The 54,778-nt window shown below is 69.6% G+C and carries 56 protein-coding genes (2 of these 56 only partly in view); 25 read left to right on the top strand and 31 right to left on the bottom strand.

What is annotated here, in order from left to right; genetic code table 11:
• From CPZ01_RS02715 to purM, 3 genes are all read left to right on the top strand, one after another.
• Positions 1–725 carry the 3' portion of a TraB/GumN family protein gene (locus CPZ01_RS02715; protein WP_096393314.1) on the top strand. The gene continues 1,051 nt to the left of window position 1, outside the view, so only the last 725 of its 1,776 coding nucleotides appear in the window; its start codon lies beyond the left edge, outside the window; it ends in the stop codon at positions 723–725.
• Entirely contained in the window at positions 722–1,396 is a 675-nt protein-coding gene (locus CPZ01_RS02710; protein ID WP_096393313.1) for a zinc metalloprotease, read from the top strand. The genes CPZ01_RS02715 and CPZ01_RS02710 overlap by 4 nt, the downstream gene beginning before the upstream one ends.
• A gap of 98 nt (positions 1,397–1,494) precedes the next feature.
• Entirely contained in the window at positions 1,495–2,547 is a 1,053-nt protein-coding gene (purM, locus tag CPZ01_RS02705; RefSeq protein ID WP_096393312.1) for a phosphoribosylformylglycinamidine cyclo-ligase, read from the top strand.
• A gap of 540 nt (positions 2,548–3,087) precedes the next feature.
• On the opposite strand, the gene CPZ01_RS02700 is transcribed toward purM, so the two are convergent.
• From CPZ01_RS02700 to CPZ01_RS02690, 3 genes are all read right to left on the bottom strand, one after another.
• A complete protein-coding gene (locus CPZ01_RS02700; RefSeq protein WP_096393311.1) occupies positions 3,088–3,387 on the bottom strand; it encodes a DUF6360 family protein in 300 nt (99 codons plus the stop codon).
• 2 nt (positions 3,388–3,389) lie between these two features.
• Positions 3,390–5,180: a nitrite/sulfite reductase gene (locus tag CPZ01_RS02695; RefSeq protein WP_096393310.1), complete on the bottom strand. Its 1,791-nt coding sequence runs from the start codon at positions 5,178–5,180 to the stop codon at positions 3,390–3,392.
• Positions 5,181–5,272: 92 nt separating this feature from the next.
• Complete coding sequence (locus tag CPZ01_RS02690; protein WP_172863921.1) at positions 5,273–5,578, bottom strand: hypothetical protein; 306 nt, start codon at positions 5,576–5,578, stop codon at positions 5,273–5,275.
• A gap of 216 nt (positions 5,579–5,794) precedes the next feature.
• Between CPZ01_RS02690 and CPZ01_RS15660 the strand changes: the two genes are divergently transcribed.
• On the top strand, positions 5,795–5,920 hold the full coding sequence (locus tag CPZ01_RS15660; protein WP_269459581.1) for a hypothetical protein: 126 nt from the start codon (positions 5,795–5,797) through the stop codon (positions 5,918–5,920).
• Positions 5,917–6,099: a hypothetical protein gene (locus CPZ01_RS02685; protein ID WP_096393309.1), complete on the top strand. Its 183-nt coding sequence runs from the start codon at positions 5,917–5,919 to the stop codon at positions 6,097–6,099. Before CPZ01_RS15660 ends, CPZ01_RS02685 begins: the two co-directional genes overlap by 4 nt.
• Positions 6,100–6,132: 33 nt before the next feature.
• Here CPZ01_RS02685 and CPZ01_RS02680 read toward each other — a convergent pair whose 3' ends face one another.
• From CPZ01_RS02680 to CPZ01_RS02615, 14 genes are all read right to left on the bottom strand, one after another.
• Complete coding sequence (locus tag CPZ01_RS02680; RefSeq protein WP_096393308.1) at positions 6,133–6,672, bottom strand: CBS domain-containing protein; 540 nt, start codon at positions 6,670–6,672, stop codon at positions 6,133–6,135.
• Positions 6,673–6,741: 69 nt separating this feature from the next.
• Positions 6,742–7,116 carry a DUF555 domain-containing protein gene (locus tag CPZ01_RS02675; protein ID WP_096393307.1) on the bottom strand — a complete coding sequence of 125 codons (375 nt, stop codon included), beginning with the start codon at positions 7,114–7,116 and terminating at the stop codon, positions 6,742–6,744.
• A gap of 95 nt (positions 7,117–7,211) precedes the next feature.
• Positions 7,212–8,210 carry an isocitrate/isopropylmalate family dehydrogenase gene (locus tag CPZ01_RS02670; protein WP_096393306.1) on the bottom strand — a complete coding sequence of 333 codons (999 nt, stop codon included), beginning with the start codon at positions 8,208–8,210 and terminating at the stop codon, positions 7,212–7,214.
• Positions 8,207–8,875 carry a 3-isopropylmalate dehydratase small subunit gene (gene leuD, locus CPZ01_RS02665; protein ID WP_096393305.1) on the bottom strand — a complete coding sequence of 223 codons (669 nt, stop codon included), beginning with the start codon at positions 8,873–8,875 and terminating at the stop codon, positions 8,207–8,209. Before leuD ends, CPZ01_RS02670 begins: the two co-directional genes overlap by 4 nt.
• Positions 8,872–10,293: a 3-isopropylmalate dehydratase large subunit gene (gene leuC / locus CPZ01_RS02660; protein ID WP_096393304.1), complete on the bottom strand. Its 1,422-nt coding sequence runs from the start codon at positions 10,291–10,293 to the stop codon at positions 8,872–8,874. Before leuC ends, leuD begins: the two co-directional genes overlap by 4 nt.
• An 88-nt stretch (positions 10,294–10,381) precedes the next feature.
• Positions 10,382–11,440 (bottom strand): ketol-acid reductoisomerase, encoded by a 1,059-nt coding sequence (gene ilvC, locus CPZ01_RS02655; protein WP_096393303.1) that lies wholly within the window; start codon positions 11,438–11,440, stop codon positions 10,382–10,384.
• Between the two features lie 12 nt (positions 11,441–11,452).
• Entirely contained in the window at positions 11,453–12,160 is a 708-nt protein-coding gene (gene ilvN / locus CPZ01_RS02650) for an acetolactate synthase small subunit (protein WP_096393302.1), read from the bottom strand.
• Positions 12,157–13,968 carry a biosynthetic-type acetolactate synthase large subunit gene (ilvB, locus tag CPZ01_RS02645; RefSeq protein ID WP_096393301.1) on the bottom strand — a complete coding sequence of 604 codons (1,812 nt, stop codon included), beginning with the start codon at positions 13,966–13,968 and terminating at the stop codon, positions 12,157–12,159. The genes ilvN and ilvB overlap by 4 nt, the downstream gene beginning before the upstream one ends.
• Positions 13,969–14,356: 388 nt before the next feature.
• Complete coding sequence (locus CPZ01_RS02640) at positions 14,357–15,538, bottom strand: LeuA family protein (protein WP_463605026.1); 1,182 nt, start codon at positions 15,536–15,538, stop codon at positions 14,357–14,359.
• Positions 15,539–15,873: 335 nt separating this feature from the next.
• Positions 15,874–16,710 carry an ABC transporter ATP-binding protein gene (locus CPZ01_RS02635; RefSeq protein ID WP_096393299.1) on the bottom strand — a complete coding sequence of 279 codons (837 nt, stop codon included), beginning with the start codon at positions 16,708–16,710 and terminating at the stop codon, positions 15,874–15,876.
• Complete coding sequence (locus CPZ01_RS02630) at positions 16,694–17,563, bottom strand: ABC transporter permease (protein ID WP_096393298.1); 870 nt, start codon at positions 17,561–17,563, stop codon at positions 16,694–16,696. Before CPZ01_RS02630 ends, CPZ01_RS02635 begins: the two co-directional genes overlap by 17 nt.
• Position 17,564: 1 nt before the next feature.
• Positions 17,565–18,542: a substrate-binding domain-containing protein gene (locus CPZ01_RS02625; RefSeq protein ID WP_096393297.1), complete on the bottom strand. Its 978-nt coding sequence runs from the start codon at positions 18,540–18,542 to the stop codon at positions 17,565–17,567.
• A gap of 300 nt (positions 18,543–18,842) precedes the next feature.
• Positions 18,843–19,121 (bottom strand): DUF7111 family protein, encoded by a 279-nt coding sequence (locus CPZ01_RS02620; RefSeq protein ID WP_096393296.1) that lies wholly within the window; start codon positions 19,119–19,121, stop codon positions 18,843–18,845.
• Between the two features lie 76 nt (positions 19,122–19,197).
• Entirely contained in the window at positions 19,198–19,740 is a 543-nt protein-coding gene (locus CPZ01_RS02615) for a carboxymuconolactone decarboxylase family protein (RefSeq protein WP_096393295.1), read from the bottom strand.
• Between the two features lie 164 nt (positions 19,741–19,904).
• On the opposite strand from CPZ01_RS02615, the gene CPZ01_RS02610 reads away from it, so the two are divergent.
• The 3 genes from CPZ01_RS02610 to CPZ01_RS02600 all read left to right on the top strand — a co-directional run bounded on the left by CPZ01_RS02610 (position 19,905) and on the right by CPZ01_RS02600 (position 22,536).
• Positions 19,905–20,834: a 1,4-dihydroxy-2-naphthoate polyprenyltransferase gene (locus CPZ01_RS02610; RefSeq protein WP_096393294.1), complete on the top strand. Its 930-nt coding sequence runs from the start codon at positions 19,905–19,907 to the stop codon at positions 20,832–20,834.
• Entirely contained in the window at positions 20,831–21,970 is a 1,140-nt protein-coding gene (locus CPZ01_RS02605) for a mandelate racemase/muconate lactonizing enzyme family protein (protein ID WP_096393293.1), read from the top strand. The genes CPZ01_RS02610 and CPZ01_RS02605 overlap by 4 nt, the downstream gene beginning before the upstream one ends.
• 101 nt (positions 21,971–22,071) lie before the next feature.
• A complete protein-coding gene (locus tag CPZ01_RS02600; protein WP_096393292.1) occupies positions 22,072–22,536 on the top strand; it encodes a DUF5799 family protein in 465 nt (154 codons plus the stop codon).
• Between the two features lie 46 nt (positions 22,537–22,582).
• Here CPZ01_RS02600 and CPZ01_RS15325 read toward each other — a convergent pair whose 3' ends face one another.
• Positions 22,583–22,732, bottom strand: a complete 150-nt coding sequence (locus CPZ01_RS15325) for a DUF7557 family protein (protein WP_172863920.1) — start codon at positions 22,730–22,732, stop codon at positions 22,583–22,585.
• A gap of 67 nt (positions 22,733–22,799) precedes the next feature.
• Positions 22,800–24,947, bottom strand: coding sequence for a hypothetical protein (locus CPZ01_RS02595; RefSeq protein WP_096393291.1), 2,148 nt, complete (start codon positions 24,945–24,947; stop codon positions 22,800–22,802).
• A gap of 143 nt (positions 24,948–25,090) precedes the next feature.
• Here CPZ01_RS02595 and CPZ01_RS02590 point away from each other — a divergent pair, with 143 nt between their 5' ends.
• On the top strand, positions 25,091–26,158 hold the full coding sequence (locus CPZ01_RS02590) for a phosphotransferase family protein (RefSeq protein WP_096393290.1): 1,068 nt from the start codon (positions 25,091–25,093) through the stop codon (positions 26,156–26,158).
• Between the two features lie 40 nt (positions 26,159–26,198).
• Here CPZ01_RS02590 and CPZ01_RS02585 read toward each other — a convergent pair whose 3' ends face one another.
• Positions 26,199–26,996, bottom strand: a complete 798-nt coding sequence (locus CPZ01_RS02585; protein WP_096393289.1) for an aldo/keto reductase — start codon at positions 26,994–26,996, stop codon at positions 26,199–26,201.
• Positions 26,997–27,126: 130 nt separating this feature from the next.
• Between CPZ01_RS02585 and CPZ01_RS02580 the strand changes: the two genes are divergently transcribed.
• A complete protein-coding gene (locus tag CPZ01_RS02580; RefSeq protein ID WP_096393288.1) occupies positions 27,127–28,044 on the top strand; it encodes a transcriptional regulator TbsP domain-containing protein in 918 nt (305 codons plus the stop codon).
• A 42-nt stretch (positions 28,045–28,086) separates the two neighbouring features.
• Here CPZ01_RS02580 and CPZ01_RS02575 read toward each other — a convergent pair whose 3' ends face one another.
• Positions 28,087–29,607 (bottom strand): aldehyde dehydrogenase family protein, encoded by a 1,521-nt coding sequence (locus tag CPZ01_RS02575; protein WP_096393287.1) that lies wholly within the window; start codon positions 29,605–29,607, stop codon positions 28,087–28,089.
• An 89-nt stretch (positions 29,608–29,696) separates the two neighbouring features.
• Between CPZ01_RS02575 and CPZ01_RS02570 the strand changes: the two genes are divergently transcribed.
• On the top strand, positions 29,697–30,434 hold the full coding sequence (locus CPZ01_RS02570) for a helix-turn-helix domain-containing protein (protein WP_092921624.1): 738 nt from the start codon (positions 29,697–29,699) through the stop codon (positions 30,432–30,434).
• Between the two features lie 643 nt (positions 30,435–31,077).
• Here CPZ01_RS02570 and CPZ01_RS02565 read toward each other — a convergent pair.
• Positions 31,078–31,944, bottom strand: coding sequence for a proline dehydrogenase family protein (locus tag CPZ01_RS02565; protein WP_096393286.1), 867 nt, complete (start codon positions 31,942–31,944; stop codon positions 31,078–31,080).
• Positions 31,945–32,125: 181 nt separating this feature from the next.
• On the opposite strand from CPZ01_RS02565, the gene CPZ01_RS02560 reads away from it, so the two are divergent.
• From CPZ01_RS02560 to CPZ01_RS02535, 6 genes are read left to right on the top strand one after another with little or no spacing between them, the layout of a single operon-like run.
• On the top strand, positions 32,126–33,433 hold the full coding sequence (locus CPZ01_RS02560; RefSeq protein ID WP_096393285.1) for an ABC transporter substrate-binding protein: 1,308 nt from the start codon (positions 32,126–32,128) through the stop codon (positions 33,431–33,433).
• A 9-nt stretch (positions 33,434–33,442) separates the two neighbouring features.
• Positions 33,443–34,402 carry a branched-chain amino acid ABC transporter permease gene (locus tag CPZ01_RS02555; RefSeq protein ID WP_096393284.1) on the top strand — a complete coding sequence of 320 codons (960 nt, stop codon included), beginning with the start codon at positions 33,443–33,445 and terminating at the stop codon, positions 34,400–34,402.
• Positions 34,399–35,580, top strand: a complete 1,182-nt coding sequence (locus tag CPZ01_RS02550; RefSeq protein WP_092921616.1) for a branched-chain amino acid ABC transporter permease — start codon at positions 34,399–34,401, stop codon at positions 35,578–35,580. The genes CPZ01_RS02555 and CPZ01_RS02550 overlap by 4 nt, the downstream gene beginning before the upstream one ends.
• Complete coding sequence (locus CPZ01_RS02545) at positions 35,573–36,355, top strand: ABC transporter ATP-binding protein (protein ID WP_096396100.1); 783 nt, start codon at positions 35,573–35,575, stop codon at positions 36,353–36,355. The genes CPZ01_RS02550 and CPZ01_RS02545 overlap by 8 nt, the downstream gene beginning before the upstream one ends.
• Positions 36,352–37,116, top strand: a complete 765-nt coding sequence (locus tag CPZ01_RS02540) for an ABC transporter ATP-binding protein (RefSeq protein WP_172863919.1) — start codon at positions 36,352–36,354, stop codon at positions 37,114–37,116. Before CPZ01_RS02545 ends, CPZ01_RS02540 begins: the two co-directional genes overlap by 4 nt.
• Positions 37,117–37,149: 33 nt before the next feature.
• A complete protein-coding gene (locus CPZ01_RS02535; RefSeq protein WP_096393283.1) occupies positions 37,150–38,082 on the top strand; it encodes a DMT family transporter in 933 nt (310 codons plus the stop codon).
• 25 nt (positions 38,083–38,107) lie between these two features.
• Here CPZ01_RS02535 and CPZ01_RS02530 read toward each other — a convergent pair whose 3' ends face one another.
• Positions 38,108–38,905 carry an RIO1 family regulatory kinase/ATPase domain-containing protein gene (locus tag CPZ01_RS02530; RefSeq protein ID WP_096393282.1) on the bottom strand — a complete coding sequence of 266 codons (798 nt, stop codon included), beginning with the start codon at positions 38,903–38,905 and terminating at the stop codon, positions 38,108–38,110.
• Positions 38,906–38,952: 47 nt separating this feature from the next.
• Entirely contained in the window at positions 38,953–41,256 is a 2,304-nt protein-coding gene (locus CPZ01_RS02525) for a beta-glucosidase family protein (protein WP_096393281.1), read from the bottom strand.
• Between the two features lie 105 nt (positions 41,257–41,361).
• Here CPZ01_RS02525 and CPZ01_RS02520 point away from each other — a divergent pair, with 105 nt between their 5' ends.
• Entirely contained in the window at positions 41,362–42,510 is a 1,149-nt protein-coding gene (locus tag CPZ01_RS02520; protein ID WP_096393280.1) for an acyl-CoA dehydrogenase family protein, read from the top strand.
• Between the two features lie 39 nt (positions 42,511–42,549).
• Here CPZ01_RS02520 and CPZ01_RS02515 read toward each other — a convergent pair whose 3' ends face one another.
• Positions 42,550–43,140, bottom strand: coding sequence for a hypothetical protein (locus tag CPZ01_RS02515; RefSeq protein WP_096393279.1), 591 nt, complete (start codon positions 43,138–43,140; stop codon positions 42,550–42,552).
• 146 nt (positions 43,141–43,286) lie between these two features.
• On the opposite strand from CPZ01_RS02515, the gene CPZ01_RS02510 reads away from it, so the two are divergent.
• Positions 43,287–43,802 carry a halocyanin domain-containing protein gene (locus CPZ01_RS02510; RefSeq protein WP_096393278.1) on the top strand — a complete coding sequence of 172 codons (516 nt, stop codon included), beginning with the start codon at positions 43,287–43,289 and terminating at the stop codon, positions 43,800–43,802.
• Positions 43,803–43,862: 60 nt separating this feature from the next.
• Here CPZ01_RS02510 and CPZ01_RS02505 read toward each other — a convergent pair whose 3' ends face one another.
• Entirely contained in the window at positions 43,863–44,381 is a 519-nt protein-coding gene (locus CPZ01_RS02505; protein ID WP_096393277.1) for a hypothetical protein, read from the bottom strand.
• Positions 44,382–44,581: 200 nt separating this feature from the next.
• On the opposite strand from CPZ01_RS02505, the gene CPZ01_RS02500 reads away from it, so the two are divergent.
• Complete coding sequence (locus tag CPZ01_RS02500) at positions 44,582–44,857, top strand: cytochrome C oxidase subunit IV family protein (protein WP_096393276.1); 276 nt, start codon at positions 44,582–44,584, stop codon at positions 44,855–44,857.
• 165 nt (positions 44,858–45,022) lie between these two features.
• Positions 45,023–45,682, top strand: coding sequence for a thiaminase II (tenA, locus tag CPZ01_RS02495; protein ID WP_096393275.1), 660 nt, complete (start codon positions 45,023–45,025; stop codon positions 45,680–45,682).
• 56 nt (positions 45,683–45,738) lie between these two features.
• Here the strand turns inward: tenA and CPZ01_RS02490 are convergent, their stop codons facing one another.
• On the bottom strand, positions 45,739–47,226 hold the full coding sequence (locus tag CPZ01_RS02490) for an aldehyde dehydrogenase family protein (RefSeq protein ID WP_096393274.1): 1,488 nt from the start codon (positions 47,224–47,226) through the stop codon (positions 45,739–45,741).
• A 145-nt stretch (positions 47,227–47,371) separates the two neighbouring features.
• On the opposite strand from CPZ01_RS02490, the gene CPZ01_RS02485 reads away from it, so the two are divergent.
• Entirely contained in the window at positions 47,372–48,334 is a 963-nt protein-coding gene (locus CPZ01_RS02485; RefSeq protein ID WP_096393273.1) for a winged helix-turn-helix domain-containing protein, read from the top strand.
• A gap of 462 nt (positions 48,335–48,796) precedes the next feature.
• On the opposite strand, the gene sod is transcribed toward CPZ01_RS02485, so the two are convergent.
• The gene (sod, locus tag CPZ01_RS02480) at positions 48,797–49,396 is read right to left on the bottom strand and encodes a superoxide dismutase (RefSeq protein WP_096393272.1); all 600 of its coding nucleotides are present in this window, start codon (positions 49,394–49,396) and stop codon (positions 48,797–48,799) included.
• Positions 49,397–49,598: 202 nt separating this feature from the next.
• Here sod and CPZ01_RS02475 point away from each other — a divergent pair, with 202 nt between their 5' ends.
• The gene (locus CPZ01_RS02475) at positions 49,599–50,366 is read left to right on the top strand and encodes a pirin family protein (protein ID WP_096393271.1); all 768 of its coding nucleotides are present in this window, start codon (positions 49,599–49,601) and stop codon (positions 50,364–50,366) included.
• Between the two features lie 91 nt (positions 50,367–50,457).
• Complete coding sequence (locus tag CPZ01_RS02470) at positions 50,458–51,207, top strand: GNAT family N-acetyltransferase (protein ID WP_096393270.1); 750 nt, start codon at positions 50,458–50,460, stop codon at positions 51,205–51,207.
• Between the two features lie 51 nt (positions 51,208–51,258).
• On the opposite strand, the gene CPZ01_RS02465 is transcribed toward CPZ01_RS02470, so the two are convergent.
• Positions 51,259–52,251 (bottom strand): NAD-dependent epimerase/dehydratase family protein, encoded by a 993-nt coding sequence (locus tag CPZ01_RS02465; protein WP_096393269.1) that lies wholly within the window; start codon positions 52,249–52,251, stop codon positions 51,259–51,261.
• A gap of 73 nt (positions 52,252–52,324) precedes the next feature.
• Entirely contained in the window at positions 52,325–52,468 is a 144-nt protein-coding gene (locus CPZ01_RS15320) for a hypothetical protein (RefSeq protein ID WP_172863918.1), read from the bottom strand.
• Between the two features lie 79 nt (positions 52,469–52,547).
• Here CPZ01_RS15320 and CPZ01_RS02460 point away from each other — a divergent pair, with 79 nt between their 5' ends.
• Positions 52,548–53,057, top strand: a complete 510-nt coding sequence (locus tag CPZ01_RS02460) for a zinc ribbon domain-containing protein (RefSeq protein ID WP_096393268.1) — start codon at positions 52,548–52,550, stop codon at positions 53,055–53,057.
• Between the two features lie 29 nt (positions 53,058–53,086).
• On the opposite strand, the gene CPZ01_RS02455 is transcribed toward CPZ01_RS02460, so the two are convergent.
• Positions 53,087–54,778: the 3' portion of a cbb3-type cytochrome c oxidase subunit I gene (locus CPZ01_RS02455; protein WP_096393267.1), read on the bottom strand. 807 nt of this gene lie beyond the right edge of the window; 1,692 of the gene's 2,499 nt are visible here — the last part of the coding sequence; its start codon lies off the right edge, out of view — the gene reads right to left on this strand; its stop codon occupies positions 53,087–53,089.

Genomic DNA, 54,778 nt, shown 5'->3' with positions numbered 1-54,778 from the left:
ACGCGTTCATCGCCCACCGGCTCGTCGCGCTCCGCGAGGCCGGGCACGACGTGGTCGCCGTCGTCGGCGCCGGCCACCGGGCGGGGATCGAGGGGTACCTCAGGAGTCCCTCGACGCTCCCGCCGATGGAGGACTTGGTCGGGCAGGAGACCGGACGCGGGCTCCCGTGGAAGAAGGCGGTCGGCTACGCGATCACCGTCGGCTTCGTCGGCTTCTTCCTCCTGCTCGCGCTCGGTGGGGCCGGCAACGCGTTCCTGCTCCGCTTATTCGGCGCGTGGTTCCTGATCAACGGGATCTTCGCGTTCGCGTTCGCGAAGGTCGCCGGCGCGCGCTGGCTCTCGGCCGCCGTCGGGGGCGCCGTCGCGTGGCTGACCTCGATCAACCCGCTGCTCGCGCCCGGCTGGTTCACCGGCTACGTCGAGCTCCGTAGCCTGACCGTCAACGTCGCCGACATCGGCGCCTTGAACGACCTGCTCGCCGACGAGACGCGCTCCGCGGCGGAGCTGGTCTCCGCGATGCTCGACGTGCCGCTGTTCCGGCTCATCGTCGTCGTCGCGATGACGAACGTCGGGAGCATCGTCGCCAGCTTCCTCTTCGCGGCGTACGTCATCCCGGCGATGTTCGGCGCCGAGGTCGGCGGCGTCGAGGACGTCGGGCGACTGCTCGTCGAGGGCGCGATCAACGGCGCCGACCTCGTCCGCGGCGCCGTGGGGGGGATCGCATGAGCGGCGACAGCGCGGTCTCCGGGCGGCGGATCGCGGGGCTCTACTTCAGCGGACAGGAGATCCGCGACCTGCTCGTCGCGTGGCTCGCGCTCGGCGTGGCGTTCATGCTGTTCTTCGTCGGCGGCTCGGGCGGGATCGGACGGATACTCGCGGCGGGCGTGGTCCCGCCGCTGTTCGTCGCGCTCGCGACCGCCGGGGTCGCCTTCCTCCTCCACGAGGTCGCGCACAAGGTGGTCGCGGTCCACTACGACCAGGTCGCGGAGTTCCGCGCGGACAACAGCATGCTGTTCCTCGCCGTGATGAGCTCCCTCCTCGGGTTCATCTTCGCGGCGCCGGGCGCCGTCCACCATCGCGGGCGGCTGACGCCCCGCGAACACGGCCACATCGCGCTCGCCGGCCCCGCCGTGAACCTCGGGCTGATGGTCGCCTTCTTCCCGCTGTACGCGCTCGGCGGAATCGTCGGCAGCGAGATCGTCATCATCCTCGGCGCGCGCGGCATCGCGATCAACGCGTTCCTCGCCGCGTTCAACCTCGTCCCGTACGGCCCGCTCGACGGGAAGACGGTGATGGGGTGGAGCAAACCGGTCTGGGCGGCCGTCTTCGTCCCGTCCGTGCTGCTCGCCTTCGGGCTCGTCTTCGTCGTCGGGCTCGGGTTCGGCGGGCCGTTCTGATCGCCGGCCCGTCACGATCGCCGCCCCGTCTGGTTCCGCGACCGCTCCCCGCCCGCCGGAACGGTGCGCTTTTGCTCCGCGGGCGTGCCCCCTCACACATGACCGAGGGCAACGGCGGCGGCGACGGCGGATCGGCGGGCGACGACGGGGGACAGGGCGACGGCGACGAACTCACTTACGCGGACGCGGGCGTCGACATCGACGCGAGCGAGGCCGCGACCGCGGCGCTTATCGGCGCGGTCGGGGCGGACACCGAGGCGGAGGGCTCGGGGAGCGAGTACGCCGGCCTGCTCGACATCGGCGACCGCTACCTCGCGCTCGCGACCGACGGCGTCGGGACGAAGCTGCTCGTCGCGGAGGCGCTCGGCGACTACTCCACGGTCGGAATCGACTGTATCGCGATGAACGTCAACGATCTCGTCGCGGCCGGCGTCCGTCCCGTCGCGTTCGTCGACTACCTCGCGGTCGACGAGCCGGACGAGCGGTTCGCCGAGCAGGTCGGCGAGGGGCTCGCCCGCGGCGCCGAACTGGCGGGCATGGAGCTCGTCGGCGGCGAGACGGCGGTGATGCCCGAGGTGGTCCGCGGGCTCGACCTCGCCGGCACGTGCGCCGGCCTCGCCGCGAAGGACGGCGTGTTCGACGGCCGGGCGGAACCGGGCGACGCCCTGGTCGGCTGGCGCTCGTCGGGGATCCACTCGAACGGACTCACGCTGGCGCGGGAGGCCGTCACGCGCGACCACGCGTACACCGATCCGTGCCCGTTCGAGGGGTACGAGACGGTCGGCGAGGCGCTGCTCGAACCGACGCGGATCTACGCCGACCTGCTCGACCCGATGCGCGCCCACGGCGTCCGCGGCGCGGCCCACGTGACGGGCGGCGGCTGGACGAACCTCGAACGCCTCGGCGGCCACCGCTACGTGATCGACGACGCGTTCGCCCCCCAGCCGGTGTTCGAGTTCGTACAGTCCGAGGGGAGCGTCTCCGACGAGGAGATGCACCGCACGTTCAACATGGGGACCGGCTTCGTCGCGGCGCTCGACCCCGACGCGGCCGAGTCACTGGCTGACGAGACCGATGGTCGCGTGATCGGGCGCGTGGAGGAAAGCGAGGGCGACGAGGGGAGCGTCGCGATCCGCGGATTGAATTTATAAGTGGTTGCTGTGGAATCCGCTCTCGATCGTTTATAAATGGACGGTGGCGTGAGGGTCATTTCTCGCGGGTTTCTACGCGGTCGCTGAGAAGCCGGTACTCGCGCGGCGGACCGCTTCCGATCCTCAGCTGATCGCTTATAAATCGTTGACTCTGGATCTGCGGTGAACACCGCCAAAGCCCCAGCCGTTCGTTTATAAATAGCGGATCACGGATCAACGGCAAACACCGCCAAAGCCCCAGTCGTTCTTTTATAAATAGCGGACCACGGATCGACGGCGAACACCGCCAAAGCCCCAGTCGCGAGCAAGCCGTACGCTCGCTGCGCTCCTCGGTCGCTCGCGCTGCTCGCTCCTTCCGGTGCTTGCATCGCCTACGGCTTGCTCGCGACTGCCCCTTTGAGTCCCACCCGACCGCGACCGCACCGCACCTCACACCTCCCCAGCCTCGCGGTTCGCGCTCTTCGAGCGCTCACCGCGTCCCTCGCGCGCGCGACTCGCGGCCTGCGGCCGCTCGTCGGCACGCGCCACCGCCCAGTTCGTTTATAAATCCCCGTCGTCGCCGCTTCGCGCGGCTTCGACGCGGTCCGCCGTCGACTCCAGCGCCTCGGCGAGCGTTCTCGCCTGCGCGGGCGAGAGGTCGATCTCGTCCGCGTGGGCGGCGAGGTCGTCGATCGCCGTGTTGTCGAGTTCGACCGCCAGCGTGACGTGCTCGGGGTCCTCGCGGGGCGCGGTGACGTTCACGACGCCGGGGGCGTCGGCCTCGAACTCGTGGCCGCGGGTGCGCCCGTCGACGAGGTCCAGCGTCGTGTAGGCGTTCACGCGGATGAGGCGATCCGGCATCGTCAGTCGTCCGCCGGCGTCGGCGGCGCGTCCTCCATCGCGTCGTCCTCGGCGTACGGGTACCACGTGCGCTTCGTGTTGTGCAACATCGGGTCCTCGTAGTCGGTCTCCTCCGGCTCCACGAGGGCGTCGAGTTCCTCGTCGTCGTGGCGGGCGACGAACGCCCGGAACGACTCGTCCCCGTCGCGCTCGGCGGTGAACGACTCGATCAGGTTCGCGATCGCGCCCGGCACCTCGTCGGCGGGCACGCGCTGGGTGACCCACCGAGCGAACCCGGGGTCCTCACCGAGCCCGCCGCCGAGGCCGACGTCGAGCGCCTCGACCGGGTCGCCGTCCTTGCGGGTCTTCATCCCGCGCAGGCTCACGTCGGCGATCTGCGGCTGCGCGCACGAGGCCGTACACCCGGAGAGGTGGATGTGGAACTCGTCGACGCCGTCGGGGAGGTCGACGTTTTCTTTCAGCCAGCGCGCGAACCGGACCTGCCGGTTCTTCGTCTCGACGATCGACAGCGAGCAGAACTCCGTGCCGGTACACGCGACCGAGCCGCGCATGAACGGCGAGGGGTCCGGCGAGTAGTGTTCGAGCAGCGGTTCGTCGAGGAACTCGTCGAGCGCGTCGTCCGGCACGTCGGTGACGATGACGTTCTGCCGCTGCGAGAGCCTGACCTCGCCGGAGCCGTACGCCTCGGCGAGGTCGGCCAGTTCGAGCACGTCGGCCGCGCCCATCCGCCCGACGAGCACGTTCAGCCCGACGAAGTTCGACCCGTCCTTCTGGTCGTGGACGCCGATCAGGTCGTTGCGCTTGCCCTCGCCCGCGTTGTACGTGTACTCCTCGCGGACGTCGCGGCCGGCGGTCTCCAGCTCGAAGTCGACGTACTCCTCTTGGAGCGTCTCGCGGACCTCCTCCGCGCCCCACTCGTCGACGAGGAACTTCACCCGCGCGTTGTACCGGTCCTCGCGGTCGCCGTAGTCGCGGAACAGCGCGGAGAGCCCGCCGGCCACGTCCGACACCCGCTCCGGCGGCACCCAGACGTCGATGTCGCGGGCGAGCCGCGGCTCGTTGCGCGCGAGTCCGCCGCCGACCCTGACGTTGAAGCCGACCGCGTCCTCGCTCTCGCCGCCGTCGGCCTCGCCCTCACCTTCGCCGACGTCTCCGCTTACCGCCTTGTACGCGGGCTCGAACGCGAGGTCGTTGATGTCGCCCTGTCCGGAGCCGTCGGCCGAGCCGGTCACGGACACCTTCCACTTCCGCGGGAGGTTCGCGTGGTCGTCGTTCCCCTTGAACGTCTCGTTGAGGTCCCGTATCACCGGCCACGCGTCGATCACCTCCTGTCCGTCCTTGCCCGCGACGGGGTTCCCGACGATGTTCCGCCACGAGTCTCCGCAGGCCTGCTGGGTCGAGAGGCCGTTCGCCTCCAGCTTCTCGAAGATCGCCGGGACGTCCGACAGCTCGATCCAGTGGAGCTGGATCGACTGTCGAGTGGTGAAGTCGGCGTACGCGTCGCCGAACACCGGGTTCGTCCCGGGGCCGCGGGCGTACTCATCGGCGATCTCGCCGACGACGCGGAGCTGTCCCGGTTCGAGCACGCCGTTCGGCATCCCGATCCGCATCATGAAGTACCCCTCCTGGCCGTTCCGCTGGTGGTACAGGCCCCACCACTTGAACCGCTCGAACCACGCGTCCCGCTCGTCGTCCGGGATGGAGTCGAACCCCTCCTCGGCGAACTCGAACAGGCGGTCGCGGATCTCGTTGCCGTACACCTCCGATTTCCAGTTCTCGACGTCCGTTGGCATCGCCCCGGCCTACAGCCGACACCCACATAGCTGACGGCGTGGCGTCAACCTTCCCCGGTGCCCCGCCGACGTGGCACGTGTTGCCGCTACCCTCAGCGCCGCACCCGCCGGACGGCGGCGCGGTCGAATTCGGCGAACTCGCCCCTACGTACCCGCCCGAGCGGGACCCAGCCGGTCGTCCCCGTCGCCCCACACGCGATACACTGGCCGTACACCTTCGCCTCCACGGTGGAGGCGTCGACGCCCACCGACTGGAAGTTCTCGACGACCAGATCCGCGAGCGCGCACTCGCACAGGTCCGGCGCGTCGAGCCGCCACAGTTCGCTGACGCGCACTTCCCGACTGTCGTTGACGGAGATCCACGCACCGTCGTCGAGGACGCGCAATCGAGTGGTCACGCCCGAGGTTCGGGCGCGGCGACCCAATGAGTGACGGTGCTCGCAACCGGCGAGGGTTTCGATGACGGTCCGGTATCGAGAAACCGGTAGACTACACCGCCATACAGGGTGAAATTACTCTCCGGATTACCGGACATGAAATCCGGTATCCGAGAGTAGTGGTTCGATTTACACGCGTACCGACACTTATGGCTCGCGCCCGGTTACGACGGTGTAATGACGGACTCAGTTCCCGGCCCCGCCGACGATCGACCCGACGGCTCGACCGACGACGAGCACCGACAGCACGCGTCCGCGGACGTGGCGCCCGAACTCTTCGACGACGTCTCGGAGCGACGATGACCGAGCGAGGCGGTTCCCGAGCGACCGACGACGACCGAAGAGACGTCGAAAGCGAGGCGAACACGGACGAAGAGACGGACGCCGGACCCGACGGCGGTGCGGACCACCTCGACGACGTGGAGGACGGCGCGGGCTGTACGGAGATCTGGGAGCGGCTCTCCGAGCGACGGGAGGAGTAGGGCGCGGTCCGGCGCGGTCGGCCCCGCGGAGCGTTACGACAGCTGCGCCGCGATGTCGGCCTCCGTGATGATCCCGACGGTCTCGCCGCCGTCGGTGACCATCACGGCCTTGTAGTGGTCCAGCAGGTTCCGGACCTCGTCGACGGTCGCCGAGGGGGCGACCGTCGGGAACGACTCGCTCATCACCTCGCTGACGGGGTGGTCGCCGACGTTCTCGCCGGCGTGGACCACGTCGCCCTGGCTGATCGAGCCGACCGGCACGCCGTTCTGGAGGACCGGGAGCTGCGAGTACGCCTCCGCCTCCATCAGCTCGACGGCCGCGCTCACGGCGTCGTCCGGCGCGACGCTAATGACGGTCTCGTTCATCAGGTCGGCCGCGCGCACGACCTCGCCTTCGGCCTCTTGGAGGGCGTTGACGATGCGGCGGAGCGTCGAGAGCCGCGGGTCGACGTCGCCGCCCTCGATCCGCGCGATGAGGGGCTGGGAGACGTCCGCGGCGTCGGCGAGCTCGCTCTGGGTCAGATCGAGCGCGGTCCGGCGCTCGCGGAGGTCCTGTGGCGTCGGCAGTTCCATGCCGACTAATTACTTATGGTTATTAGAAAAGCTTTCGGCACCGACCGAACTCGCGCCGGGGCGTCGCGCCTATCGCTCGGCCGTCTCCTCGTCCTCGTCGCCCTCGGTCTCGTAGACGTCGATGACTTCGAGGGGAACGTCGCGGAGCGCGCCGCCGACCTCGCTTTTCGCGATCCGCTCGGCGTGCTCCTCGCTGTCGGCGTTGAAGATATCGATCTCCAAGAGGAGTCCGACCAGGGCCGTGTTCGCCGCGAGGAACGCGGCGTCGAACGGCTCGCCGCAGGCCGGACAGCCGGTGACGCCGGGCTCGACCTCGACGTACTGCTTGTCCGTCTCGTTGAGTCGCTTGCCGGCTTCGCTGACCGCGACGCCGATTGCGTCGTCGGTCTCCTCGACGTCACGGACCAACCAGGCGGCTTCCATCGCGACTTCGTAGTTGCTCATATCCGGGCGGAGGGGCCGCAGGGTTTCCTGTCTTGTGGTTCGCCCGCGGTCGCCGACGGGCCGCCGGCCCCTTCGATCCGGCCGTGAGACACGCCTTACAACCGATCGACGATCGCCGCGGTGACCTCGTCGGTCGTCGCCGCACCGCCGAGGTCGCCGGTGCGCGGCCCGTCGGAGAGGACGCCCTCCACGGCGTCGCGCACCCGCTGGCCAGCCTCGACGTGCCCGAGGTACTCTAACAGCATGGCGGCCGAGAGGATCGCCGCGGTCGGATTGGCGATCCCCTCGCCCGCGATGTCAGGCGCCGTGCCGTGAACCGGCTCGAACAGCGCGTTATCGTGGCCGACGTTCGCCGACGGCAGCAGGCCGAGCCCGCCGACGAGCCCGGCGGCCAGGTCGGAGAGCACGTCGCCCGCGAGGTTCGGGCAGACGACCACGCCGTACTGCGTCGGGTCGAGCGGGAGCTTCGTCGCGAACGCGTCCATCAGCTCCTCGTCGGCGTCGACGCCGCGCTCCGCGGCGACCGTCATGACCTCCTCGCGGAACCGACCGTCCGTCTCGCGCATCACGTTCGCCTTGTGCGCGACGGTGAACCCCTCGTCGGGGTCGCCCGCGGGGCCGCGGCCGTCCTCGACGAACTCGCAGGCGTACTCGGCCAGCTCGCGCGAGGCCGACGAGGTGACGACGCGCGTCAGCGTCGAGAGGTCGTCCGACAGGCGGTCCTCGTGGCCGGAGTAGACGCCCTCGGTGTTCTCGCGGAGGAACACCACGTCGGTCTCCGGGCGGAGCGCGTCGACGCCCGGGTACGCCTTGGCGGGCCGGACGTTGACGAACGAGTCCACGGCGTCCCGGAGCGGGAGGATGACGTCGGCGGCCGTCTCGCCGGCCGCGCCGAACAGCGTCGCGTCCGCGTCGGCGGCGAGATCGTACGTCTCCGCCGGGAGCGCCTCGCCGGTCGCCTCCTTCGTCGCGTCGCCCGCGTCCGCCTCGACGAACTCGAAGTCGACCGGAAGCGCCTCCAGCACCTCGACGGCGGCGGGGACGACCTCGCGGCCGATCCCGTCGCCCTCGATGACGACGACCTCGTGGCTCACGCGCCGTCCCCCGCGGCGGGCTCGGACACGTGTTCGTCCGGCACGTACGGCAGCGACCGGGCGGTCTCGCGGACCGCGCCGGCGTTCGCGCCCATCAGCGCCGTGGTGTCCCAGACGCCCTCGACGAGCGCCTTCCGCTGCGCGTCGTGGACCTCCGCGTCGATCACGGTGTCGCCGTAGGTAACCGTCTCCTCGGCCACGTCGATGTCGACTTCGGCGTCGGGGTTGGCCTCGACGTAGTCTTGGAGCGCCTCGATGTCCTCCTGGTCGGCCGTGACCGTCGGAACCCCGAGCGCGAGGCAGTTGCCCGCGAAGATCTCCGCGAACGACTCGCCGACGACGGCGTCGATCCCCCAGCGCATCAGCGCCTGCGGGGCGTGCTCGCGCGAGGAGCCGCAGCCGAAGTTGGCGTTGACGACCAGGACGTTCGCGCCCCTGTACTTCTCCTCGTTGAACGGGTGGTCCTTCTCGTTGTCCTCGTCGTCGAACCGCTGGTCGAAGAAGGAGAACTGGCCCAGCCCGTCGAAGGTGACGACCTTCATGAACCGCGCCGGGATGATCTGGTCGGTGTCGATGTCGTTGCCCCGGACCGGGATCCCGGTGCCGGAGACCTCGGTGACCTTCTCCGCCGGCGCCTCGCCGTCGCTGAACTCGGGCGAGCTCATACGGTCGCCACCTCCTCCATCTCGCGGACGTCGGTGACCTCGCCGGTCACCGCCGCGGCCGCGACCATGATCGGACTCATCAGCACGGTGCGCCCGTCCTTCGAGCCCTGCCGGCCGACGAAGTTCCGGTTCGAGGAGGAGGCGCTCGCCTCGTCGCCCTCCAGCTGGTCGTCGTTCATGCCGAGACACATCGAACAGCCGGGCTCGCGCCAGTCGAAGCCGGCCCGCTTGAAGATCTCGTCGAGCCCCTCGGCCTCGGCGGCGTCGCGGACGCGCTGGCTGCCGGGGACGACCATCGCGCGCACATCGTCGTCGACCTCGCGGCCCTCGACGAACGCCGCGGCCTCGCGGAGGTCCTTCAGGCGCGCGTTGGTACACGAGCCGAGGAACGCCACGTCGATGTCGTACCCCTCCATCGTGTCGCCGGGCTCGACGCGCATGTGCTTCTGCGCGCGCCGCGCCGTGTCGCGGTCCTCCTCGGGCAGGTCGTCGGGGTCCGGGATCGGCTCGGTGATGCCCGCGGTCTGTCCGGGCGTGGTCCCCCACGTCACGGTCGGCTCGATCGCCGAGCCGTCGATGGTGACCACGTCGTCGTACTCCGCGTCGTCGTCGGTCCGGATCGACTCCCAGTAGGGTTTCAGTCGCTCGAACTCCTCGGGGTCATCTTCGAAGGCGTCCGTCTCCTTCAGCCACTCGTAGGTGGTCTCGTCGGGGTTGACGTACCCCGCGCGGGCGCCGCCCTCGATCGACATGTTACAGATGGACATCCGTCCCTCCATCCCGAGGTCCTCGATGGCCTCGCCGGCGTACTCGTACACGTAGCCGACGCCGCCGTCGGTCCCGAGCTTCCCGATGATCGTGAGGATGACGTCCTTCGCGGTGACGCCCTCGCCGAGCTCGCCGGTGACCTCGATCCTGCGTACCTTCTGTTTCTCCATGGCGACGCAGCCCGTCGCCAGCACGTCGCGGATCTGCGAGGTGCCGATGCCGAACGCCAGCGCGCCGAACGCGCCGTGCGTCGACGTGTGCGAGTCGCCGCAGACAATCGTCATCCCCGGCTGGGTGAGCCCCTGCTCCGGGCCGATGACGTGGACGATCCCCTGATCGCCGGAGTCCGGGTCGGAGAAGTCAATCCCCGAGCCGCGGACGTTCTCCTCTAACTCCGCCATCATGCTCTCTGCGGCCTCGTCGCGGTAGGGCCGGTCGCGGTTGCCCGTGGGCACGATGTGGTCGACCGTGGCGTGGGTGCGTTCCGGGAACGCGACCTCCTGATCGCGCTCCTTCAGCATGCCGAACGCCTGCGGGCTGGTGACCTCGTGGACGAGGTGGAGCCCGACGAACAGCTGGTCCTGTCCGGTCGGTAACCGAGTCACCTTGTGGCGGTCCCACACCTTGTCGTACAGCGTCCCCTCGCTCATCGGGACTCACCCGCGTGGCGCGTGGGTCGCGTGGCCCGCGCGGATTGCGTGGCCTCGTCGGTCCGGTTCGCGTCGCCGCCGACGCCCATCAGGCGGTCACCTCGGCGCTCTCCTCCTCGTCGTCTTCGGCGGACTCCTCCCACGCGAACAGCCCGCGCAGCTCGTCGCCGACGGCCTCGATCTCGTGGTTCTTCTCCGCGTTCCGGAGCTGCGTGTAGGAGGGTCGACCCGCCTGGTTCTCCGCGATCCACTCTCGGGCGAACTGGCCGTTCTGGACCTTCTCGAGGACTTCCTCCATGTTCTCGCGGGCGTGCTCGTCGACGACGACGTCGCCCTGCGTGAGCCCGCCGTACTCGGCGGTGTCCGAGACGGAGTCCCACATCTCGCCGAGCCCGCCCTCGTACATCAGGTCGACGATGAGCTTCAGCTCGTTGAGACACTCGAAGTACGCCATCTCCGGGGAGTAGCCGGCGTCGACCAGCGTCTCGTACCCCTGCTTGACGAGGGAGGTGACGCCGCCGCAGAGGACGGCCTGCTCGCCGAACAGGTCGGTCTCCGTCTCCTCGCGGAACGACGTCTCGACGACGCCGGCGCGGGTGCAGCCGATCGCGGCCGCGTACGCGAGCCCCTCGTCGTGGGCGTCGCCGGTCGCGTCCTGGTACACCGCGAGCAGCCCGGGCGTCCCCTGGTCGTTCTCGTAGTTGCGGCGGACGAGGTGGCCCGGCGACTTCGGCGCGACCATCGTCACGTCGACGTCCTCCGGCGGCTGGATCTGGTTGTAGTGGATGTTGAACCCGTGCGCGAACTGGAGCGTGTCGCCCGCGTCGAGGTTCGGCTCGATCGCCGCCTCGTACACGTCCGGCTGGACCGTGTCGGGGACGAGGACGCTCACCACGTCGGCCTCGGCGGCCGCGTCCGCGGGGGTCTCCACGCGGAGCCCGTCGCTCTCGGCGGCGCTCCGGGAGGAACTGTCCTCGCGGAGGCCGACGATCACGTCGACCCCGCTCTCGGAGAGGTTCTGCGCGTGGGCGTGGCCCTGCGAGCCGTAGCCGAGGACGGCCACCGTCTTGTGGGCGATGGCCTCCTCGTCGGCGTCGTCGTCGTAGTATACTGTCGAGTCGAACGTCTGCGTGTCGTCTTCGGTCATGTGTATCGTGTGTCAGTCGTCGTGGGTGGTCGGTTCGCCGGCCGTTCCGGGTTTCTCTCCTGGGGCCGTCGGGGTGTCTCCGCGCGCGAGCGCGGTCGGCCCGGTCCGCGCGATCTCGACGATGCCGAACCGGTCGAAGGCGCCGATCGCGTTGTCGATGCTCGCCTTGTCGCCGGTGAGCTCGACGGTGATCGTCTCCGGGCCGGCGTCGACCGTCCGGCCGTCGTACATCTCGGAGACGGCGTGGACCGCGGCCGGGTCGTCGGCCTCGACCTTCAGTAAGACGAGCTCGGAGGTGACCGCGTCGCCGGCGACCTCGCCGACCGAGATGACCGGCTTCAGCTTCGCCATCTGCTTTTCTATCTGGTCGATGCCGGGGTCCGTCTCCTCGACGACCATCGTGATACGCGAGTGGCCGTCGACGGTGGTCGGCCCGACCGTCAGGCTCTCGATGTTGAACTGCCGGCGAGAGACGAGCCCGGAGACGCGCGCGAGCACGCCGGGCTCGTCCTCGACGAGCGCGGAGATAACCGCGCGCCGCGACTCGTGTTCGGCCTCGACCACGGGGTCGATCCGGATCCCTTCGAGGTTCCGGCGCCCCTCGGGATGGTCGCGGTCGTCCGGCCCGGGCTGTTCGTCCGGGAGCGGTCGGGAGTCGGCGTCGGGAGTCGTGCGCGAGCCGTCCGCGACGGCCGCGTCGTCCGAGGCGTCGCCGCTCATAGCTGGTCCTCCGCGGCCGCGAACTTCCCGTTCGCGCCGCCGCTCGGCACCATCGGCAGGACGTTCTCCTCGGGGTCGACGTGGAAGTCGACCACGGCCGGTCCCTCGTAGTCGAGCGCCTCCTCGACCGCGGGCGCGACCTCGTCGTAGTCGTCGACGCGGAGGCCTAAGGCGCCGAACGCCTCCGCGAGCTTGTCGAACTCGGGCATCCACGTGTAGTCGGAGGCCATGTGGCGGCCCTCGTAGAAGGCGTCCTGCCACTGGCGCACCATCCCGATGTACTCGTTGTTCAGCACCGCGATCGTGATGTCCAGCTCCTCGCGGACCGCCACCGACAGCTCCTGCATCGTCATCAGGAAGGAGCCGTCGCCGTCGAAGCACACCACGTCGCGGTCCGCCTCGCCCATCGTGTCGGCCGCGACGCGCGCGCCGACCGCGGCGGGCACGCCGTACCCCATCGTGCCGAGCCCGTGCGAGGAGACCCACGTCCGGGGCTCCGAGTACGTCCAGAACTGCGAGGCCCACATCTGGTGTTGGCCGACGCCGGTGGTGACGATCGTGTCGTCGTCGGTCGCCTCGTCGAACGCCTCGACGACGAACTGCGGCTTCAGCGGCTCGTCGTCGGGCGTCGCGTACGTGAGCGGGTACGTCTCCTTCCACTCCTCGCACCGGTCGCGCCACGCCTCGGCGTCGGGCGCCTCGCGGACCGCCGCCGTCAGCTGGTCCAACACGCGGCCCGCGTCGCCGATCAGCGGGTAGTCGGCGTGGACGTTCTTCGATATCTCCGCGGGGTCGATGTCGACGTGGATCACCTCGGCCTCGGGCGCGAACGTATCGATCCCGCCGGTGAGCCGGTCGTCGAACCGCGTGCCGACCGCGATCAGGCAGTCGGTGTGAGTGATCGCGAGGTTGGCGTAACCGGTGCCGTGCATCCCCGCCCACGAGAGGCAGAGGTCGTCGTCCTCGGGGAACGAGCCGATCCCCGGCATCGTCGTCGTCACCGGGATCCCGTAGCTCCGGGCGAACGTCCGCGCCTCGTCGCTCGCGTCGGCCTTGATCACGCCGCCGCCGAACAGGCAGACGGGCCGTTCCGCCGACTCGATGGCGCGAGCGGCCTCCTCGACCGCCTCTTGGTCCGCGTTCGGGTCGGGGTCGGTCCCCGCGGGGGCCGTCGCCGGACCGGGCGTCCGGTCGGTGTCGTCCTGCGTGACGTCCTTCGGGAGGTCGACCAGCGTCGGGCCGGGACGCCCCGCCCGCGACAGCTCGAACGCCTCGCCGACCGTGTCGCCGACGGTGTCCGCGCCGCCCGCGAAGTAGTTGTGCTTCGTGATGGGGCGCGTGACGCCGACCGTGTCCGTCTCCTGGAACGCGTCGTTGCCGACGAACTCGGTCGGGACCTGACCGGTCAGCGCCAGCATCGCGTCCGAGTCCATGTCCGCGTCGGCGATGCCGGTGACGAGGTTCGTCGCGCCCGGCCCGGACGTGGCCATACAGAGCCCCGGCTCGCCGGCGACGACGCTGTACGCGTCCGCGGCGTGGGCGGCGCCCTGCTCGTGGGCCATCGTCACGTGCCGGATCGAGGAGTCGTACAACGCGTCGTAGACGGGCATGATCGCGCCGCCCTGAACGCCGAAGGCGGTCTTCGCGCCCGCGGCCTCGAGGGCGGCGACGACCGACTCGGCGCCGGTCGAGACGGGGCCTGCGGCCCCTTCGTCGTCCGGTTCGGTCGGCTCCTCGGTCGCGGTCTCGGCCGACGAGTCGTCGGCCTCGTCGCCGTCGGATCGCGGCTGTGCTGCTGTGTCGCTCATTGTCGTAGTGGTGTGCGGTGTGGCATCTGGCGGGTTGTCGTGTCGGTCGCTGCGAACGCGGGACGAACGGGCGAACGCTCCACGCGCGGGAAACGGCCCGGCCGCCGGCGTTCGGCGGTGCGTCGCGTCGGTGAGGAAGGGGTAGTGTAGGGGGTTATACCCCTACAATAATCGGCGCGACGGCTCCCGGGACGCTCGCGCGCTCCGCGGCCGCGGTGTGCCGTCGCATCTCGCCCGGAGCAACGCGGCCGGGGTATAAATTCCTGTCGGGCGACGCGGCGCGCGGCACGGCGACGGGCGCCGCGGGGTCGACGCTGGCCCCGGTCAGCGTTCTCCCGCGACCGCGAACGCGGTCGCTCGGGGGGCGATCCGGTCGGGGAAAGGGTCATCAGACCCTGACCTCCTCCTCGCGCGTGACGTCCGCCTCCTCGGCGAACCGCTCGACGTCGCCGGCGGTCACCTGCCGCTTGCCGGCGCCGTACTCCTTGACCCGCTTGGTTATCTTCCGGACCTCGCTGTCCGTCGGGTCGAAGCCGGCCTCCACCAGGTGCTTGCGCACGCTGTGCGTGCCGGTGTGTTTGCCCAGCACGAACTCGCGCTCGGCGCCCACCATCTCCGGGGTCATCACGCCGGTCTCGAACGTGTCGCTGTTCTCGATGACGCCGGCGGCGTGGATGCCCGACTCGTGGGCGAACGCGTTCCGCCCGGTGACGGGCTTGTTCGCGGGTACCGGGATGTCCGAGGCCTCCTCGACGATCCGGGCCAGCTTGGTGATCTGGGTCGTGTCGATGCCGGTGTCGACGCCGTACACCGACTCGACGGCCATCACGACCTCCTCGTAGGCGGCGTTGCCGGCGCGCTCGCCGATCCCGTTGACCGACACCTGCGCCTGCTCCGCGCCGTTCTCGAAGCCCATGACCGCGTTCGCGGCGGCCATGCCGAAGTCGTCGTGGGTGTGGACGTCGACGCGGGCGTCGGTCGCCTCGACGACCGCGTTCACCGTCTCGCCGAAGCTGGTCGGCATCCCGACGCCGCAGGTGTCGGGGATGTTGATCCAGTCGGTTCCGGCGTCGGAGACGGCCTCGACGATGTCGATCAGGTAGTCCGGGTCCGTCCGGGTGGCGTCCATCGGCGAGAACATGCACTCGACGCCGGCGTCTTTCACCTGCTCGACGGCGTCGACCGCGCGCTGCTTCGCCTCCTCGCGGGTCACGTGCATCGAGTCCTCCAGCTGGACGTCGCTGGTGGAGACGAACACGTGGACCATCTCGACGCCGGAGTCGATGGCGGCGTCGATGTCGCCCTCGACGACCCGCGCCAGCCCGCAGACGGTGGTGTCCGTCGCGGCGGCGATGTCGCTGACGGCCTCGAACTCCGCGTCCGAGTTGACCGGGAACCCCGCCTCGATGACGTGGGTGTTCATGTCGTCCAGCGTCGCCGCTATGCGGCGTTTCTCGTCGTAGCTGAACGAAGTACGTGGTGACTGTTCTCCGTCTCGCAGGGTCGTGTCGAAGATCCTGACAGGACCGATATCGACGTTAGAAGCTATCGTGCCCTGGAAGAACTCGATCCGCCGGGGTGTCCGACGAAGCCTCCGTGATGTCTGTCATCGGTTCACGACAAGACGGTCGGGTACTTAACGGTTTGGACGATCGCAAAATCGGAGCGGACCGGCAGTTCGGGGCGACGCGGTAGGTTCGGAGGAAACCGCAGGACTGCGTTGATGTCTATACACCTTAATGAGGTAATACACACACCGAGGGTCGACCCCGTATTCCGATCCGGAACTCGATTAATAACACCGGTCGACGTTCGTTTCGTTCGGACGGCGGCCGGCGCGCGGTGCGTGCCAGCCATCCGCACTGACCGAGCCCGGTCGTCACGACCGCCGGATCGCGGACGTCGCTACCGGCCGAGCGCCTCGGTCACCTCGCGGCGGAGCGCGACAAGTTCGGCGTCCGCCCGGTCGCGGGGGCGGTCGATGTCGACGTCGACGACGGACTCGACCGTGCCCGGCTGGCCGCCGAGGACGACGACGCGGTCCGCCAGGTAGACGGCCTCCTCGACGTCGTGGGTGACGAGGACCACGGTCGTCCCGCGTTCCTCCCACACGTCGAGCAGGTGGTCCTGCTGGTCCGCCTTCGTCAGCCGGTCGAGCGCCGAGAACGGCTCGTCGAGCAGCAGCACCGAGGGGTCGTAGGCCAGCCCGCGCGCGAGCGCGACGCGCTGGGCCATCCCGCCGGAGAGCTCGTCCGGCCGGCTCCCGGCGAACCCGTCGAGGCCGACCGTCTCGATCAGGTCGTCGACGCGCTCGCGGGCCGCCGGAGCGTCCGGGTCGACGTCGGCCGGGAGCCCGACCGCGACGTTCTCGCGCACGTCCGCCCAGTCGAGCAGCCGCGGCTCCTGGAACACCATCCCGACGGCGTCGCTGCCGCCGTCGCGCACGTCCGTCCCGTCGACCGCGACGCGCCCGCCGAACTCGGCTTCGAGCCCCGAGAGCACGCGGAGCAGCGTCGACTTCCCGCAGCCCGAGGGGCCGACGACGGCGACGAACTCCCCGTCCGCGACCGCGAGGTCGACGCCGTCGAGCGCGACGGTATCGTCGTACCGCTTCCGGAGGTCGTCGACCGCGAGGACCGGGTCCGCGGTCGACGAGTCGGGATCGGCCTCGCCGGTCGGCGTCGCCGCATTGACCTCGTCGGCCGACGACGGGGTGACGTCCGCGTCAGCGTCCGACGACACGGTCCCTCACCTCCTTCACCGCGACGTCCGAGCAGTTACCGAGGAAGGCGAAAAGCAGGATCGAGCCCACGATGATGTCGGGCCGCGCGAGGGCCCGCCCGTCGCTCAGCAGGAACCCGATCCCCTGGCTCGCCGCGATCAGCTCGGCGGCGACGACGAACATCCACGCCAGCCCGACGCCGCCGCGGATCCCGACGAGCAGGTCCGGGAGCGCGGCCGGGAACACGACCCGCCGCAGCGACTCGACGCGCCCGAGGTCGTACACCTCGGCGACCTCCAACAGCTCCTCGTCGACCGCCGCGATGCCCGTCGAGAGGTTGAGGTACACCGGGAAGAACGCGCCGACGGCGATGAGCAGCACCTTCGCGGTCTCGCCGATGCCGAACCAGAGGAGGAACAGCGGCACCCACGCCAGCGACGGGATGTTCTTCAGGCTCTGGAGCAGGGGGTCCAGCAGGTCGCTCGCCGTCCGCGAAAGGCCGGTGAGAGTCCCGAAGACGGTGCCGACGACGATTCCGAGGCCCGCGCCGAGCGCCACGCGCTGGAGCGTGATGGCGACGTGGCCCCACAGCTCTCCGGACGCCGCCATCCCGTAGAGGGTCTTCGCCACCCGAAGCGGCGGCGGCAACTGGTAGGCGGCGAAGACGCCGGTCGTGACGAGTGCGTGCCAGACGACGACGAGAGCGAGGGGGACGAACAGTCCGAGCAGGGGGCGGAACCGGCTCGCGGCGGGGAGGGGAACCGGACCGAAGCTGTGGGGCTCGGAGCCGTGAGCCGACCCGCTCGCCGTCGACCCGCGGCCGGAGTCGGACTCGCGGGAGACGTCCGACTCCCGGCGAGTGTCGGCGGCCATCTCAGACGACCTCGCTCGCGAACTCGGAGTCGATCAGCTCGTCGACGTTGCCGGCGGGGTTCGCGTCGTCGGTCACGAGGTCCTCGCGTTCGAGGATCGGCGAGAGGTTAGAGAGGAGCTCGCGGTGCGGTTCGCCCGGAATCGGCTCGGAGAGGTCGTTCCGCTTGGTGAAAACGCGTTCCGCGACCGGCTCGGACATCTCGGAGGCGTCCGCGAGGATCCCCGCGGTCGCCTGGGGATTTTCTATCGCCCACTCGCGGCCCCGCTCGTACGCCTCGAGGACGCGCGTCGCGTCCTCGGTGCGGTCCGCGAGGAACCCGTCGAGGAAGTTCAGGAAGCCGTAGGTGTTGTACCGGGGCTCGCGGAAGAACAGCTCCGTGCCGTCGTGTTCGAGCTCGAGCTCCGCCATGTGGGGGTCGAGCCCGGCCCACGCGTCCACGTCGCCCCGAACGAGCGCGGACTGCCCCTCCGGGTGCTGGAGGTTGACGATTTCGACGTCGTCCGAGCTCAGCCCCGCGTCTTCGAGCGCCTGAAGCAGGAAGAAGTACGGGTCGGTGCCGCGCGTGGCGGCGACCCGCTTCCCCTCCAAGTCCGCCACCGATTCGATGCCGGTCTCCTGGAAGGTGACGAGCGCGGTCCACTCGGGGTCCGAGTAGATGTACGGCGTCGTGATCGGCACGCCGTTCGTGCGGGCCATCAGCGCCGCGATGCCGGCGGTCGAGGAGACGTCCGCCTCGCCGCTCTGGGCGTACTCGTTCGCCTGGTTGCTCCCGAGGCTCAACACCCACTCGACGTCGGTGCCGGTGTCCGCGAACGCCTCCTCGAGCCAGCCCTTCTCGCGCAACACGAGACTGACCGGGTTGTAGTACGCGTAGTCGACCGTCACCGTCCCCGATTCGCTCCCGCCCCCGACGCAGCCGGCGACGAGCGAGCCGCCGATCGCCGCGCCGGTACCGCGCAGGAATTGTCTTCGTTCCATCGTGACTCCTCGTAACGGTGCCACTCATAAGGAGATATGGCTATAGAGAATATTCAACTCCGGCTATGATGTATAGTGGTTATTTAATTTCGTCAATGAGTGCCGTTCACACGGGCGTCGATCGTCGCCTCACGACGTCTGACGGCTCGCCGCGCGTTTCCGATCCGACCTCACGCACCCACGAAGCCGTTCGGCTCGCGTTCCGGGTGCCGGATTATGTTGCTGGTTTCGGCGCCGTCGGCGACATCAACCGCGAGAAAGCACCGACTGCGCCGGCCGGGCGGTCCGCCGCCGCCACGGCTACATCCCCATGTCGGCCGCGGCGTCCGGCACCGGGAGATCGGGGACGTCGACGCCGAGCAGCTCCGCGGCGTGGTCGAGCGCCATGTCGAACCCGTAGTACCGCTCCAACTCGTCGCCGTCCGGACCGTTCCGGACCTTCAGCATCGCGTACCCCTCGGCGTTCTGCGCGACGGTCGCCTCGCGGCCGTCCCGCGAGAAGGTGAGCAGGCGCTCGCCGTCCGTCTCCTCGTAGCGGGCCGCGACGCCGTTCGCCGTCGCGGTCTCCGTGTCGGTCATACCCGTGATAGGGGCCGGTCCCTGTCGAACCTGTCGGTCGCCGAGCGAACGAAATCGGACCGCGGTCGGCGCCCCGCTATCGCGGGTCCCAGCCGTGGAACTCCGTCCCCGGCTCCAGTTCGAGGTCGAACGCGTCGATCATCCCGCCGAGCGCGTCGTACCCCTCGGCCGCCGCGGCGATGCCGACGATAGTCTCGTCGTCGTACAGCGCCGCGATCCCGTCGTGGGCGACCGCGTCGACCTCGCCGCGGACGACCGCGAGCGCGTACTCGACCAGCGCCGTCTCTCCGTCGCCGAAGGGCGCGAAGTCACCGCGCCCGAGCGCCGCGATCTCGTCGTCGTCGATCCCGACGCCGCGGGCGATGTTGACGTGCTGGTGCCACTCGTAGCGGTTCTCGATCTCGCTCGTGACCGCCAAGATGACGAGTTCGCGCTCCCGGTCGGTGAGGCCGCTGTCGGTCCACAGCGACCCGAGGAACGACCGGATCCCCGCCAACACCTCCGGGTTGTTGCCGACCGACTGGTACACGTGGAGCGGTTTGCCCTGAAGCGACGACTCCAAGAGGTCCTCGTACTCGTCCGGCACGTCCGACGCCTCGGCGTAGGGAACGCGGGCCATGGCGAACGGTCTCGTCCCCGGGGCATAGGTGTACGCGACTCGGTATCGTTCGCCGCGAACGGTATCGGACCGTTCGGTCGAACGGGGGTCGGGGAGCCGTCGGTGCGGTGACGCGACGCTCCGCGATGGCAAGCTTAAGGGACGCCACGCACCAACCTGCGACAATGAGTACCGAGGTGACCCGCCGGCGGGCGTGGGTGATGGCCGCCCGCCCCCAGACGCTCCCGGCCGCGGCCGCGCCGGTGATCGTCGGCGTCGGACTGGCGCTCGGCGACGGCGTGTTCGCCCCGCTGCCCGCGCTGGCGGCGCTCGTCGGCGCGGCGCTGATCCAGGTCGGCACGAACTTCGCGAACGACTACTACGACGCGATCCAAGGCGCCGACACCGACGACCGCGAGGGGTTCACCCGCGTCGTCGCCAGCGGCCTCATCGAGCCGAACGAGGTGAAGCGGGCGATGTGGCTCACCTTCGCGGCCGCGATCCTCGTGGGGACCTACCTCGTCGCCGTCGGCGGCGTCCCGATCCTCGTGATCGGGCTCGCCTCCGTCGCGGCCGGGATCGCCTACACCGGCGGCCCGTACCCGCTCGGCTACCACGGGCTCGGCGACCTCTTCGTGTTCGTCTTCTTCGGCGTGATCGCGGTGACCGGGACCTACTACGTCCAGGCCGCCGCGCTCCTCTCCGGCTGGTTCCCGGTCGGAGTTCCGGGGGGGACCGTCACGCTCGCGGCGCTCGTCGCGGGCCTCCCGATCGCCGCGCTGTCGACGAACATCCTCGTCGTCAACAACCTCCGCGACCGAGAGGAGGACGCCTCGACGGGCAAGCGCACGCTCGCCGTCCGGTTCGGGTACCGCTTCGCCCGCGCCGAGTACCTCGCGATGCTCGCCCTCGCGTACCTCGTCCCGCTGTGGTTCGTCGCGCGCGGCGACGGCCCCGCGACGCTGCTCCCGCTCGTCACCCTCCCGCTGGCGGCGGCCGTCGCGCGGACTGTGCTGACCGAGACCTCGGGCGAGGCGCTCAACCCCGCGCTCGAATCGACCGGCAAGCTGCTCGCGGCGTACGCCGTCGCGTTCGCGGTCGGACTGGCGCTGTGACCGCCGACGCCCCCGGCGGCGAGGACCGGATTCGCGCGATGCGACACCGGCCGTTCGCGCTCGGCCTGGCCCGCCCGCTCGGCACCGCCCGCGGGGAGATCCGTCGCCGAGAGGGGTTCCTGGTCGCGGTCGAGCGCGGGGACGGCGGGAACGGCAGGGGCGGCGCGGTCGGCCTCGGCGAGGCGACCCCGCTTCCGGGGTGGACGGAGTCGCGCGAGGCGTGCGCGGCGGCGCTCGACGGTCTCGACGCCCGGGCTGAATCCGAACCCGTGCTGGAGGCGCTCGACGCGGCGTCGACGCCGGCGGCGCGACACGGCGTCTCCCTCGCGCTCGCCGACGCCGCGGCCCGCGACGCGGGAGCGCGACTCGCGGACCGGCTCGCGGTCGAGGCCGGCGTCGACCCGACGCCCGCGGACGCCGTCCCGGTCAACGCGACCGTCGGAGACGGCTCCCCGCCCGAGACCGCCGCCGAGGCGAGGCGGGCGGTCGAGGCGGGGTTCGACTGCCTCAAGCTGAAGGTCGGCGCCCGAGACGTCGACGCCGACGTCGAGCGCGTCCGCGCGGTCCGCGAGGCGGTCGGTGACGCGGTCTCGCTGCGCGCCGACGCGAACGGGGCGTGGGACCGCGAGACGGCGCGCCGCGCGCTCGACGTCTTGGCCGGCTTCGACCTCGCCTACGTCGAGCAGCCGCTCCCCGCGACCGACCTCGACGGGCTGGCGGCGCTCCGTGAGCGCGACCCGGCCGACGCCGCGGGCGACGGCGTCCCGATCGCGGCCGACGAGTCGGTCGCCGCACGCGGGATCGACGCGGTGCTGGACGCTGGCGCCGCCGACGCGGTCGTCCTCAAGCCGATGGCGCTCGGCGGGCCGGACCGCGCGCTCGCGGCCGCGCTGCGGGCGCGGTCGGCCGGCGTCGACCCCGTCGTCACCACCACGATCGACGCGGTCGTCGCGCGGACGGCCGCCGTCCACGTCGCGGCCGCGATCCCCGACGTGTCTCCGTGCGGGCTCGCGACCGGGTCGCTGCTCGACGAGGACCTAGCGCCGGACCCGTGTCCGATCGCGGACGGGCGGATCGCGGTCCCGGCCGGGCCGGGCCTCGCGGGCGACGGGTTCGACGACCTGCTGCGGTGGTAGCGGGCGGGGGTCGAGCGCGGGTCGGGCGCAGCCCGGAGGACAGCGGACCCGGCTCGCCGCGGGGGGACGGACTTTTCACCGCGACCGGCGAACGGGGGCGTATGAGCGAGTGGACCGACGCCATCGTCGGCGAGCGGATGACGGTCGACAACCAGTTCAACGAGCGCGTCGCGGCGTCGCGCTTCTCCAGCCAGGAGTGGGGACTGATCATGACGGCGACCGAGCTGGAGATCGAGAACGCCGACGACCCCGAGGCCGCTCGGGTCGTCGCGGACACGTCGAGCCTCCCCGCGATCATGCCCGAACTGGAGAACCTCCGGTCGCAGATGTCCGGGATGGGCGGCGCTCCCGGCGGCGACGGGGCCGGCGACTCCGGCGGGTCGGGCGGCGGCGGCGTCGTCGACTCGATCAAGGGCGCGCTCGGGCTCGGCGGCGGATCGGACGGCCCCTCGGACGAGGAGCTGGAGGCCGCCGAGCGCCTCGTTCAGGAGTACGCCGACGAGCTACAGGCGCACCTCGAAGAAGTCGGCAAGTGGGAACAGGTCCGCGTCGCGTATCAGGAGTAGCCGGCGGCCGACGCTCGGCCGCCCTCCGGCCGCTCGCCCCGGCTCGTTACTCCACGTCGCTGCCGCGGAACAGCGTGAGCTCCTCCGCCTCGTAGATGCTGATGAGCTCGCTCACGATCTCGTCGTACTCCTCGTCGTCGACCCGGAGCGCGTCGAGCCGTTCGACCGTCTCCTCGTCGAGGTGTACTTGGGGCATGCGCGGCGGTTCGTCGTCCGAGGAATAAAAAATGTCGGCGGAAACGAGGCCCCGGGAGCGCGGGCGTTCACTCCTCTCGACCCGTTTCGCACGCGGCCTCGGTTGGGCTGAGGTCCGACTGTCGGATTCGGGCCATCGCTGCGATCTCATCCGCGGAGAGGTCGTCGCTCCAGAGGACGAGTTCTTCCGGGAACTCCAAGACGGGTGACTTGTCGCTGTGGATATCGAGAATCCCCGAAGCGTCTGTGATCCCGGCCTTCACGCCCGTTCCGTTCAGGATCGATTTCCGGTCGCTGAAAACCCCGGTAAATCGGTACTCGCTCCCGATCAACACCTCGGTCGAGAGGAACGACCAACAGCCCACGCGGTAGGTGTCATTCGCCTGTGACCGGCAGGAATACAGCTGGGTCGGAAGTCCGCGGTCGACGGCGACCGCGGTCCCCGGGTCGCCGACGTAGCGGGCAGTCACAGGTCGGTCTCGGAGGCTCAGTCGAGTCGCAACTCCGATCGGGGTGCCCGCGGTGAGGAGCCCGATCATGGTCCGGAGTCGCTCCGGGGACACGCTGTCGCTGAGGTGAATCGCGCCCGCCCCGCCGCGCTCGACAGCATCGACGCCGGCGGCGGTGCTTCTCGTTCCCTCGAACACGGACAAGTTCGGTGCCTCGTCCCGTCCGTCGAGACGGAGCGAACCGTCAGCCTCAGTGATGCCGGCGGTCACCGAATCCCCGCAGAAGACGACGTCGAGCGCGGGGTCGGAGAGCGTCTCGGCGACCGCGTCGGGAGACGGTGACACGGTCACGTCCAGCGATCCGATACCGTCGAGTTCCGCGGGTTCGACCATCGACTCCCGAACTGAACGAGCCCGTTCCTCGTCTTCGAAGAGGAACGCCACCGAGAGGGTGCCACGCTCTGGGACCCGTCTCTGAAGTCGGTTCTCGTGCGCGTCGGCGGATATCACGGACGTATCCGCAGGTATCGGATCTGCGTCCGGGGACGGGACCCGATCCGAACGAGAGCGGGCTCCCTTTTCCGGCCCGGACGAGGTGTTCGAAGGGTCGAAGGCGGACGCATCCGCCCACGCCTGGGGCGATGTCGCGATTCCGACCGGCGCGTCCGACGTGGAGGAACCGGCGTCGCCTCGAACGCGGATCGGTGCGAGGACGTGAGCGAGGTGCGGCAGCAGTTCCGCGGACGCGGGAACCGGCCGGAGGACGGCCTCGGTCGGCCACGCCGGCAGGTGGGGTGCGACCGTCTCGGCATCGACCTCTAGGTACTCCATCAGCCGCTCGCTCATGGATCGGTCGGCGAGATTCGGCGGATAGAAGGGGAGATCGGGACCGACCGCGTCGTACTCGTACCGGTCCGACGGGACGTATCCCTCCGTCCGCGCGAGCGTGTCGAGGAAGAACCACGTTCGGAACAGTTCCGTAACCCGTTCCTCGAGGGCTTCCCCCTCCGTCGGGAGCCGTTCCTCGTACCCCGTATCCAGTCGGATCGCAGGGGCGTCGCCCGTCACAATTCGAGCCCCGAGGTAGTACGACAGCGTCGAGAGCCGGTACACGTCGGCGTACGTCGGTCGGACGACGACCTCGACGCCCGTGTCGGGTACCGAAAGCGGGCTCGGGACGTCGAGGGAGTCGCCGTGCTCGATCCGGGGGGGATAGCCGCGCAGCGTGGGCCACGACCGCTCCGGGGAGAACTCCTTGATCGACGACCCGAGCAGCGACACGGCCTCGATCAGCGCTGCCGGGTCGTCGGGGACGGTGATCGTCGCCTCGGGGCGCGTGTGGAACGAGCGCGCACCGACCGAGACGGTCCGGGGGCGGTCGAACGAGATAGTGACCGGGTCGGGACCTCCGCCGCTGGTCGCCGATATCTCGACGTCCGTCACGCGGATGAGTACCTTCGTCACCCCGTTCACTTCGATACAGTACGAGCCGCGTTCGAGCTCTATCGAATCGTTGTGCCTGGCGACGTGGTCACCGTCGACGTCTCGGAAGACGATCGACGCGTACTCGGGAATCACAAGCGACTCCGCCTCGAAGCTGACCCCCTCGTCGACCGGGGACGGAAACAGTTCGGGAAGCGCCGGACAGAGATCCGGCTCGCGGTCCGCCCGAAGCCGCATCTCCTCGCCCTCGATCACGTCCCGGGCGGTGAGCGCCGTCCCGTCGACCTCGAACGCGATACGCCCCTCGGATGACCCGTCGTTCACTGGATTAGTCTGATTCGCCAACACGTATGAGGTTGTTGGTAATTATCTCGTTTCGGAGTTCTGAAGCGTGCTACCGTGGTTCTTGCTCACTTTAGGCTAACCCTGACAACAATCTTAACACCGGCCGAGGCGGACGGCCACGCATGGACGGGCCCGGACCGGAACCGATCGCCCGCGCACTCGCCGCGGCGTTTCCGGACTACGAGGTCGACCGGCTGACCGGCGTCGGCCCCTCGTGGAACGGCGCCAACGAGACGGTCGGCGTCGTCTTCGCCGACGGGGGGCGAGCGTTCCTCAAGGTCGCCCTCGCCGACGAGAGCCGCCGGCTCGCCCGCGAGCGCGCTGTCCTCGGGTACGTGGGGGAACACGGCCCGCTCCCGGTCCCCGAGGTGGTGGTGGCCGACCCCGACGGCGATCCGGCGTACCTCGCGACGGCGCCGGCCCCCGGCCGCGGGCTGCTGGAGGTCTGCGATGCCGCGAGCGAAGACGAGCGCGAGCAGCTGCTCCGCCGCGTCGGGCGCGCGCTCGCCGCACTCCACGCCGACCGGTTCGCGAGCCACGGGGAGATCGTCGGCGCGGGCACGGAGCGGGGGAGCGCCGCGGAGGGGACGACGGCGGACGGCGGACCGACCGCCTCGGTCGGGTCCGCCGGACTCGCGATCGAGTTCGCGTCGTGGACGGACGTGCTGCTCGCGACGATCGAGCGGACGCGCGAGATCGGCACCTCGGAGCGGCTCGCGGACCACTACGACGCCGTGATCGACTGCGTCCGCGCGAACCGGGATCTGCTCGACGGTGCGCCCGCGGCGCTGGTCCACGGCGACGTCACGAAGCCGAACCTCTTCGTGACGACCGAGGGTGAGGAGGCGTCCGCGACCGTCGCCGATGGCGCGGGAATCGCGATGATCGACTGGGAGCTGTCGCACGTCGGCGACCCCGCGCGCGACCTCGTTCGCGCGGAGGACCAGCTGCTCAACGGGTTCGACTCGACCGGTCCGGATCGGTTCGCCGCCGCGCTCCGCGAGGGGTACCGCGAGCGCGCCGGCGGGCTCCCGAGGGGGTTCGACCGACGGCGGCCGGTCTACGAGGCCGTTCGGATGCTCGGTCGCTCGGGCTTCGTCGACCAGTGGGCGACGTACCTCGACGAGCCGCTCGACGACCTCGTCGAACGCGCGGACGCGGCGCTCCGGGCCCGGCTCGACGCGGTCTGACCGGCGGACCGCCCCAGCGGAAACGGCGGCGCTGCCGCCGCTACCGGTTCCACGCGGCGTCGTCCGGGTCGATCTGCCGCTCACCGGGGTCGAGCGCGTCGATCTCTGCGAGGTCGTCGTCCGGCAGGTCGACGTCGACCGCGCGAAGGTTCTCCCGGACGTGGTCGCCGCGCGCCTTCGGGATCGGCACGATCCCGCGGTCGAGCGCCCACGCGAGCGCGACGACCGCCGGCGAGAGGCCGTTCCGGTTGGCGATCTCCGCGATCGCCGGGTCGTCGAGTATCTCTCCCCTGCCGAGCGGCGAGTAGCCGACGAGCCGGTGGTCGAACTCGTCGGCGAGGGCGCGCAGCTCCGGCTGCCGGAACCGGGGGTGACACTCGACCTGGTGGGCCGCGATCGGCGCGTCGAGGATCTCCCGGGCCTCGCGAAGCAGGTCGGGAGTGAAGTTCGAGACGCCGACGTGGTCCGTCACGCCCGCGTCGCGGAGGTCGTCGAACGCCGGCAACGTCGCCGCCGCGTCGTACGCACGGATCGGCCAGTGGACGTACAGGAGGTCGACGCGGTCGAGGCCGAGCCGGTCGAGGCTCGCCCGCGCCGTCTCGCGCACGTCCTCGGGGGCGAGGTTCTCCGGGTGGACCTTCGTGGCGACGACCACGTCGTCGCGGTCGACGTCGCTCGCGGCGATCCCCTCGCCGACCGCGGCCTCGTTGTCGTACATCTGCGCGGTGTCGACGTGGCGGTAGCCCGCGTCCAGCGCCGCGGCGACGGTGTCGGTACAGGTCTCGGGGTCGTCGAGCCCGGACGTTCCGAGCCCGATCGACAGGTCCAGCGGTGGCACGCGTTCCGCTTTCGAGCGCGGGGCCAAAAAGGCGCGCGAGCCGGCACGCCGCGATCCCGCGGCCTCGTGTGCGTCTCGCGTCGCCGCAACGTCCCGCATCCTTAATCCGTCGCGCCCGTAGGTTCGGTCGATGGCGACCGGTCCCGCGCTCCCCTCGACCCCGGAGCCGCTCCCGCTGGGCGCGCTCTCGGACCCGATCCTCGTGGACCCCGGACCGCGGCTGCTCCGCGCGGTCGTCGAGGCGTACGGCGAGGCCGCCCCGGCGCTCGTCGAGCCGAGCGTCGCGGATCTGGCGAGCGAGGCCGACGGGGCAGACGGGACCGACGGGGCCGGCGACCACGGACCGTCCGAGATCCCGACGCTGAACGTGTTCGCGGGCGAGGCCGCTGTCGACGTCGCGACGGCCGGATTCCGGCCGGCGAGCCGACTCGCGGCGCTCCTCGACGCCGACGTAATCGACCTCCGCGTCATCGACGCGCCGCAGCCGAACCCGGTGCTCGCTGGCGAGGAGACGGGGTTCGCGCTGGTGGAATCGGAGGACCGTGAAGCGGCCGGAGAGGCGAGTCGGTGGCACCGTGTCGGCGACGACGCCTCGCTCCGCGAGCGGTACGCCTCGGCGTTCGCGGCGGCCGAGCCGTACGGGCTCCGGACGCCGAGCCGGCGACGCGTGTTCGAGGGGTTCGCGGGGCGGTGCGACGAGTCTGTCGCGGCCGCGGTGCTCCGCGCGCTCGACGTGGCGGCGAATCCGGACGCCGCGGGGACCGACGGGCCCGACTCCGAGGAGACCCGCGTCCGCGCCTACGCGGTCGGCGCCCGCGAAGGTCTCCTCGACCGCACCCTCCGGCGGGCCTGCGAGGAGGCGGGGCTCGGGAGCCCCTCGACGTTCACGCGGATAAAGCGGCTCCTTCGCGAGGCCGACCTGATCGAGACCGCGTCCGAGCCGCAGCCGGTCGGGCGGCCGCGAGAGCGGCTCGCGGCTCGCGGCGCGCTCGCGGGGGCCGAGACCCCCGAAGAGACGGTCGCGGCGGTTCGCGGCGTGGCGGAGTGAGAAGCGTTCTAACGCCCATCTCCGGGCGTCATCCCGGAAAGGTTAGTCGTCTTTCGTCTTGATGTCCGCGGAGAGCCCCTGGGCCATCTCGATCTCCTTCGAGTTGTTCAGGGTCCACGCGGTGCGGTCGGTGACGGCCTCGATCGCCTCCCGGGCGGAGGGGTAGCCGTTGCCGGACTTCTTCACGCCGCCGAAGGGGAGCTGGACCTCGGCGCCGATGCACGGGAGGTTCCCGTACGCCAGCCCCAGCTCGGCGTGGTCGCGGTAGTAGTTTATCTGCCGGTAATCCTCGGAGATGATCGCGCCCGCCAGCCCGTAGTCGGTGTCGTTCTGGATCTCCACGGCCTCCTCGATGTCGCCGTCGTACTCCATGAGCGCGACGTGAGGCCCGAACACCTCCTCCCGAGTACACGTCAGGTCGGCGTGGGCGTCGGCCTCGTAGACGAACGGACCGACCCAGTAGCCGTCCTCGTGGCCGTCCGGGATCTCTTCGTCGTCGAGCTCGGTCCGGTCGACGAGTACGTTCACGCCCTCCTCGCGGGCCGCCTCGTTGTTCCGGGTGACCTTCTCGCGGTGTTCCGCCTCGATGAGCGGCCCCATGAAGGTGTCCTCGTCGAGGGGGTCGCCGACCGCGACCGACTCCGCGACCTCGACGAACCGCGCTTTGAACTCGTCGTACACGTCCGTGTGGACGATCAGGCGCTCGGAGGAGACGCAGCGCTGGCCGGTGGTCTTGAAGGAGGACATCACCGCGGAGTGGACCGCGACGTCGAGGTCCGCCTCCTCGGTGACCACGACGGCGTTCTTGCCGCCCATCTCGCAGGCCGCGCGCTTGCCGGCGACGCCGCCGAGCTTCTCCTGGATGTGGTGGCCGACCTCCGCCGAGCCGGTGAAAAGCACCGTCGAGACGTCGTCGTGCTCGACGATCGCGTTGCCCGCGTCACCGAACCCCTGTACCATGTTGAAGACGCCGTCGGGGATCCCGGCGTCGTCGAACATCTCCGCGATGATCTGCGCGCACCACGGCGTCTGCTCGGCCGGCTTGAACACGACGGGGTTCCCCTCGACCAGCGCGATGGCCATGTGCCAGTAGGGGATCGCGACCGGGAAGTTCCACGGCGTGATGCAGCCGGTGACGCCGCGCGGCTTCCGACGCATGTACGCGTCCTTCGAGGGGATCTCCGAGGGGACGATGTCGCCCTTCGGGTGGCGGGCGTCGCCCGCGGCCCACTCGACCATGTGCGCGGCCTCGACCACGTCCGCTCTCCCCTCGCTTATCTCCTTGCCGCACTCCTTGGTGACGATCTCTCCGAGCTCGTCCGTGCGGTCGCGGAGCTCGTGGTACACGTCCCAGAGGTACTCCGCGCGCTGGATCCGCGAGAGCTCGCGCCACTCCTCGAACGCCGCGTCCGCGGCGTCGACCGCGCGGTCGATGTCTTCGGGGGTTCCCTGACGAAACTCCCCGAGCGTCTCTCCGGTCGCGGGGTTCTCGCTCTCGAAGGTCTCGGACCCGTCGCCGTCGACCCATTCGCCGTCGATGTAGTGCTGGTAGGGCTGCGCCATGTTCGGCACATCCCGTCGGCACGTCCAAATAACCCACCCTACCATGGTCGGCAGGGTCTTTGTCATGTGGTGCCAAGGAAAGGTGAACAATGGCGACAACCGACGCGGACGGGGCGGGAGAGTGGGCCGGAACCAGGCTCACGCTGGACCTGTGGCATCCGAACTGCTGGGCGATCGAGGCGACGAAAAAGACCGGCGGTGGCGTCCTCGCACACGCGATATACAACTCACCGAGGGCCGAGAGCGACGCGCCGAACACGGTGAACGGCCTGTTCACGGCGTTCGGAGACACGAACGAGGAGGTCGAAGCGCTGCTCGACGCGATCCGCGAGTCCGACCGCGCGGGGAACCTGCTCGAACTACAGGAGCGGTTCGGGCGCGCTCGGGACGCCCCGGGAAACGTCGTTCGCGAGTTCTTCTTGGAGTACGACCCGGCGGACATGGTGTGCCCGACGCTGCTGGAGTACGGCTTCGTCCACAGCGCGCCGGTCCGGATCGAAGAGGGACGAGAGGAGTGGCAGGTGTGTTTCGTCGGGGAGCGCACGGAGATCCGGGAGTCCCTCGACGCGGTTCAGGAGGCGGCCGGCGCGGAGGTGACGGTGGAGTCGATGTCGTCGTCGGGGCACGCGGGGCGGACCCCCCGCGAGCAGCGGCTCGACACGCTGACCACGACCCAGCGGAAGGTGTACGAACACGCCCGCGATGCGGGCTACTACGAGTGGCCCCGAGAGGCGTCGACGCGCGAGCTCGCCGACGACCTGAACGTCTCGAAGACGACGCTGCTCGAACACCTTCGGAAGGCGGAGTCGAAGCTGCTGGACCCCTAATCGGCGGTGTCGACAGCGGAGCGAGTGTTACGGAGCGTCAGTTGCGATACGATATTTAAATACCCGCAAGTGGCGGCGACGAGTGCTTATAAATGAAGGCGGTGGCACGTGCCGGTGAGCGCCGCACCGCGGCGCGAACCGCACGCGCGAGGGAGTCGGGCGCGACGAGGGCGACCGGAGGGAGCCCGAAGGACGCGCCCGACGAGGTTGGGGAGGGATGAGGCTGCGGTGCTGTGCGGTCGGGTGGGACTCAAAGGGGCAGCCGCGAGGCGGGCGCACGCTCGCTGTCGTTCGAGACGCCGAGGGCGTCTCGTGATGACGAGAGAGCTTTGCTCTCTCGAACCACGCTCCTCACTCGGTCGCTACCGCTCCCTCCCTGCGGTGCTTGCGTCGCCTGCGCCCGCCTCGCGGCTGGGGCTTTGGAGGTACTCGCCACCGATCTGCTGGTAGCTATTTATAAATAAGCCGTTGAGGCTTTGGAGGTACTCTCCGTCGATCTACTGTCAGTTATTTATATGCGAGCGGCTGGGGCTTTGGCGGTGTCCGTTGTCGATCCATCAATCACTTATAAACAGTTGACCGCAACACCACGCTCTGATTGATAAATCGTAACGCCCGATCGCCGGTCTCTGACCCAGTTCGTTCAGCTCCCGACGACCGCGCGCAGCGCGAACAGCGCGTTCGACTTGCGCTCCCGGATCCGCCGGTAGAAGTAGGAGAACCACTTGGAGCCGTACGGGATGTACTGGTAGACTTTCACGTCGTCTTCGGCGGCGAGTTCGAACTGCGCCGACTCCCGGACGCCGGTCAGCATCTGTACTTCGTAGGAGGTCCCGTGTTCGGCGTACAGCTCCGTCGCGTACTCTATCATCGCGGGGTCGTGGCTCCCGACGGCGACGCCGTCGTCGAACGCCTCGAACATGTAGGCGAGGCAGTCGCGGTACGACTCGTCGACTCGCGCCTTCTTTTTATAAGAGATCTCGGCCGGCTCGTCGTACGCGCCCTTGACGAGTCGGACCTTCCCCGGGAGGTCGGCGAGCCGTTCGAGATCCTCGCGGGTCCGCTTCAGGTTCGCCTGCACGCAGACGCCGACGTTGCCGTCCGTCTCGACCGCGTGCCGTTCGAACGCGTCGAGCGTCACGTCGGTGGTCTCGTGGTCCTCCATGTCGATCCAGACGAACGTGCCCGTCCCGTCGGACCCGGTCGCCGCCGGGGCGTTGGCCGCCTCGACGATGCGCGCGAGGTTCTCTTCGAAGACGTCGTCGCCGACGTCGAGGCCGATCTGGCTCGATTTGACGGAGACGCAGGCGTCGACGCCGCGCTCCGCGATCGCCTCGACGAGGTCGACGTACGCGTCGGCGTCGGCGTCGGCGGGGGGCCGTTCCTCGTAGTGTTCGCCGAGCAGGTTCAGGATGCCGGCCACGCCGCGGTCGTTAAGCCCCTCGACGTGAGCGAGCGCCGCCTCCGGCGTCTCGCCGGCGACAAAGTTGCTCGCGATGGGCGGTATCATACGATCACCGCGGATCCGAAGCGGTATATATTGGTACCCGACCAATTGTTCCGAAAATAAATTTCTGTATAAAATGTATTCACTGCCACTACCTGCTGATTCACCGATCTGTCCCGCTCGTCCCGACCATGGACGGGCCGGGGTTAAGGTAGCCGAATGTGCTCGGGACTATCGGAAACATATGTCACGAGATACCACGGACACGACGGACCGGCGAACGCTGCTGAAGCTGACCGGCGGTGCGGGGCTCGTCGGACTGTCGGGCTGTCTCAGTACGACCGACGACGGGGGCGAGGGCAGCGACGGCGGCGACGGCGGCGAGGGCGGCGAGGGCGACGACGGCGGCGAGGGCGACGACGGGGGAGACTCGACCGAGGCCTACGAGATCGGGATGGTCGACTCCCAGACCGGGTCGCTGTCGGCGTTCGGCGAGCGGAACCAGCGCGGCGTCAACCTCGCCCTCTCGCGCGTCAACGAGATCGGCATCAACGGGCGAGACCTCGACATCGTCGTCGAGGACTCCGAGAGCGAGAACCAGGGCGGGATCGCGGCCGCCCAGAAGCTCGTCAATCAGGACGGCGTGCCGTTCCTGATCGGCGCGGTCGGCTCCGGCGTCTCGCTGGCCATCTACGAGAGCGTCATCGAGGGGACCGACATCGTTCAGCTGAGTCAGAACTCCACCGGACTCAACCTCACAGAATTCCCGGGACTGCTCCGGATGTCGCCGTCGGGACGGAGCCAGTCGCTCGCGCTCTCGAACCTCATCACCGACGACGGCTACGACGAGGTGGCGATCACCTACGTCAACAACGACTACGGCCAGAGCCTCACGGACGCGTTCGTCGACGCGTACGACGGCGAGGTCGTCTACAACACGCCCCACGACCAGGACCAGCAGTCGTACTCCAGCGTCATCTCGGAGATGAACAGCTCCGGCGCCGACGCGTGGCTGTTCATCACCTACCAGGCCGAATTCGCGACGATGGTCAACGAGGTGTACTCCTCGGGGTACGAGGCGCAGTTCTACGGCGCCGACTCCGTCTCCGGCGACAACGTCTTAGAGAACACCCCCGATGGGAGCATCGAGGGGATGAAGATCGTCGTTCCGTCCGCGCCCGTCGAGGAGGAGAACTACCAGTCGTTCGCGGACGCCTTCGAGTCCGAGTACGGCCGGCAGCCGACCTCGTGGGCGGCGTACGCGTACGACTGCGTGATCAACGCCGCGCTCGCGATTCAGGCCGCCGACGAGTTCTCCGGCGCGGCGCTTCAGGACACCGTCCGGCGCGTCTCCGGTCCGGAGGGCGAGGAAGTGACCTCGTTCGAGGCCGCCAGCCAGATCCTCGCGGACGGCGGCGGCCCGGACGACGTCGACTACCAGGGGGTCAGCGGCCCCATCAACTTCGACGAGAACGGGGACCCGGTCGGCTTCCTTCAGGTCCTAGAGGTCCAGGACCACGCGTACGAAGGCATCGACTTCATCGAAGGCTAATTCCGACCGATGACCGTCCTCGGATACCTGGCCAACGGGTTGGTGTTCAGCAGCATCATCGTCCTCGGCAGCATCGGGCTGTCGCTGGTGTACAGCATCGCGGACTTCGCGAACTTCGCGCACGGCGACACGATGACGATCGGCGCGTACTCGGCGCTCGTGACCTTCGGCGCCGTCGGCGGGCTCGGCGGCGCGGTGTTGGGGCTCCCGTACGGCTTCTTCCTGGCCTTGGTCGTCGGGATCGCCGTGGCCGCGGTCGTGGCGGTCGCCACCGAGAAGCTCATCTACGAACCGCTCGACGTCGGCTCGATCGGCCTGCTGATCACGTCGATCGGGATCGCGTTCATCTACCGCGCGGTGATCCAGATCCGGTTCGGCTCCGACTTCACTCGGTTCGACGTCCGGCCGCTGCGGCCGATCGAGGCCCTGGTACCGTACGGCGTCCGGATAACGCTCCACGACGTCGCGATATTCGGATCGGCGGTGGCGCTCGTCGTCGGGCTCCACGTCCTGCTCCAGTACACCGACCTCGGTCGGAAGATGCGCGCGATGGCGGACAACCCCGACCTCGCGCGGGTCAGCGGTATCCGGACGAAGCGGGTCAAGCTCTGGACGTGGGTCATCGGCGCCGGGCTCGCCGGCGCGGGCGGCGTGTTCCTCGGGCTCTTCAACCAGCTCGCGCCCCGGATGGGCTTTAACCTGCTGCTGGTGATATTCGCAGCGGTGATCCTCGGCGGGATAGGCTCCGTCTACGGCGCGATGGCGGGCGGGTTCCTCATCGGCATGATAAATCAGCTAACGCCGTTCTTCTCCAACGTGGTCGAGGCGCTACCGATCCGTCCGAACTGGCTCGCGACACTGATCGAGAACCTGGTCACCATCGAGTACGCGAACGCGATCGCGTTCGTGATCATGGTCGTCGTGCTGTTGGTCCGCCCCAACGGGATCGCCGGGGAGGGTGCGACATGAGTCTCCTCGACGACCCGAAAGCGGCGTTCGCCGACCTGACCCGCCCGGAGTGGTGGGTGCTCGGCGTCAGCGTCGCGTTCCTGCTGTTCCTCTTCGTCGCGATGCTCACCGGCGGGCTCAGCCCGACGTACTTCCTGTTCCTCGTCGGACTGGCGGGGATGTACGCGCTGTTGTCCTTCGGCCTGAACGCCCAGTGGGGGTTCACGGGCCTGATCAACTTCAGCGTCGCCGCGTTCTTCGGCATCGGAGCGTACGGCACTGCGCTGATGACCGCGAGCGGCTCGCCGATAGCGGGGGGGTTCAACCCCCTCGTCGGGCTCGCCGTCGCGCTCGTCGTCGCGTTCGTGCTGGCGCTGCTGATCGGTATCCCGACGCTCCGGCTCCGGGCCGACTACCTCGCCATCGCGTCGCTCGGACTCGCGGAGGTCGTGCGGCTGATCGTACTCAACGAGCGGTGGCTGACGAACGGCAGCGCGGGCCTTCGCGGTATCCCCGGATTCTTCGTCGGGTGGCCGGTGCTCTCGACGTTCCCCGAAGCGATGCCGGGACTCCGGTTGGAGGTAGTACCCGGGTCGCCGGTGTTCCTCGAAACGCCGTTCTGGCAGGCGTCGCTGAACGGCCTGTTGGTGGTGGCGTTCGCGGGGGGCGCGTACCTCGTACTCAGGCGTGCGCACCGGTCGCCGTGGGGGCGCGTGCTGCGCACGATCCGCTCCGACGAGGACCTCGCGCGGGCGCTGGGCAAGAACACCTACTCGTTCAAGATGCAGTCGTTCGTCCTCGGCAGCCTGATCATGGCGCTGGCCGGCGTGTTCTACGCGCATCTGAATCTCTACGTCGGGCCGGGCGACCTGGACCCGATCACGACGTTCTACGCGTGGGTCGCGGTAATCCTCGGCGGCAGCGGCTCCAACCGCGGGGCGCTGTTCGGCGGTGTCGTCATCGTCACGATCCGCGAGGGGACGCGCTTCCTGAACGACGTGGCGCTCCCGATAGACCCCGCGCCGCTACGGCTGCTGTTGATCGGCGTCGTCATCGTCGCCGTCATGCGCTACCGGCCTCAGGGGGTCCTTCCGCCGCAGCGGGAGCTGATCTGGCCGAGCGCCGTCGACGGGGGCGGAACGCCCGAGACGCCGGACAGCGGCGTCCGCGAGCGCAAGGGAGGTGGCGGCGATGAGTGACGCCGACACCGAGAACGTCGTCCTCCGCGTCGACGACCTCCAGAAGTCGTTCGGCGGGCTCGCGGCGACCGACCACGCCACCTTCGACGTCGAGCGCGGGACGATCACTGGCCTCATCGGTCCGAACGGGGCCGGCAAGTCGACCATCTTCAACCTCATCTCCGGGTTCTACGAGCCGGACGGGGGGACGGTCGAGGTGAACGGGACGGACGTGACCGGCATGGAGCCGTACGAGGTCGCCGAGCGCGGCCTCGTCAGGACGTTCCAGACGCCCCGGAAGCTGGAGGGGATGACGGTGCGCGAGGCGATGCTGGTCGGGCCGCGGAAGCAGCCCGGCGAGTCGTTCCTCACGCTGTTCACCTCGCCCGGCACGGTCGCCGAGAGCGAGTCGGCCAACCTCGCCGAGGCGGAGCGGATCTTGGAGGAGTTCGAGATCGACCACCTCGCGACCCAGCCCGCCACCGACATCTCCGGCGGGCAGATGAAGCTCGTCGAGCTCGCGCGGGCGATGCTCGCCGAGCCGGAGGTGCTGCTGCTCGACGAGCCCGTGGCGGGGGTGAACCCGACGCTGGCGAAGAAGCTCAAAGAACAGATCCGGCGGCTCAACGAGCAGGGGACGACGTTCCTGCTCATCGAACACGACATGGAGTTCGTGATGGACTTGGCGGACCCGATCGTCGTCTTAGATCAGGGACACGTCCTCACCGAGGGGCCGCCGCACTCGGTCCGCAACGACCAGCGCGTCATCGACGCGTACCTCGGAGGCGGCGCATGAGCGACGGAATGACGGACGACACGACCGGGGCCGCGGACGGGCCTCACGGCGGAACCGATCCCGTGCTCTCGCTGTCGGGCGTCGACAGCGGGTACGGCGAGGTACAGGTGCTCGACGACTGCTCGGTCCGGCTCAATCCGGGCGAGATCGTCTGTCTGGTCGGCCCGAACGGCGCCGGCAAGTCGACGGTCCTCAAGACCGCGTTCGGGATGTTGACCCCGTGGACGGGGACCGTGGAGTACCACGGCCGCGACATCGGCGGGATGGCGCCCGAGGAGATCGTCCGCGAGGGGATCGGCTACGTCCCCCAGACCGACAACGTGTTCGGCTCGCTGACGATCGACGAGAACCTCCGGATGGGCGGCGTCGCCCGCGACGGGGGGCTCGAAGAGGTGATCGAGACGCTGTACGACCGGTTCCCGATCATCGACGAGAAGCGCGGCTCGAAGGCGAAGACGCTCTCCGGCGGCCAGCGCCAGGTGCTCGCGTTCGCCCGCGCCCTGGTGATGGAGCCCGACGTGCTGCTCATCGACGAGCCCTCCGCGGGGCTCGCCCCCAACACGGCCGACGACGTGTTCGAGGACGTCCGGGAGGTCAACGACATGGACACGGCGATCCTCATGGTCGAGCAGAACGTGACGAAGGGGCTCGGCATCTCCGACCGCGGCTACGTCCTCGATCAGGGGACCGTCCGGTTCGAGGGGACGCCGGAGGAGCTGCTGAACGACGAGGAGGTCTCCCAGCTGTACCTGGGCGGCTGAGTCCTCTCCCGGCTCGCCTCCCGATTCCACTCAATGCCCACGTTCGGACGGTACGCGTTCGCCCTCGCGCCCCTCGCAGCCGCGGCGCTGTGGGGCGGGATGTACGTCGTCAGCAAGTGGGGGTTCGCGCTGATCCCGCCGGTGACGCTCGGGTTCCTCCGGGTCGCGCTGGGCGCCGGGACGCTCTGGCTCGTCGTCGCCGGCCGCGGCGACGCCGCGCCGTCGCGCGAGGAGTGGCCGACGTTCGCGGCGCTCGGCGGCTGGGTGACCCTGACGGTCGCCACGCAGTTCGTCGGCACGGAGCTGACGAACGCCAGCCAGGGCTCGCTTTTGACCGTCCTCACCCCGGTGTTCACCGTCGCGCTGGGGGCGCTCGTGCTCGGAGAGCGCGTCACGCCGGCGAAGGCGGGAGGGATGACGCTCGCGGGCGTCGGCACGGCGGTCGTCCTCGCCGGGCGGTACGAGCTCGCGTCGATCGCCGCCGGCAACCTCCTCGGCGTGGCGCTGCTGCTCGTCGCGAGCGCGGCGTGGGCCGGGTACACGGTCTGGGGGCTCCGCGCGGTCAGGCGACACGGGGCGCTCCGCGCGGCGACGTACTCCTCGCTTGCGAGCGTCCCGATGCTCGGAGCCCTCGCGGCCGGCGAGCTGTGGTATCTCTGCCGCTCGCCGACCGAACTCCCGCTCACCGTCGAGTCGGCGGCCGCCGTGTCGTACCTCGGACTCGCGTCGACGGCGGCGGCGTGGTTCCTCTGGTACAAGGGACTGGAGTACGTCTCCGCCGGGACGGTCGCCGCGTTCTTCTTCGCACAGCCCGTCGTCGGCGCGGCGCTCGGGGCCGCGCTGCTCGGGGAGTCGCTCGGCCCGGACTTCCTCGCCGGCGGCGCGCTGATGGCCGTCGGCATCTGGATCGTCAGCCGCGAGCGCGCGGGTCCCGTCGACGGACCGGCGGACTCGACCGGGGACTGAGACGGGTATCGGCGGCGAGGAACCCCTACGCCGTGCGCTTCTCGAGTTCGCCCGTCAGCGTCGCAGCGTCGAAGTCGTGGTCCGGGCGGATCGCGACGAAGTCGAGGAACCGGCGCGCCGCGAGGAGCTCGTCGGGCGAGTAGCTCGTCAGCGCGGCCTCGATCGCGTCGGCCGCGCCGATCAGCGGCTCCAGCGCCGCGAGCGCGCTCGCGAGGTCGTAGGCGCGGGCCGCCTCGCGCCCGTCCTCGCTCACGCGGGTCGCGTCGATGACGTAGAGCTCGCCGTCCGCGACGAGGACGTTCTCGGCCCGGAGGTCGCCGTGGGCGAGCCCGGCGTCGTGGACCGTCCGGAGCGTGGCGAAGAGGTCGGGCGCCAGCCCGGCGACGGTCTCCGCGTCGAGCTCGCCGAGGGTGCGGAACTCGGGGAGGTACTCTAAAACGAGCACGCCGAGGCCGTCGACCTCGAACGCCTCGATCGGCTCGGGCGCGTTGACTCCGAGCTCGCGGACTCGCCGCGTCGCCTCCAGCTCGTGGCGCGCCATCTCGTACGGGGTCTCGTGGCGTTCGAAGAAGCCCTCCGTGCCGGCCGAGAACGCCCCGAGATTCCGCCCCGTCGTGAACAGCGCGTGGACGAGCGTGTTCTGTCGCGTGATCACCTTCACGAAGAGGTCGTCGTCGACGACCATCGGCGTCGACAGCCAGTTGTCTGCGTCGAGGAACCGCACGCGGGTCTCGTCGCGGTCGTACCGGTCCGCCAGCTCGCGCGCGACCCGCTCGATGTCGGGCCAGTCGACGCGACCGCGGACGAGCTGCCGGAACTCCATACCGGTGGAACGCGGCGACGACGCTTAAAAGGCGTCCTCGGGCGCCGTCACCGCTCGATCGTCGCGGAGCCGCGTCGGTCGCGCGAGGACCGGCCCACCTCGACGACGTGCTCCCCCGCGTCGACCGTCCACCCCGCGGAGGCGTCGTACCGCTCGAACGCGCGCTCGTCGAGCTCGATCTCGACCGTCGTCGACTCGCCGGGAGCGAGCTCGACCGCGGCGAACCCGCCGAGCTCGCGGGGCGGACGGATGCGCTCGTCGGGCGCGGCGGGCGCGGCGGGCGTGTCGGAGACGCCGACGTACGCCTGCACGACCTCCCGACCGGGTCTGGCGGCGACGTTCGAAAGCGTCGCCTCGACCGTCGACGGGCCGACCGCCTCGACGCCCTCGTACCGGAACTCGGCGTAGCTGTGACCGTGTCCGAAGGGGTAGGTCGGGCCGTCGCCGGTCGCGTCGAAGTGGCGGTAGCCGACGAGCAACCCCTCGTCGTACACCGCCTCCCCGTCGACGCCCGGGAAGCGGCGCTCGTCGGCCGTCGGATACGCGTCTTCGGGGGCGAACGTCACCGGGAGCCGCCCGCCGGGGTCGGCGTCGCCGTAGAGGACCGCCGCGGCCGCCTCGCCGTGCGCCTGTCCGGGGTACCAGCCCGCGAGGACCGCGTCGACGTCGTCGCGCCACGGCGTCTCGATCGGCCCGCTCGCGTTCGCGACGACGACGGTCCTGTCGGCGGCGTCGGCGACGGCGGCGATCAGGTCGTCCTGTCGCCCCGGGAGCCGGAGCGAGTCGCGGTCGGCGGCCTCGGTCGCGCGGTCGCGGACGAAGACGACGGCGACGTCCGCGCCGGCGGCCGCCGCCGCGGCCCCCTCGATATCGACCGATCGCTCGTCGTCCCCTTCGGCGTCGACGGCACCCGGATCGTCAGGACCGCCCTCGGGAGCGACCTCGTCCTCGCCGGGATCGCCCGCGCCGTCCATCGCCTCGAACATCGAGATCCCCTCGACGCGGGGCAGCCCGGGGGCGACGGTCACCGCTCCGTCGGCGCGCGCCTCGATCCCCTCGCGGGGGGTCGTCCGGACGAACGGCGTCACCTCGGAGGAGCCGCCGCCCCCGAGCAGCGCCTCGTCGACGTTCGGACCGACGACCGCGACGTCGGCGTCGTCCGCGAGCGGCAGGACGCCGTCGTTTTTCAGCAGGACGGTCCCGCGGGTCGCGACCGTCGCCGCGAGGTCGCGGTGTTCCGGGGTGTCGAGCGCGCCCGTCGTCGCGTCACCGCCCGCCTCGCCGTCGCCGCTCGCCTCGCCGTCGAGGTGCCCGACCGCGTCGAGCGACCGGAGGATCCGCGTCACCATGTCGTCGAGCCGAGACTCGGGCACGTCGCCGCGCTCGACCGCGGGACCGAGCTCCGTCGCGTATCGCCCACCGCTCGTCGGGTCCGGCATCCCGCCCGCGAACGGGGAGTCCGCGGCCGCGTCGAAGAGGCCCTCCGGGGCGGCTTCCTCCCCCGCGGCGCCTGCTCCCTCTGTCCCGTCCACCCCCGCCGCGTCGCCGTCCGTCGGTTCGACGCCGGCGTCGGGGGCGACCCCCATCGATTCGAGCAGCTCCTCGACCGAGGTACCGGGCATCTGGAGGTCGAGCCCGGCGTTCGCGCTGTCGACGACGCTCTCGGTGCCGAACCAGTCGGAGACGACGTAGCCGTCGAACCCCCACTCGCCCTTGAGTACGTCGGTGAGGAGTCTCTCGTGTTCGCTCGCGTACGTCCCGTTGACGCGGTTGTACGACGACATCACCGAGCCGGCGCCGGCCTCGACGGCGTCGCGGAACGCGGGCAGGTACAGCTCGCGGAGGACGGACTCGTCCACCCGGGCGCTGACCTCGGCGCGGCGGGTCTCCTGGCTGTTCGCGACGTAGTGTTTCGGCGTCGCGACGACGCCGGCGGACTGGATCCCCTCGGTCACCGCGGCCGCGAACGCGCCGGCGTGGACCGGGTCCTCGGAGAAGTACTCGAAGTTGCGTCCGCAGTGCGGCACTCGGATCAGGTTCGTTCCGGGGCCGAGGAGGACATCCTGCCCGCGCGCGGTCGCCTCACGGCCGAGGGCTCGCCCGAAGCGCTCGGCGAGGTCGGGGTCGAACGTCGCCGCGAGCGCCGGCGACGACGGGAAGGCGGTCGCCGGCTCGTCGGTCCGGACGCCGAGCGGGCCGTCGGTCAGCCTGATCGGCGGGATCCCGACGCGCTCCACGCCGGGGACGAACCCCGTCGCCGTCCCCTCGACGTCTTCGGCCCCGTGAACGAGGCCCACCTTCTCCGCGAGCGTCAGCTCCGCCACGACGGCCGCGATCCCGTCTCGGTCCATGTCGACCGAACTCGGCGAGGACGCACTTAGCTCTTTCAGCGGCGAGGCGTGCGGTCTAACACGGTCGTTCGCATCGTTTATGCCCGCCGGCCGCAATTCTTGCCCATGGACTTCGAGGTACCCGCCGAACATCGGATGATACGCGACACCGTCCGGGAGTTCTGCGAGGAGGAGATCGCGCCCATCGCGCAGGCAATCGAGGACGAACACCGGTTCCCCGAGGAGGTGTTCGACTCGCTCGCGGAGCTCGACGTGATGGGGATCCCAGTCTCCGAGGAGTACGGCGGCCTCGGCGGCGACCAGCTGATGTACGCCCTGGTCACGGAGGAGATCGGGCGCGTCTCCGGCGGGATCGGCCTCTCGTACGCCGCGCACACCTCGCTGGGCGCGAAACCGATCGAGCTGTTCGGCACCGACGAACAGAAGGAGCGGTGGCTCCGCCCGCTCGCGGAGGGCGAGAGGCTCGGCGCGTGGGCGCTCACGGAGCCGGGCAGCGGCTCGGACGCCTCCGACATGGACACGACCGCCGAGCACGACGCCGACGCGGGCGAGTACGTGCTCAACGGCACCAAGCAGTTCATCACGAACGCGAACGTCGCCAACTCGATCCTCGTGAAGGCCGTCACGGACCCCGAGGCCGGCTACGACGGCATTTCGACGTTCATCGTCGACCCGGAGAACGACGACGGCTTCGAGGTGACGACCGTCTGGGACAAGATGGGACTCAACTCCTCGCCGACCTGTGAGATCCAGTTGGACGACGTCCGGATCCCGGAAGACCGGCTCCTCGGCGAGGAGGGCGAAGGGTGGACACAGACGATGAAAACGCTCGACGGCGGACGGATCTCCATCGCCGCGCTCTCCGTGGGCCTCGCGCAGGGCGCCTACGAGGCCGCGAAGGAGTACGCGGGCGAGCGCGAGCAGTTCGGCAAGCCGATCGCGAAGTTCGACGCGATCCGCGACAAGGTGGTCCACATGCACCGTCAGATCGAGCGCGCCCGCCTGTTGACCCACCGCGCCGCGTCGAAGTACGACGCCGGCGAGTCGGTCACGCGCGAGTCCGCGCTCGCCAAGCTCGACGCCAGCGAGGCGGCCCGCGAGGTGGCCGAGGAGGCGGTCCAGACGCTCGGCGGCTACGGCTACACCACCGACTTCGCCCCGCAGCGCTTCTACCGCGACGCGAAGCTGATGGAGATCGGCGAGGGGACCAGCGAGATTCAACACGTCGTCATCGGCCGCGAGCTCGGCCTCTAGCGGGGAACCGGACCCCTCGGACCGTCGGCGCGGCGCGCCTCAGGGGAACGCTATCAGGTCGTCGTCGACGGCCCGAAGGCTCTCGGCGAGCCGCGAGTCGTCCGGTACGGCCCGCTTGAACGGCTCCGAGCCGAACTCGATCTCGCCGTTGACCGAGACCAGTCCGAGGTCGGCTGGGTCGCCGTCGAGGCCGGTCAGGAACGCGACGGTGCGGACGGCGGGCACGTCCCCCGCTCGCGCCTCGGGGTCGACGGAGCCGTACAGCGTGCGGTTCGTCGCGACGTGGTGGACGCAGGTCGGCGTCGGCGCGAAACACAGCAGGTAGCGCGCGCCCGGATCGGTGCGGCCGAGCTTGGGACGGAGCGCGTGGCGCTCGTCGGCGTGGAAGTACCGCTCCATCCGCCGGTACTGCCGGAGGACCTCGTTCGCGCCGGTGGCGCGGCGCACCGCGGCGTCGGCCTTGAGCTCGATCACCCGGTCGACCGGCTCGGGGGTCCGGGTCCGGACGACCAGGTCGACGACCCCCTCTCGCCCGTCGGCGTCGTACGGCTCTTCGAGCCGGATCGTCGGATCGTCGACCGTCGCCTCGTAGTGTTCGACGAGCCGGGTCGCCAGCGCGTCTTCGCGCATTGGTCGCCGGGAGGGTCCGGAGCGCGATAAACCCGCCCCTCACGGCGCGGGCACCGGACTCCGAGCGGGTCGATCGGGGTCCGATTCGTTCCCGGTGGCCGAGAGCCGTCCGGGGGTTTGTATGTCTTCAGCCCCTAACTCAATCGATGTCTGACAAACTGTCCAGACGGCGGTATCTCGCCGGAACCGGCGCCGCGCTGACCATCGGAACGCTCGCCGGCTGTTCCGGCGGCGGCGACGGCGGCGACGGGTCTGACGGCTCCGACGGCGGCGACGGCGGGACCGCCGTCGATGACGTGCCCAGCGAGATCGACGAGTACCTCTCGGACGCCCGCATGTACGAGGGTACGATCATGGATTTCACCGGGCAGGACGAGGTGACGGTTCAGGTCGGCGCCGGCGACGTCGGGTTCGCCTTCTCGCCGGCGGCGATCCGCATCGACTCCAGCACGACCGTCGTCTGGGAGTGGACCGGGACCGGCGGCGCGCACAACGTCGAGTCGGTCGAGGGGTCCGAGTCGGACTTCAGCAGCGGGAGCGCCGTCTCCGAGGAGGGACACACCTTCGAGCAGTCGTTCGACAACACCGGCATCCAGCTGTACCAGTGTACGCCCCACCAGGCGAACGGGATGCTCGGCGCGATCGAAGTCGTCGAAGCCTGAGCGGCCGGCCGCTGCTCGGTCCGGAACGCGAACGCGACTTTTTCCGTGAAGTGCCGGAATTCACGAGAGGAACGACCAGCGGACGTCGACGATCCGGTCGTGTTCGCTGGTGACGGTCGGTCGCGCGAGGTGGTCGTTGGCGTTGGCGCCGACCTCGTCGAGCCGGGACAGCGCGTCCTCGAGCGTGCGGTCCGAGCGCTCCACGGCGGAATCGCGCTCGTAGGGGGCGTCGATCGGGTTCGCTCGGGAGTTCGCGATCGAGATAGCGTCCGTGAGCTCGCCGCCGATCGCGTGCGGCGGCTGGTGGAAGTGCCAGTCGCCGACCGTGAGGAACAGCCACACGTCGCCGTTGATGGCGTGGTACTCGCCGGTGACCCGATCGGCGTCGTACGCGACCATCCGCGAGAGGACGGCGGTCTTGAGCCGGTAGAGGGCGTCCTTCCGCGCCGAGCGGACGTTGCTCTCGGTGACGTCGCCGCGCTCGTAGGCCGCGGTGGCCTCGTCGGCGAACTGCTTCGCGACCTTGTTGACGACGTACAGCGATTCGAGCAGGTCGTCCGTCGGTTCGAGCGGAGTCACGGCGGATATCGGTCGGGGCTGCGACCGGCCGGAGTTCCGGCCGTCGCGCGGATATGCGTTTCGGGATCCGAAACCTCGGCGCGGCTCCGTTCGACGCCGGCGCGCGGCCTGCTCGATGCCGGTGCGCGGCCCGCTCGGCGTCGACACCGTACACCCCGGATGGTTAATTCTTTAAGCGCAGGGACGAAGTGGAGTGTAAGATGGCGCACGACTCCGTGAAACTGTACTCGGCGATCTACGTCGCCCTCCTCGTCGCGGCGACGTTGAACTTCGCGCTCTTCGAGACTTCGTTCATCGAGTTCACGTACACACAGGCTATCGTCGGGACGCTGGTGATCGCGTCGGTCAAGACGCTGCTCATCGTCGCGTACTTCCAGCACCTCCGCTGGGAGAACCGCTCGCTCACCTACCTGATGGGGCTCGCGCTCGCGCTCACCATGCTGCTGATGGCGGCCGCGACGTACTCGATCTCGTAACGACTCTCGTTCCTGCGGACGGTTCTTTCCGAGTCGCCCCGTCTCCGCGGTATCCCCACTTCGCCCCGTTCGAGGTTCGACTCTTGAGATCACCGGCTCGCTGCCGATTTATCACTTAGTAATATTAATTAGTTATATCAGGGTGCGGAACGAGCGGCCGACGAGATGGGCTTCAGCGACCGACTCCTCGAAGCCGGATCGGAGATATGGGACGCGCAGAAGGAGCACCCGTTCGTCGTCGAACTCGCGGACGGCAGCCTCGACGAGGCGGCGTTCCGCCACTGGGTGAAACAGGACTATCGGTACCTGCTCGACTACGCTCGCGTCTTCGCGCTTGCCGGGGCGAAGGCCGACGACGAGGCGACGACGCGGCGGCTCACCGGAACCGCCCACGCCACGCTCGACGACGAGATGGACCTTCACCGCTCGTTCGCCGCCGACTACGGGCTCTCGCCCGCTGACCTAGAGGCCGTCGAGAAGGCGCCGACCTGCGCCGCCTACACCGACTTCCTCGTGCGAACGGCCCACGAGGGGTCGATCGCGGAGATCGCGGCCGCGGTCTACCCGTGCGGACAGGGGTACCTCGACGTCGCCGACCACATGGCGTCGCTCGCGGCCGAGGAACATCGGTACACCCCGTTCATCGAGAAGTACACGAGCGACGAGTTCCGCGAGACGGTCGGATGGATGCGCGAGCTCGTCGACCGCTACGGCGAGGCGTACCCGGGCGAGCGCGACGCGATGCGGGCGGCGTTCCTCCGGAGCGCCCGCCTCGAACACGCGTTCTGGGAGATGTGTTACACCGAGGAGGAGTGGTGCGTCTAAGGCGACGAGCCGACCGAGGCGTCTCGGTCAGCGGCCGCGCAGCGGGTGAGACCCGCTCAGAACGGGTACTCGCGCGGCTCGTGCTGGATCGAGATCCACTTCGTCTCGGTGATCTCCGAGAGGAACGCGTCGCTGTTGTAGTGGCCGACGCCGGAGGCGCCGACCCCGCTGAACGGGACGTGCGCCTCGTCGTTGATCGGCTGGTCGTTGATGTGGACGTTGCCCGTCTCCATGCGGTCGGCGATCTCCTTCGCCGTGCCGAGGTCGCCGGAGTGGACCGCACCCGAGAGCCCGTACTCGGTGTCGTTGGCGATCGCGACCGCCTCGTCGACGTCCGAGAACGGGATCACGGGCGCGATCGGGCCGAAGTGCTCGTTCGCCGCCGCGGGCATGTCGTTCGTCACGCCCGACAGGACGGTCGGCGCGACGACGAGGGAGTCGTCGACGCCGTCGACGTCGACCGTGTGGCCCCCCGTCTCCAGGGTCGCGCCCGCCTCGACCGTCTCGTCGACGTACTCCAGCATCTCGTCGCGCTGCGACTCGTCGATGATCGGGCCGACGATCGTCTCCGGATCGTGGACGCCGCCGGTCGGCAGCGACTCGGCGCGCTCGACGAGGCCCGCGACGTACTCGTCGTAGATGTCCTCGTGGACGACGTGTCGGTTGATCGAGATACACACCTGTCCCTGATGGACGAAGGAGCCGAACGCGGCGGCGTCGAGCGCGCGGTCGAGGTCGGCGTCCGCGGTGACGACGTGCGCGTTGTTGCCGCCCAGCTCCATCGCCGGGACGGCGAGGTTCTCGCCGGCGAGGCCCGCGACGTGCTTGCCCACTTCCGTCGAGCCCGTGAAGGCGACGACGTCGCTCTCGGGGTGGCTCGCGACGCGGTCGCCGATCTCGGAGCCGCGGCCGGTGACGACGTTCAGGACGCCGTCGGGGAGGTCGGTCTCCTCGAACAGCTTCGCGAACAGCAGCCCGCCGGTGATCGGGGAGTTCGTCGAGGGCTTGAGGACGACCGAGTTCCCGGCCGCGATCGCGGGCGCGACCGCCCGCATCGAGAGGTTCAGCGGGAAGTTCCACGGCGAGATCACCGTGACGACGCCCTTCGGGCCGACCCGTAGCTGGTTCTCCTTGCCGGGGATGTTGGAGGCGGCGTGTTCGCCCTTCATCCGGCGCGGGAGCGTCGCGGCCTCGCTCGCGTGGTCGCTCGCGATCTGGATCGACGTCTCGCCCATGATGGCGGAGCCGCCGACCTCGTGCTCCAGCAGCTCGATTATCTCGTCGGCGTGCGCGTCGAGCGCCTCGTGGAACTCCTCGATCACCGCCTGCCGCCGGGCGGGCGGCTGCTCGCCCCACGCCTCCTGCGCCTCGGCCGCTGCCTCGTAGGCCGCGTCCACGTCGGCCTCGGTCCCCGAGGCCACCTCGGTCACCGTCTCTCGCGTCGAGGGGTCCTCGACCGCGATGGTCTCGCCGCGCTCGCTCGCGCACCACTCGCCGTCGACGTAGAGCTCGTCCCACGCCGCGTCGATCGATAGGTCACTCATTGCGTTTTACCAAACGGTAGAAAAAGGGAAAAGGGGTTAGATAGCGGTGATGCCGACCGGATCGCGGGCGACGTGCGACCGAGGAAGGCGACGCCGCGACGACCGCTCCAACAGACTTTACCGCTTGGTAAACGACGGGGGACGTATGAGTCAGTTCGACCGGTCCGCCGGCGTCCCGGCCGACGGAGAGCGGACGGACCGCATCGACGGCGCCGACGCGTCGGCAGCGACCCCGCGGACCGAATCGCGGGTCCCGCCCGCCGAGGTGTTCTCGGTCCTCGGTAACGAGACGCGGGTCGAGGTCCTCCGCGCGCTGCTCGACCTCGGCGGCGACGAGTCGCCCGTGAGCTTCACCGACCTGTTCGAGCGGGTCGACGCGACGGACAGCGCGAACTTCAGCTACCACCTCGACCGGCTCACCGGCCACTTCATTCGCCGGGGCGACGACGGCTACGAGTTCCGCGCGCCCGGACGGAAGGTCGTGAGCGCCATCTTCACCGGCGCGCTGACCGAGCGCGCGCAGCTGGGCTTCTTCCCGGCCGAGGGGTCGTGTCACGCCTGCGGCGGGGACCTCCACGCCTGGTACGTCGACGACACGCTCTCCGTCGGCTGCGCCGACTGCGGCGCGATCCAGGTGAGCTACCCGTTCCCGGCGGGCGCGCTCGACGGCCGCTCGACCGACGACCTGCTGGACGCCTTCGGCCACTACGTCCGCCACCACTACTGCCTGGCCGCGGACGGCGTCTGCCCCGAGTGTACCGGGACGGTCGAGACCGACCTCGTGCGCACCCCCGAGGAGGAGGGTCAGGAAGTCGCCGTCGAGCACGCCTGCCGGCGCTGTAGCTACGACCTCCGATCCACCGTCGGTCTCCTGCTGCTCGACGACGCCGACGTGCTCCGATTCCACGCGGACCGCGGCGTCGACCCGAGCTCGGCGCCGTTCTGGACGTTCGACTGGTGCGTGAGCGACGCCGCGACGACGGTCGTCTCCGAGGAGCCGCTCCGCGTTCGCCTGACGATCTCCTGCGCGGGCGACGAGATGCGCGTGGGCGTCGACGAGACCGGAACGGTCGTCGAGACCGACGCACCCGAACTCGACGCGCGGTAACCGCCTGAATACAGACGGTCAGCGCTCGACGAACGCGAGTAGCGACGATCATTTATAAAAGAAGGTGCGGTGGCGCGTGCCTGCGAGGCCGCCTCGCGGCCGAGCCGCGAGGGACCGAAGGTCCCTCTGGAAGCCGGCGCTTCGCGCCGGCGACAGCACCGCGCGAGGGAGTCGGCCGGTCGGAGCGAAACGGAGACCGGCCGACGAGGCTGGGGAGGCGTGAGGTGCGGTCGCGGTGCTGTGCGGGTGGGGCTTTGGAGGCGTTCACCGCCGGTCACCAGTTTATCATTTATAAGCGAACAACCGTTTCGGACGGGAGAGTCTCCGGAGCCCCGACGTTCCATAGCCGAGAAGGGAGAGAAATCGCCGCCGAGACCGCCCACAGTATCGATCCGTCACCGGCGGCGGGCGCACGGAGCGCGGAAACGTCACGTCAGACCAATCGCGCGGTCGACTACCTAATTACTCGAACAGCTCGACGGCCTGCTCGTAACGGCTGGACGGCTCGTCCCAGTCGACGACTTCGAAGAAGTTGTCGACGAACTCGCCGCGGGCCGGGCCGTAGTCGTGGTAGTAGGAGTGCTCCCAGACGTCCAGCGCGAGGATCGGGTGGCCGCCCCAGATCGCGCCCTGGTCGTGCTTGTCGACCACGACGTTGCGGAGCTGGTTCGAGAACGTGTCGTACACCAGCAGCGCCCAGCCGCTGGCCGCGGAGGCTGCCGCCTCGAACTCGCCCTTCCAGGCCTCGTACGAGCCGAAGTCCTCCTCGATGCGGTCGGCCAGCGCACCCTCGGGCTCGTCGCCGCCCGCCGGCGACATGTTCTGCCAGAACAGGTCGTGGAGGATGTGGCCCGAGGAGTTGTGGGTCACGTTGCGGATGGCCCCGCCGGACGAAGAGAAGTCGCCCGCCTCGCGGTTCTCTTCGAGCGTCTCTTCGGCGGCGTTCCAGCCGTTGACGTACCCCTGATGATGGGTGTCGTGATGCCATTCGAGCACCTGCTCGGAGATGTGCGGCTCAAGCGCGTCGTAGTCGTACGGCAGCGGATCGAGTTCGTAGCTCATTGTTGCGTTCCCACCTACTCGCGGCAGAGGTAAGAAGCTTCTCTGTAGCGTATTCAAGTAAAATATCAGTACGTTCTATACACCACTAAATATAGCTTTCAAGCCTTTCAAAAACGAATATAGAGAAATTAGCTAAGAGAGCTGTCTATTTCTCGGTTCCGTAATCGTGATGCTTATCGTCTGTAATCGACACCCTTCGAACGTGACTGAAAACGAGTCGAGCGCGACCCGACCGGCGCCCCTGTCGGGCCAAATCGTCCGCCACGGCACCGGGGTGAACTCGAACCGGGCCTTCCCGACCGAGGAACATCCGCAGCACCTCGATCCGTTCGTCCTCTTCGAGCGGTTCTACATCGAGCCGGACCAGGGGTTCCCGATGCACCCGCACCGCGGGTTCGAGATCGTCTCCTACATGATCGAGGGCGGCATGGACCACGAGGACAGCCTCGGGGTGACGAACACCGCCCGCGAGAACGAGGCGATGCACATCACGACCGGCGGCGGGATCCGGCACTCGGAGTTCCCCGCCGACGGCGCCGGCTGTAACGGGCTCCAGCTCTGGGTGAACCTGCCTCGCGAGGACAAAGAGATGGATCCCGACTACTCGGACGCCGCGGTCGACGAACTCCCGACCGAGGAGTTCGGCGGCGCGACGGTCACCGCGGTCGTCGGCGACGGGTCGCCGCTGTCGACGCACACGCCGCTGGAGTACCTCGACGCAGAGGTCACCGACTCGTGGCGGTGGGAGGTCCCGGACGAGTGGGCCGGCTTCCTCTACGTCGTCGACGGCGCGGGGACGGTGAACGTCGATGGGGCCGGCTCCGCGGACGCGATCGCCGAGGGCGAGGTCCTCCCGGTGACGGACGCCGAGGCGGTCGACGTCGCCGCCGACGAGTCGCTCCGCGCGGTTGCGGTCTCGGGTCGCCCGCACGGGGAACCGATCCGCCAGCAGGGCCCGTTCGTCCTCTGAGGGCCGCCGGCCCGCGACGAGGGGACGACGCCGGCCACGCGCGACGGAAGATCCGACCGAGTTTTTTGTAGCCGGAGCGGTATCTGCCCGCATGGACCTACGCGAAGCAACCGCCGAAGACGTCGACGCGGTCCGGTCGGTCGCCCGGGAGTCGCTCGTGGCGTCGTACGGACACGCGGTCGACGAGGAGCTGTTGGACGAGGCCGTCGAGGAGTGGTACGACGCCGGCGACCTCGGCGACGACGTCGAGGACGACGACGCGGTGTTCCCGGTCGCCGTCGTGGATGGGGTCGTCGTCGGGTTCGCGGAGAGCTACGTCGTCGGGCGCCGCGAGCGCGTCGGCGAGATCGACTGGCTCCACGTCCATCCGGACCACAGGGGGTCGGGAATCGGCTCCGCGCTCCTCGAACGGGTCGAGTCCGCGCTCCGCTCGGCCGACGTCGACCGCATCGAGGCGCGCGTGCTCGCCGACAACGAGGCGGGCACGGAGTTCTACGAGCGCGAGGGGTACGAACTCACCGGCGAGCGCGACGTCGACATCGGCGGCCAGACGTTCACGGAACGGGAGTTCCGGAAACAGGTCGGCCGGCTCAGGGGTATCTCCGAGGCGACCTACCAGACCGAAGACGGAAGGACGGTTCACGTCGCGTTCGACGAGAGCGACCGCGGCTCGCAGGCCCCGTTCTACGTCGCCTACGTCGACCCGGACCACGAGCGTCGGTACGGCTACCTCTGCGGCAACTGCGAGGGGACGGATATCGCGATCGACACGATGGACCGGATGGAGTGCCGCGACTGCGGGAACCGCCGGAAGCCGGCGCGCTGGGACGCGGCATACTGACCGCGAATTACCCACTGACCGCGAATTGCCCCGCGGAGCGGTGCGGGCCCCTCAGAGCGTCTCCTTCACGCCGATGACGCGCTCCTCGGCCTCGCGGCCGGGATCCCACTCGCTCCCGTCGCGGTCCGACTCGCGGTGTTCCTCGACGGTCCGCGCCATCGCCTCGTCGACCGGCGTCGACTCCCAGCCGAGGTCGGCGAGCGCGCAGGTGTCGAGCAGGTGGGGGTACTCGCGGTAGAGCGTGAAATCCTCCGGATCGAGGTCGCCGGCCGCCAGCGCGTCGTCGCTCGCCGTGACGACTTCGCAGTCGGCGCCCGCGACGTCGGCGATCGTCTCCAGCGTCTCCCGCAGCGTGAGCGCGCGCCGGTCGCCGACGTTGTACGCCGCGCCCGGCTCGCCGCGCTCGGCGACGATCCGCAGCGCGCTCGCGACGTCCTCGACGTACGCCCGGTGCCAGAGGTTCTGCCCGTCGCCGGGGACGACCACGCGGTCGTGGGTGAGCACGCGGTCGATCCAGTAGTCGAGCCGCTCCGTGTAGTCGTGTGGGCCGTAGACGATACACGGGCGGACCGCCATCGCGGAAACCCCCGCCTCGGCGGCCGCGAACACCGCGCGGTCGCCCTCGGCCTTCCGGTTGCCGTACGTCTCGTGCGAGTCGTCGGTCGCCTGCGCGTCCGTACACGGCTCCAGCGGCGTCTCCCCCTCTCGTTTGGGGATATCCTCGGCGGCGTAGCTGGACCCCGAGGAGATGTACACGTAGCCGTCGACGTCGGCGAAGACCTCCGTCGCGGTCTCCACGTCTGCTGGGTGATAGGCGACGCAGTCGATCACGACGTCGGGCTCGACCGAGAGCTTCGCGGCGCGTAACGCGGTCTCGTCTTTCCGGTCGCCCTCGACGTGGGTCACCCGGTCGTCGTCCGCGAAGGGGTTCTCGTGGTTCCCCCGGTTGAATATCGCGACCTCGTAGTCGTGCGCCAGCAGTTCCTCGACGGTGTGGCGGCCGATGAATCGCGTGCCGCCGACGACGAGCGCCGTGTCTGTCATACGCGGGATCGGACGAGCGAGGTAAAAAGCGTGGCCGAACCGGAACGCGACGGGCCGGCTCAGTCGTCGCCGCTCAGGCGTCGTCGCCGCGAGGACCGTCGCCGCGCCACCGGCGGTACAGGAGGTACGCAATGCCGAGGCCGATGCCCCAAGTGCCGACCCCGAACACCGCGAACGCGGCCCCGTAGAGGAACTCACCGAGCGGAACGCCGAACATACCCGAGTTCGGCGCGTCCGGCACATAAACGCTCCGAGAGATGGGTAGCTTATCGGAGCGGGAACTCCTACTGCCGTCCATGGCAGAACGCACTCGCCGGCGGCCCTGGCTCGCCGCCCTGCTCGCGCTCGTCGTCTCCGGACTCGGTCACGCCTACCTCCGCCGATGGGCCCGGGCGCTCGGCTGGTACGTGGCGGTCACCGCGGCGGTGTTCGTGTTCGTTCCCGAGTCGGCGATATCGGGCGTGTTCGCCGGAGACCCCCCGACGGTCCGAGAGGTCGCCCCCGCCGCAGCGGTCGTCGGCGCCAGCGTTATCGACGCGTACGTCGTGGCGCTCCGGAACAACCGGGCGTACGAGCGAGAGCGGGAGGCTGCCCTCGCGACCGGCCGCACGGAGTCGACCGACCACGGGACGGCGGAGGAACCGAACGCGCCGTCCGCGGGGACGGCAGAGGAACCGAACGCACCCTCAACGAGGACGACGGACGACGGCGGGACCGTGCGCTGTCCGGAGTGCGGGAAGGAGACCGATCCGACGTTCGACTTCTGTCAGTGGTGCGCCGAACCGGTGGGTGAGGACGACGCGTAAGAGAACAAAAAACCGAACCGCGAACCGCCTCAGAAGAGGTAGAACAGCGGGAAGATGAACACCCAGACGATGTCCACGAAGTGCCAGTAGAGGCCGAAGTACTCGATCGGCCGCTCGTCGTCGAGGTAGTGCCCCTGGTACGCCCTGACGAACAGGAAGATGGCGATCACTAAGCCGAGCAGCACGTGGATCCCGTGGAGCCCGGTCGTGACGTAGTAGATCGACGCCTGGATCGGGTCACCGTGGGCGTTCGCGGAGATGGTCACGCCCCGGTCGAAGATCTCGTGGTTCCACTCCCACAGCTTGATCGCCATGAACGTGAACCCGAGCAGGATGGTCGCACCGAGCGTCGCCAAGAGCCCCTGCCGGCTCTCGCGGCGAGCCGCGACCAGCGCGAGGATGACGGTGAACGAGGACGTGATCAGCACGAAGGTGTTGATGAGCCCCGGCAGCGACTCCGTCAGCGGCGACCAGGTCATCCAGCCCGCGTTGTAGCGGACGAAGATGGCCGCCGAGAGGAACGCGCCGAAGACGATCACGTCGGAGGCCAGGAAGAACCACATCCCCAGCTTCACCTTCTCGACGCCGTTGAACGGCCAGCGCTCGGCGAACTCCGAGGGCGGCGCGTAGAAGTCCTCAAGCCCCCACTTCACGCCGGTGTAGAGGAGCCCGACGAGGCCGGCCACGATAGCGGTCGGGTACAAGGCGTTAGAGATGACGACGTCGCTCTGCATGGCCGTCTCGCCCAGCTCGACGGTGACTGCCTCCGCGAAGCCGGAGAAGCCGAACAGCGTGACGCCGAGCGCCACGGCGAGCGCGAACGGCCAGATGCTGGCGTGGCTCGGGTGTTTGTCCCAGTACGGGTACTCGGAGATGTGCGCCGAGTGGCTGTCGCCGCCGTCGGTAGCGACATCGCCGTTGTCGTCCGTCTTCATCGCGGGCCCGCCGTCCGGCACGTAGTCTTTCACGAACTCCAGCTTCCCGGAGGCGTACGACGGTCGGTTGGGCCAGTTCTCAAGCGGCGGGGGCGAGGAGACCGCCCACTCCGCGGTCCGCGAGTAGTCCCACGGGTTGTCGCCGGCGGGCTCGCCGGAGACGAAGGACTTCGCGAAGTTGTAGAACATGATGAAGAAAGAGAACCCGAGCACGAAGGCGCCGATCGTCCCGAACTGGTGGTAGATCTGGAACTCGGGGTTGTACTCGAACACCCGGCGGGGGGTCTCCCAGCCGAGGAACATCGAGAAGTAGACGGCGTTGAAGCCGATGAAGAAGATCGCGAAGTGGAGCTTCCCGAGGAACTCGTCGTACATCTTCCCCGTGATCTTCGGGAACCAGTAGTAGGCCCCGCCGAACAGCGCCGTCGCGCCGCCGAACATCACGTAGTGGAAGTGCGCGACCACCCAGTAGGTGCCGCGGAACTCGTAGTCGAGCACGATGGCGCCGAGGAAGACGCCTGTGATCCCGCCGAGGATGAACAACAGCAGGGCGCCGAACGCGAACAGGAACGGGGTCGTGAACTGTATCCGCCCCTTGATCAGCGTGTAGATCAGCGCGAAGACGACCAGGTCGAAGGGGAGCGAGATGCCGATGGTCGTCGCCATCATCAGCGTCTTGATCTCCAGGTTGATCGTCGTCAGGAACATGTGGTGCATCCACACGAGGAACGACTGGACGGAGATCAGACAGATGGAGATGATCACCCACTTCCGCCCGACGAGGCG

The sequence above is a fragment of the Halorubrum trapanicum genome (genome assembly GCF_002355655.1).
Classification (GTDB): Archaea; Halobacteriota; Halobacteria; order Halobacteriales; family Haloferacaceae; genus Halorubrum; species Halorubrum trapanicum_A.
Note: the sequence above shows the minus strand (reverse complement) of the source record. Positions and strands in the feature narration are given on the sequence as shown.

Coding starts and splice junctions, on each gene's coding strand:
- CPZ01_RS02710 (WP_096393313.1), top strand. CDS start 722: ATGAGCGGCGACAGCGCGGTCTCCGGGCGGCGGATCGCGGGGCTCTAC.
- purM (WP_096393312.1), top strand. CDS start 1,495: ATGACCGAGGGCAACGGCGGCGGCGACGGCGGATCGGCGGGCGACGAC.
- CPZ01_RS02700 (WP_096393311.1), bottom strand. CDS start 3,387: ATGCCGGATCGCCTCATCCGCGTGAACGCCTACACGACGCTGGACCTC.
- CPZ01_RS02695 (WP_096393310.1), bottom strand. CDS start 5,180: ATGCCAACGGACGTCGAGAACTGGAAATCGGAGGTGTACGGCAACGAG.
- CPZ01_RS15660 (WP_269459581.1), top strand. CDS start 5,795: ATGACGGACTCAGTTCCCGGCCCCGCCGACGATCGACCCGACGGCTCG.
- CPZ01_RS02685 (WP_096393309.1), top strand. CDS start 5,917: ATGACCGAGCGAGGCGGTTCCCGAGCGACCGACGACGACCGAAGAGAC.
- CPZ01_RS02680 (WP_096393308.1), bottom strand. CDS start 6,672: ATGGAACTGCCGACGCCACAGGACCTCCGCGAGCGCCGGACCGCGCTC.
- CPZ01_RS02675 (WP_096393307.1), bottom strand. CDS start 7,116: ATGAGCAACTACGAAGTCGCGATGGAAGCCGCCTGGTTGGTCCGTGAC.
- leuD (WP_096393305.1), bottom strand. CDS start 8,875: ATGAGCTCGCCCGAGTTCAGCGACGGCGAGGCGCCGGCGGAGAAGGTC.
- leuC (WP_096393304.1), bottom strand. CDS start 10,293: ATGAGCGAGGGGACGCTGTACGACAAGGTGTGGGACCGCCACAAGGTG.
- ilvC (WP_096393303.1), bottom strand. CDS start 11,440: ATGACCGAAGACGACACGCAGACGTTCGACTCGACAGTATACTACGAC.
- ilvN (WP_096393302.1), bottom strand. CDS start 12,160: ATGAGCGGCGACGCCTCGGACGACGCGGCCGTCGCGGACGGCTCGCGC.
- ilvB (WP_096393301.1), bottom strand. CDS start 13,968: ATGAGCGACACAGCAGCACAGCCGCGATCCGACGGCGACGAGGCCGAC.
- CPZ01_RS02630 (WP_096393298.1), bottom strand. CDS start 17,563: ATGGCCGCCGACACTCGCCGGGAGTCGGACGTCTCCCGCGAGTCCGAC.
- CPZ01_RS02625 (WP_096393297.1), bottom strand. CDS start 18,542: ATGGAACGAAGACAATTCCTGCGCGGTACCGGCGCGGCGATCGGCGGC.
- CPZ01_RS02620 (WP_096393296.1), bottom strand. CDS start 19,121: ATGACCGACACGGAGACCGCGACGGCGAACGGCGTCGCGGCCCGCTAC.
- CPZ01_RS02615 (WP_096393295.1), bottom strand. CDS start 19,740: ATGGCCCGCGTTCCCTACGCCGAGGCGTCGGACGTGCCGGACGAGTAC.
- CPZ01_RS02610 (WP_096393294.1), top strand. CDS start 19,905: ATGAGTACCGAGGTGACCCGCCGGCGGGCGTGGGTGATGGCCGCCCGC.
- CPZ01_RS02600 (WP_096393292.1), top strand. CDS start 22,072: ATGAGCGAGTGGACCGACGCCATCGTCGGCGAGCGGATGACGGTCGAC.
- CPZ01_RS15325 (WP_172863920.1), bottom strand. CDS start 22,732: ATGCCCCAAGTACACCTCGACGAGGAGACGGTCGAACGGCTCGACGCG.
- CPZ01_RS02590 (WP_096393290.1), top strand. CDS start 25,091: ATGGACGGGCCCGGACCGGAACCGATCGCCCGCGCACTCGCCGCGGCG.
- CPZ01_RS02580 (WP_096393288.1), top strand. CDS start 27,127: ATGGCGACCGGTCCCGCGCTCCCCTCGACCCCGGAGCCGCTCCCGCTG.
- CPZ01_RS02575 (WP_096393287.1), bottom strand. CDS start 29,607: ATGGCGCAGCCCTACCAGCACTACATCGACGGCGAATGGGTCGACGGC.
- CPZ01_RS02570 (WP_092921624.1), top strand. CDS start 29,697: ATGGCGACAACCGACGCGGACGGGGCGGGAGAGTGGGCCGGAACCAGG.
- CPZ01_RS02565 (WP_096393286.1), bottom strand. CDS start 31,944: ATGATACCGCCCATCGCGAGCAACTTTGTCGCCGGCGAGACGCCGGAG.
- CPZ01_RS02560 (WP_096393285.1), top strand. CDS start 32,126: ATGTCACGAGATACCACGGACACGACGGACCGGCGAACGCTGCTGAAG.
- CPZ01_RS02555 (WP_096393284.1), top strand. CDS start 33,443: ATGACCGTCCTCGGATACCTGGCCAACGGGTTGGTGTTCAGCAGCATC.
- CPZ01_RS02550 (WP_092921616.1), top strand. CDS start 34,399: ATGAGTCTCCTCGACGACCCGAAAGCGGCGTTCGCCGACCTGACCCGC.
- CPZ01_RS02545 (WP_096396100.1), top strand. CDS start 35,573: ATGAGTGACGCCGACACCGAGAACGTCGTCCTCCGCGTCGACGACCTC.
- CPZ01_RS02540 (WP_172863919.1), top strand. CDS start 36,352: ATGAGCGACGGAATGACGGACGACACGACCGGGGCCGCGGACGGGCCT.
- CPZ01_RS02535 (WP_096393283.1), top strand. CDS start 37,150: ATGCCCACGTTCGGACGGTACGCGTTCGCCCTCGCGCCCCTCGCAGCC.
- CPZ01_RS02530 (WP_096393282.1), bottom strand. CDS start 38,905: ATGGAGTTCCGGCAGCTCGTCCGCGGTCGCGTCGACTGGCCCGACATC.
- CPZ01_RS02525 (WP_096393281.1), bottom strand. CDS start 41,256: ATGGACCGAGACGGGATCGCGGCCGTCGTGGCGGAGCTGACGCTCGCG.
- CPZ01_RS02520 (WP_096393280.1), top strand. CDS start 41,362: ATGGACTTCGAGGTACCCGCCGAACATCGGATGATACGCGACACCGTC.
- CPZ01_RS02515 (WP_096393279.1), bottom strand. CDS start 43,140: ATGCGCGAAGACGCGCTGGCGACCCGGCTCGTCGAACACTACGAGGCG.
- CPZ01_RS02510 (WP_096393278.1), top strand. CDS start 43,287: ATGTCTGACAAACTGTCCAGACGGCGGTATCTCGCCGGAACCGGCGCC.
- CPZ01_RS02500 (WP_096393276.1), top strand. CDS start 44,582: ATGGCGCACGACTCCGTGAAACTGTACTCGGCGATCTACGTCGCCCTC.
- tenA (WP_096393275.1), top strand. CDS start 45,023: ATGGGCTTCAGCGACCGACTCCTCGAAGCCGGATCGGAGATATGGGAC.
- CPZ01_RS02490 (WP_096393274.1), bottom strand. CDS start 47,226: ATGAGTGACCTATCGATCGACGCGGCGTGGGACGAGCTCTACGTCGAC.
- CPZ01_RS02485 (WP_096393273.1), top strand. CDS start 47,372: ATGAGTCAGTTCGACCGGTCCGCCGGCGTCCCGGCCGACGGAGAGCGG.
- sod (WP_096393272.1), bottom strand. CDS start 49,396: ATGAGCTACGAACTCGATCCGCTGCCGTACGACTACGACGCGCTTGAG.
- CPZ01_RS02470 (WP_096393270.1), top strand. CDS start 50,458: ATGGACCTACGCGAAGCAACCGCCGAAGACGTCGACGCGGTCCGGTCG.
- CPZ01_RS02465 (WP_096393269.1), bottom strand. CDS start 52,251: ATGACAGACACGGCGCTCGTCGTCGGCGGCACGCGATTCATCGGCCGC.
- CPZ01_RS15320 (WP_172863918.1), bottom strand. CDS start 52,468: ATGTTCGGCGTTCCGCTCGGTGAGTTCCTCTACGGGGCCGCGTTCGCG.
- CPZ01_RS02460 (WP_096393268.1), top strand. CDS start 52,548: ATGGCAGAACGCACTCGCCGGCGGCCCTGGCTCGCCGCCCTGCTCGCG.